Below are 57459 nucleotides of genomic sequence, written 5' to 3'. Positions count from 1 at the left end.
ACGTGGGCTTTTCCGCCTAGACCTTTCACCCATCATGTACGCTGGATTACAGTTGATCCAAACAATCCAAATACACTCCATGTTTCAATTGAAGCTGGTGCTATTATTCAAAGTAATGATAGAGGGCATACTTGGATTGATAAAAAATTCGGTGCTCCTATCGATGCGCATCAATTGCTTATGCACCCTGAAGCTCCAAATCGCCTTTATGCATCATGTGGTGATGGTTTTATGGGCGGACCTGATCGCGCATACCTTGAAAGTTATAATAGCGGAAAAAGCTGGATCTCATGCAGTGAAGGACTTGAACACCATTATTTATACAGCATGGCTATCGATCCAGCTGATTGTGATACAATTCTCGTTTCTGCCGCACCGAGTGCTGACCTCGCTCATCATCGTATTCCTTATGAATCTTATATTTATCGGAAAACGAAAGATACTCCTTTCCAGCAATTGCAGCAAGGTCTACCATCTGCAATTGGTACAGTCATTTCAATGTTTGCTACAAATCTAGCAGAACCACATACGTTTTACACTTTAAATAACAACGGCGTCTTTCAATCCAATGATAGCGGCGAATCGTGGGAACAACTAAACATTCCGTGGAAAGATGAGTATAAAACGCAGCATCCACATGCATTACTCGTTACTAGTTCTTAACGAAAAAAAGACTGCCTAATGATTTTAGGCAGTCTCTTTTTTATTTCTTTAAGTCAATTACAATATCATCTAACGCAATACCCTTATTGCCTCCCAATCTTCGAGGCACAAAACGCTCCTTTACTTCTCCTCCAACTATTGTTACCGAGCCATAATTTTCAGGAGTGTGAATTCTTAAATTAACGTAAGGCGTTATTATTAACTTAGTCGCATTCTCATTAAGTTGTTGGAATGTTTCACTCCAATTAAAATTATAAGGATCTTCACCTGAGCCTCCATTTCCTTCTCCATAATACTGATTACCTATATCATCTCTCACTTTTAAATCAACATCCACTCCATCCCATACACCTCTTATTTCTTGAGCTACTTCTTGGTTGTAATATAGAATAAACGACATGGGTGTTATTTCCATTCTCTCCATATTAACTTTTACACCATCTTTTTCTGCACTACCTCTAATCAATTTCTCTTTATTTTCTATTCCTTTTAGATTAATATTAAAATTCCAATCTCCTTTTATCTCTTCTTCTGTTTCTAAAATGTTTATACTTTGTATACTCCATTCAACATTCACTGTAGTTCCTTTATTACTAACTAGATCACTACTTGTTTTTATTAAACCTTTATATTTCCTATCAGCGACCTTAATAATTTCATTGCTTCCTGATTGGGCACCTGCTCCTTTAATAGTTAAAAAATCCAACGTACTTGGATTTTTGCCTAAATCTCTGTTACTTTCTATAGAATAGTTTATTGATACTGTCTTACCATCGAAAATCGCATTATTAATCGTTATCTTAATTCCATTTCTTTCTTTTGTCATATTTAGTACTGTGGCGTATTGTTGATAATTATTATGAAGCCCCGTTTTCTTCTCTGCGTCCGCTTTATAATTTTCATATAACCCTGTTCTACCATTATCTAAAAATCGGAATATGTCACCTACAATTGGCAATCCCCCGGCATATGTAGGAAACCCGATACCAAGCGTTGCAACTGATAGCCCTACTAAAATAGATGCAGCAGCAACACCTTTTTTCCAACTTTTCATCTTTTTCTTCGTACGTATCGATTGTTTTACATTACGTTTCACTTTTTCTTTTTCAATTTCAGAAGCCTCAATTTCCTCAAGTTCTTTTTCATCTATATCAATATCATTTAATAGTTCATAAATGTCTTTCATATTGCACTACCTCCAAAACTAATTTTCGTAGCATTTTGTTGTAGTTTCTTTTTTCCACGGTACACACGATTATCGATCGCTGCCCGAGTTAACCCTAACTTATCTCCTATTTCTTCTGTCTTCATACCGAGAAGATATTTCATAATGAACACCTTTTGATCTAACGGTTCTAATTGATTAATAAGCTTCAATAACTCTTCCCTATCTTCCATAACGATTAATTCATCTTCCGCTGACTTTTCCGTACTAATATGAAACTCATCTGAAATAATTTCTACTTTTCTAGTCGCTTTCCGGTAATAATCAATCGCCTTAAATTTTGCAATCGCCGCTATCCATTTTTTAAAGTCACTCGGCTCTCCATGAAATTTATTTGCGTTATTCCAAATGGAAAGAAATATATCATTTACACATTCCTCTATTAATCCATCATTTTGAACCGGAAGAAGGACTTTATGCGTTATTCCTTTTATGAGTGGTAAATATGTATCGACAACGAATTCTAGCGCATCTTCTTTTTGCCGTTGTAATCTTTTTATAAAATTTTTCTCATTTGATTTCATGTAGCGATTCCCCTTATTTTTTTGTAAAAGCTTTTACACCCTATATAACGTCTTACAAAATATTTTCTCTCATCTTTTTTATTTTTTGTATGTTATGGAATACTTTCCCTACGTCATTGTCTCACATAACTATGTATTACAAGAAAATTTTCTCAAGTCTGCAATTTAATTCATGTAGTACACTATTTATATAGTCATTCTTTAACTTGGTGTACATTTTACCCCGCATTAACAGGCAATAAATCCCACCTCAAAATTAGGCGAATGCGAGGAAGTTAGGTGGGAAATAACTGCCCGTAAAAGCCCGATTGGTTCAACTAATAATCAGTGGGTGATGGAAAAAACCCCCACTGATTAAAGTTTCACTTATTTCATTAATCTACTTTTCAACATTTTAAACTAGGAGATGAGATGTGTATGTGTGGAATTACAGGCTGGGTAAATTGGAGTAAGGATCTTTCCAATGAACATGTTATTTTAGAAAAGATGGCAAATAGTATCCAGCATCGCGGTCCGGATGCTGAAGGATTTTGGTTTTCACCACGTGCGGCCTTTGCACACCGTCGGTTAATCGTAATTGATCCAGAAGGCGGGACACAACCAAAAACATTTCGTGCTGGTGATTATACGTATGCTCTTACTTATAATGGAGAAATTTATAATTTCCGCGAGCTTAGAGAGCAACTTCAAAAATGTGGTCATGCATTTGAAACGCATTCAGATACAGAAGTATTACTACATGCATATTTAGAATGGAAAGAAGACTGCGTACAACATTTAAATGGTATTTTTGCCTTTGCAATATGGGATGATCAAAAGCAACAATTATTTTTAGCACGTGATCATTTAGGCGTAAAGCCACTCTTTTATACAGAAAGAAATGACAGCATTATTTTCGGATCCGAAATAAAAGCGCTATTAGCCCATCCATCTGTCCCTGCTGAAATTGATGCAGATGGCATAAACGAAATATTTGGATTAGGATTATTTCGAACTCCAGGATGTGGCGTCTTTAAACATATTCAAGAAGTGCGTGCTGGACATTCTATAACGTTTACACGTGATAAAAAAGTAGTTAAGAAATATTGGAATTTAGAAAGTAAAGTTCATACAGACTGTACTGAAGATACATCATCACATATTTTATCTATTTTACAAGATACAGTAAAAAGACAATTAATTGCCGATGTTCCTCTCGTTTGTATGTTATCAGGAGGATTAGATTCTAGCGGCATTACTGCTCTAGCGGGTAAAGAGTTTGCAGCGGAAAATAAAACACTTCATACGTATTCCGTTGACTTTGTAAATAGTGCAAAAGATTTCGAGCTGACATTTGCTCGCACTGGTTTAGACGCTCCTTGGGTAAAACGTGTTTCCGAACATGTAGGGACATCTCATCATGACATTATTGTGAATGCTGAAGAATTAGCAAATCACTTATTCGTCCCTCTCCGTGCAAAAGATTTACCGAGTGCTGGCGAAATGGAAACTTCACTATATTTACTATTTTGCGAAATGAAAAAAGATGCAACTGTAGCTTTATCCGGCGAATCTGCTGATGAAGTATTCGGTGGGTACCCTTGGTTTCATCAAGAGGATTTACTATTTGTCGATAAATTTCCTTGGCTAACAAATTGGAAAAACACTTCCCCTCTTCTACTAAATGAAGTAAATAACCAATGCAACTTAGAAAACTATATTGATACACGCTTCCAAGAAGCGATTCTTGAAGTACCTACTCTTGAAGGGGAAAGTAAAAAAGCCGCGAAACAACGCCAAATGTTTTATTTATTTTTAACGAGATTTCTCCCGTTCTTACTTGATCGTAAAGATCGTATGAGTATGGCTGTAGGCTTTGAAGTACGTGTACCGTTTTGCGATTATAGATTAGTTGAATATTTATGGAACGTTCCTTTCAATATAAAAAGCATTGATAATATTGAAAAAGGCATTTTACGTAGAGCACTGCAACCTGCTTTACCTGACGATGTACGCAATAGAAGAAAAAGTGCTTATCCAACTTCACAAGATCCACATTATTTACAAACAATCCGTCATTTATCACTCGACTTGTGCAGTAATAAAAACAATCCTATTTTCTCACTTATTAATCATTCCACATTACTTGCCATTGCCGATGAAAGCAATAAAGAAATTAACAATTTTGAAGCAAGAAGTGCTATGGAATATATGCTACAAGTAAATGAATGGTTGAAAACGTATCATATTCATATTGCTTAACAAAAAGGAGTTCAAGGATAAAAACCTTGAACTCCTTTTATATTAATTAGCGCATTTTTTATTTTCAGTATCAATGGACCATCCAATAATTGTGGCACAATCTCTACCTTTCCACTGCAGTACATTTGTTAATACTGGCTCAATCTGTAAGCAACTTCCGTCGTGCAATATTTCTACTAAAGATTGATCATCATCAAATTTTCGTTTATCACACTCTAAAATACCGTCCGTTGCCATTACAATGTGATTCATTCCTTTTTCTAATCCTCTGACACCTGATGTAAAGCAAGGTGTATTTGCAGCAAAAATATTTTTCCTACCAATATATTCGTAATTCTTCCGTTTATTTAACCGCCCTTTACCATTCTTCGTTTTTTCAGAATGGAATAAATATGCGAAGCAATCACCAACTGATAGCCAATATAAAAATTCGCCTTTTCGCAAACAAATTAAGCATGCAAGTTCCTCATCATCTTGATCACATTTTTCAATAAACAATTCATCTGTAAATAACGCTAATAAGTACATATGCGTATGATGAAAAGCTAAATGTATCGGGTAAGAAAATAACTCTTTTAGTTTCTCTTTTCTTGCTGAAATTGCTTCTATTATATAATCAATATTTTTTGTTTTGTGGTGTGTATCAAAAATCATAACAAATTCAAATTGTAATTCAGGATCCCACCAAGCAAGTACCGCATCTCCTCGTTCATATGCATCACTCTCTTGATTTCCCCCATATACGCCGACTGAAAGAGGACCACATTTTTCAACATGTATTTCATCTACATACATCTGTTCATGACTCATCCATTTGAATGTATTCACAGCTATCATCCTCTCTCTTGCTAAATGTATACCTTTACACATAGATTACCTTATATTTCAATAAAAATAAACTTTTTCAACATTTTTTATCCAAATAAAAGGATTTTATTTCTACGTTCACGAATATATCTTACTATACGATATAAAAACAGGGGGATTTATCATTATGAAAGACATCAATCAACATTGGGAGAGCATTTATTATCACTTACGATATGAGTATGAGGACAACCTTTCTCACCAAGCCATTCGTATTTTACAACTCATTTCTCGTGAGAAAGATATAACAATTGGAAAAGTCGCTACTGAGCTTAGTCTCTCTCATAACACAGCATCAGAACATGTAAAGCGCCTCATTCAAAAAGGATTTATTATAAAAGAAAGAAACAAACAAGATGAAAGGGTCGTAAACCTTACTTTAACGAAAGAAGGCATTGAAATATTAGAAAAGCATACTTTACTAGATAAAGAAAAGATAAAAATATTAGAATCACAGTTATCAAAAGAAGAACAACAATTAATTGAAAAAGCCTTTTCGTTATTAGCGAAGGAGGCAAAATATGCATTTCCTCGTTAAAGTAATCGTTTCTGCACTTATTATTGGCGTTATTACTGAAGTCGCTAAACATTATAGTACGATAGGCGGCTTTATTGCTGCCCTTCCTCTTGTAAGTTTACTAAGCCTATTTTGGATTTCTTTAGAAGGCGGGAACAAACAAGAATTAAGTCAATTTGCTATAGGCGTATTATATGGATTTCCTGCATCCGCACTACTACTATTTATCGTCTATATTGGTCTAAAAAACTCATTTTCACTTAGTACATCTGTCCTGTTTGGTATAGGTGTTTGGTGTATCGTTTTTGCTTGTCAAAAATTATTTCAAGCTTAGTTAGGAGGGTTTATTATTTATAAATTTGTAGAGGTATTGGAGCAAACTATAGAAGTATATACAAAAGGAAGTAGTAAACAAACGGTAGTTATTCAGACCGGAATGGGTTGCTCATTTTATGATTGGCTCCCTATTATAGAAAAACTTTCACAACATTTTACAGTCATTTCATACCATCGCCCAGGTTACGGAAAAAGTGAACTAGGAAATTATTCGCGTACTACAAGACAAGCGACAAACGAACTTCATATGTTACTACATGAACTTGCTATTCACGAGCCTATCATTTTAATCGGTCATTCCTATGGAGGCTTATGTGCACAACATTTTGCGATGTTACATGAAGATAAGCTGCAAGCACTTATTTTAGTTGATTCTACTTCTATGAACTTACACCGATTAGATGAACTGCATTTACCAATTTCTGATCAAACGGATTCGGATGATATGTGGCTTCAAAAATATAATACATACTCCAAAATGGATATAGACATGCTTAATAATGAACTAAAACCTATACTCGTTGATCAATCAAGACAGTACATTGAATTTTCTACCTCCCCTCTATTATATAAAGCGACAGCTTCTGAACTATGTGCGTGGAAAAATTGTGCTCGCTTAATAAAAGAGTTATATAAAACATTAGAAACACCTTTAATCGTTATTGGTAGGGACCCTCAATATTCTATTACTCAGTTGGCTGAGGATGGCATGCCAAAAGAGGAAGCAACACAACTAGAAACAATGTGGCAAGAACTGATTCATGAACAATTACAACTCTCAATAAATAGCCAATATATACTTGCCGAACATGCTGGTCACGGAATTGAAAATACTCGACCAGATATTATTATTGAAGCAATTCACTCCTTGCAAATAAAAAAAGGAAGCAACTAACGCTGCTTCCTTACTTATCTATTCATAATCTTCTTCATCATCGATTTCTTCATAATACGAATTCCCATTACTTACATATATAGGGCCATTCGCAACGTCAATACGTAATACCCATGCCCATGGCACAGCTAAACGCTTATGTATTGCTCGCCAAAAGCTCATTGATTTTCTTTCGTACTCCTGGAACTCCTGAAGTAACTCTTTGTAGGAGGAACCGTCTAACTGAATATTTGCTTCTAACAAACGAGAATGGGCATAGTACTGCAGCTCTAGTTCAGCAGCAATTTCCATTTCTTCTTCCGTTGCCATTCCAATAATTGCTCCATCTGCTGGTACAATTTCAAATACGTTCTGAACTTCAATAAGCCCTTCTTTCTCTTTCTCAAACATGTAAACAGCCTCCTTTAACACATATTTTTTATGTTACAAAGTCATACTTCTACAATAACTTCTCCCTTTCCTCTTTTTTTGATAAACTTTTACAAATTATTTATCTGATAATCTGTAGACTGTATTCTTTCAGCAGAACTGAAACAATTATTATCAAAAGTTAATTTATACACGTCAGGCATATGAAGGGTTTTCCAAAACTGAAAATCATATTTCGAATCAAAATAATTCATTAGTAATACCATAATATTCCCATGAGTACCTATTACAATATTCTTACCTTTATATTTTTTTAATATACTTTGCATACATATTACAGCACGTCTTTGCGCTACATCATTTGATTCTCCGCCTTCGTATGCAAAAGTCCAGTCTTCCCATACCTTCTGAAGAGCATCATTAAAATCCTGTACTGGTTCTTTACTTAATAGCCTTTCCCGTAAATCTTCTTCCAGTTGTATTGATAAATTATATGTATTCGCAATTCCTTGCACAGTTTGCATTGCCCTTTTGTACGGACTAGAAATCACAACATCAATATGTTTATCTTTTAATAAGCGTGTTACATGCTGCGTATCTAACAAACCTTTTTCAGATAAAGGCCTTTCCCGTTCTTCTTTTGTATATGTAGAGTGGGCATGGCGAACAAAATATATTGTCGTCATTCATTCATCCCCCTTTTCTGTTTCTATCCAAATTCAATACATTACCATCAAATCCCTTTACCTTTATAATAAGTGCTGTCAAATTTGAATGTTGATTTTCATATTAATAAAAGGGAAACACCTCTATGGTATTTCCCTCATTTAAAATAGACTACATTCAATTAAATACTTTATCAATTTTATTTCTGTCGTATTCTAATATCCAATCATTATATGTATGATAAATATCTCTAATTGTATTAGGAGAGGTAGCTAATACATCACAACCCCTATCATCATAAACGTGAAATATAGTATTCTTGTTAATATTTATGAAATACACCCTATGAAAAATACGCGGTTTTATTCCCATATCTTGATTACAAATTGCTTTTAGCATAGGAATGTATTTCAAGTCTGAAACTTTACATTTCAAAGTATATCTATGAGTTTTATATACCCCGTCTTCATCGTCTTCTGGAAAAATATAAGGGATTGTATTTTTCTGTAACTTAAACAAATCGGACTTCTCTTTTACATACTTAGAAAAGATATTCAATTTGTGTTTGAAAATTTCACCGTCTCCATAGTCATTTACATCCACTACGATATAAATATCATCTTCTGTTGCATGTAAAGACTGAAATAAAGTAATCGCTCTATTATAAACGCCTTCTAAATATGGGCAGTTTTCATAAATGTTATTGCAATCATAGTTCACACCTAATCTAAAGCGAATACCAATATCCCCATTATAAAATAGAGGTGGTCTAAGTTCTAAATTTGGAAACGTTTCAAGCATATACTCATTCAACCTCATCTCAACACCTACCTTTAATAGCACCTTGTTTACATAATAAAATTATTCTATTATAATTTATTTTTGAATTCCTCACTTGTTATAATGTCTCGAATAAAATAATCTACATTATTTCTCAGCTTTTGATATGCAACTTGATCTTCTATATCGTTAAACATAATGACAACTTCTACTTTATTCCCTTTCTTATCTGTAGTATACAAGCTTTTTGTCAATACGAATGCGGTAGAACCACCTTTTTGACCAGCATATTCGAACTTACTATTTTTAACTGTTCCTTTGAAAATGTTCTCGATTTCTTCTTGCATTGATTTTGGAAAATAATTTCTACTATTTATTTTTTCCATTATACTCATATAATCTTTAGCGTTTGCACTCACTAATCGATCTGACCAAATTCGCTGAAATTCCATATCTACCTTTAATGGAATATCCCATTTTTTCCATTCTTCTTCATCTTTCATCCATTCATGAATTTGTAATACATGTTTATTATACTCATCCTTTGACATGTTACGTATCATTTCTAATGATTGATTTTCTGGCTCATGAAGCTCTTTTTCTACATACCCTCTCATATATAGTGAAGCAGTATACGAAGAGAATTTGTCATGACTAGTAAGCTCTAATTCTTTTATACTTTCATTTACCCTTTCTATTCCAAGCTTATCTAACAAATATGTTGTATTTGCATTAGAACTATAATGAATCATCCCTTTAGCGACTTCTTCTAAAGCGATCTGTCCATTTTTCACTAACTCTCTCGCTTTGGCATCTTCTAACCAGTCAGGATGCGCTCCACCATCAGTGTTTTTAACGTAATATTTTTCTAACTCCTGCAATGAAATTTGTTCATCCCGACTTATTTTTCCTTCTGACACTTGCTTAGCAAATTCAACGGCTATTACAATTTTGGCCATACTCGCTAATGGCAATTTTACATCTTCATTTATAGATGTTACTACTTCCCCATTTTTTCTAATTAGTAATGAACATGTTTTATCACCTTTATGCTCTTTTATGTACTGTAATACGTAATTAGGATCTTCTTTTGACAAATAGTACTTCATAATAAAAACGAAAGCTATAGCGGCTACTATAATAATTCCTGCAACAATTCCTATAATCTTTAATATGTTCACAATATGCCCCCCTTTACTAAGTTCCCTACTATATAATTATAACGAATCTAATTACAAAATTATACAAAACAGAGTGACTCTTCCTAAAAAAGAAAGAGTTACTCTATTTCACATGATGTTATTTGTCCATTTAACGTAACGACTATATTTGAGTCGCCACTTTCTTTAGCACCTTTTAATCGATTGGAGTTAGGAGGACCAATGACAACTGACTCCTTAATTTGCGAAAGGTCCTTCCCTAATTTTTCCGCACTTACACCGTATGCAGCTTGAAATACTTCTGGCGGTGTTAATCTAAGTATGTCTGATCCTTCTGCTGTTTCAAACTGATCGTTATTGAAGAACAAATGTAATTGTACTTCTTCTGTTACCGCTGTGATCCAATGCCACCATCCCATTGGAATAAAGACGGTTTGCCCCGCTTTTACATGATAATTTTGCAATTGATTCGTTTCTGGATTTAAGATAGATGTAATCGCTTCTCCTGATACAACAACATCTAATTCCCACGCATTCGGATGCCAATGTGGTTCCCGCATGTGCCCTTTTGTCATAAATAAATCGACAAACGCTCCACCGATCATTGCTGGTAACTGCGTTGACGTAACTTCATAGGCAACGTTTTTCTCATCTCTTTTAAAAAAGATGTTTTTTCTCGAATCAAAGAAAAGGTTTGGAGTTCCTGAACTTTTCTTTAAATTTTTATTATCTGGAACATAACCTGAACTACTCATTTTATCCCTCTTTTCCACTCCGAACATTTCTAGTTTCACACTGTATCGTATGGAAAAAATGTATGAATGTGCCTATCATTCACATAACAAAAAAACATGCCTTCATAAGGAGAGCATGTTTTGTGATATTCTTCACATTATTTAGTTAAAAAATAAATTTTTTACTTACCATGATGTAACATTAAATCACTAAGTTCTTCTTCAATGTGATTTAATTTCGCAACGCCTTCTTTCCATTTATGAATATAACGTGAAACCCCAACGATAAATAAAATGATAATTGTGGAAAGAATAATACCATACACGATTGTTACAGTACTCATAGTTACACTTCCTTATAATTAGTAATGTGGTTATTAGTTATATTTTTATTATAAACCTTTTTCTCTTAAAATACTTCAATTTCAACTTTTTGTAACAAAATTGATTTTTCTAATATTTCATTCGTAAAAATGGCATATTTTTCACAAATTATACAAAACTTCACCATATGTACTATTACCATATGAGTTATATTATTTAATAGGAAAAAGGGGATGATATACTATGACGACTTGGTTTATTGTTATGTTAGTTGTATTTGGGGCATTTAAAATTATCGTTTCGAGCCTTCCTAACACTGTTATTGAATCCATTATTAGCAAGTACGAAACACATCCGCAACTTGAAGAAGAGAATGCGACTGTTACAATCAATGGAAATAACTTAGAAGGCGAACAAAAATCCAAAATTATTCATGATTTTAACGAAGGTTTATTTTTAGATCGCTATTATGCACCGCCACACAATGAGGGTACGCCTTTAATAATCAATGCAAAACGTGGCAAAAAAGATTTTACATTTTATATTTATAGTCATGAAGAGCATGTTGATGTTGTAAAGCAACATAAAAAGAAGGTCGTTGCTTATAGTTTACGCTCTAAAAACCTTCAAAATAATGATATGTTCGTGTCAGCTGATTTAGCTTAATACCCATATATAAAAGGAATCCATGACATATGGATTCCTTTTTACTATTCACTGAAAAATAAGTTCTGTCTTCAAACTATCTTTCGGTAACAGCCATCCTTTTTGATCTAAGCTCTGTATTAATAATTCTCTTTGTTCTTTTGCAATACTTTCCTCTTTTGTTTTAAACGACACTTCTATTACGAAATCATCTTCTATTTTCCCTGTATTACTTAATGGCCAAACTTCAATATTCGTTTTAATATTTTCAAATTCAGCTGTATACCTTTTCATTAATACAGGCCCATAAATACGAGAATTTTTGAGCATTTCTTCTCCCCAATTCGTATACAACCATTTGTTCATTTTCCCTGGCAACTTTTCTATTAACATGTTTTGAGCAGCTCGTTCGTTTGGTAAATCAAGTACTCCATATCCTTTAGCACTGTAGCTTTTCTTATTTGTAATACTTAACGTTTTCTTCTCAAATCCCCAATCTATTTCCGCCTCATAGTTATCGGTTTTACTATCAAATCCATCCTTTTTAGCTACTTCTAGTGCATCTTGAATTACACCGTTTGGAATAGGATATCTTTTTTTATATGTTAGCTCAAAATCTTTACTAAATTCTTTCTTTCGAATTCTAGCAAACCAACCTTCCTTACTTAAATTTTTATTTACCGTATCTAAAAATTGCACTTGTATTCTTTCATAATTTGTACCAGCCTGGAAATATTCTAGTACCTCTTGATTTATCTCTTTGTTATAACCTAATACTTGTTCTGGTTTTAATAATAACTTCACTTCAAAACTAGGTGTCATTGGACTGGCAGCAAACCCTTCCTTAACGTTATAAAGGAAACAACAAAAGAAAATGCTTACGAATACAAATACTTTTTTCATATACCTATCCCCTTTACATTTCAAATGACTTCTATACGTTCCATAGTAAGTGAATGTACATTTTCATACCCTGCCGTGCTAAGCTTTTCCTGCAAACGATCCGTATCCTCTTTCAAAGCGTGTACTAACACCGTATGTTTTGGTAATAATGTATTTAACATCTCTTTCACATCTCTTATACTTTGGTGAACTTTATATGGAACTCGCTTCACCCTACATTCTTTACCTACACGTTCTTTCAAAACTTTGTCTGCAAAACTCCCTTTAGCAATATGTCCAGTAAATATAATGGAATTTCGTTCTTCATATCGCAGTTGTTCATAATATAACTGCGCTCGTTTCGTTTGCATATTCGCATCACTCATTACAACTATTCCATAACTATTTTGCGTACCGATGTCATGATCCATAACGATTATGTTTCTTTTTAAACTCTCCATAAGCCCTTCAAGTTCTTCATTATTTTTGATCCAATCTTTATATACGAACATCTCCTCAAATCCATCCAAAATTTCTTGATCTACTATAATGGGAAGTTCTTTATATTTTTCATATAAATACAATACGATATCTTGCGCCCTACCAAGCGGTGGCAATGGTAGTAATGCTATTCCTTTATTTTGCGCAACTCGTTCAATTTCTGCACACAGTTCGTTTACTCTTTCATGTTGCGAAACATCCTCAGTATGATAAGCGGCATCTACGATTGCAACTTTTATATCGCCGCGCAATTTCTCAGGTAAATTGGCTCGGAGTATGTTAGACTCTGCTGAATAGTCGCCAGAATAAAATACATATGCATGACTCATATCCACTAAAAACCAAACAGCCCCTAATACATGTCCACTATACCCCCATTGAAACCGTAATGTAGGATTAATCTGTACCCATTCATTCGGATTACTAATCTCATCAATATATACATAATTTAAATCTTTAACATTTTGGTCGTTATAAGGTACATTCCATCCTTGTGTTAAATTATAGTTTCTCCATTTTTCATAATAAGCGGGAAGTTGCTCCTTCGTATAACGAGTCGTCCAAATTTTTTTCCTATATCCATACTTAGCTAATAAAGGTAAACCCATCGTATGATCTTCATGAATATGCGATAAAAATACTGCATCTAAAAACGGTACAACTTCCGCCTCTATTTTTGGATAACTATCCTCATATGATCGATTAATACCACAATCAAATACTATTTTCGTCTCTTTATTTTTTACGAAGTAGCAGGAACGACCGTATTCTCCCGCTCCTCCCCATACTTCTATCCTCATCATGCTACCCCTTTTCGTTTTTGCTCCATATGTTGCAGAAGTAATAAACATATTGTTGTAAGTCCAACTGAAACGACAGCCATTGCCATTCCAATAGATACTTCTCCTTGTTCAAATTGAGCAAAAATAAATGTTGCTGAAGTTTCTACTGATGGAGGCAGTATGAGAAGGGATGCTACTAACTCTCTTATCGAGATTGTAAATGTCATCGCCCATCCAGCAAGAATACCCGGGATAATAAGAGGTAATATTATTTTTCTAAAAATATAAATATAATTTCCAGAAAAAATACTTCCTGCCTGTACAAGAGAATCATCAATTTGCCCGAGCGATGCTTTTACATACTGCACCGTATAAGGTAAAAAAAGAACAACGTACGTCACGATAACCATGACTGGTGTATTGTAAATTGACATGGGCATATAGGGTGAATTCCAAAATAAAATCAGCCCTACAACCATCACGATTCCTGGTACCATATTCGGTAACATACCGCACATATCAAGCCATTTTTCAGAGGACTTTTTCCCCTTTCGGATCATAAGCGCCAAAAACACTCCAATCATTACAGCAATAATCGCTGTTATAAGTGAAAAGAGAAAACTGTTCCATAAAGCTTCTAATCCTGGAGAGCCAATTGTAAACAATGCTTCATAATGGCTTGTTGTAAAGTTGTTTACATGCAAGCCGCCGCCTCTTAATTTTGATAATGAAGCAATCAGTATAGAAAAGTATGGGATTCCAATTGATACGATTAATAAACCAATTACATAGCCCCATGCCACAACGCGTGTAAATATAGACAATGTATACCTTTTAGATTTCACACCTTTTCCACTAACCATTGCATATGAATACTTTCGATTTAATACATTTTGCATATACCAAATGAGCATACATGCACTAAGTAATAAAGAAGATAATGCTGTTGCACTACTAAAATCAATCGGCCAACTCGAAATAAATTTATGAATCTCTGATGTTAATACATGAAATCCTATTCTTCGTCCGAATGTAGCTGGTGTTCCAAATTCAGCAATCGTCTTTACGAAAATGAGTAAAGCACCCATTACATAACTTGATACTAATAACGGCAATATTATTTTTCGTAAACGATAGAAAAATCCTCCACCATGAACTGCTGCCGCTTCTTCTTTACTACTCCCAATTTGAAGTAACGTGTTTTTCAACATGAAGTATAGGAATGGGAATAAATGCAGACTCATAATTAAAACCATACCTCCTAAACTAAAAAACGAAGATGAAATCGTCTTTAGCATCGGAAAAAACTGTTCAAAATAGCCGTTCGGTTGCATGAACAAAATCCAGCCCATCGATCCAATATACGGCGGAGTCATAAATGGAATCATAAAAATAATATCCAATTTACTATACTTTCCAACATCTGTTTTGCTCATAATGAACGCCAATGGAAATGCAAATACGGTTGCTCCTATTACTACGAGTACACCTAGAAGCATCGAGTTTAGAAAAATCTCAGCTAATCCACCCCTCTGCATCACTTCAAAAGGCTTTAAAAAATTCCAACTACTATTTTCATATACGCTAGAAAATAAAATGAGGAAAAGCGGAATGACTATTAACATCGCCACAAGTAATAACGCTACCGTCATTCCAACTTGTCTTACTGATACGAATCGATTTACCATGTAATCACCATCTTATTGAAATACTTTCTTAAATTGTTTTCCTATTTCATCTTGTTCTTTCTCAACTGTTTTCCAATCAATATTTAATACCGGAATCTCTTCTACATTCGGTCTATTTTCTGCTTTTATATCTGTTCTGCCTGGTAATAAATACGCTTTAGCAACTTGTTTTTGCACATCATCTGATAATAAATAATCAATAAACTCTTTTGCACCTTCTACATTTTTACTATCCTTCATAATACCTGCTGCACGCGGGCTAATAACTGTTCCGCTTTTTGGATAGACAATATCAACTGGTTCACCCTTTGCTTTTGCGCTGTACGTCATATAATCAACACCCGCAATTACCATGTCTTTCGCACCTGTTACTACTGGATCTAACGCTTCTTGGTTTGCACCTGCTACTGTAACTTCATTTTTCTTAAGCTGTTCAAATAAATTCCATCCATCTTTCTCATTCTTTTTCACATATCCTGTTACAAAGTCTAATGCTGAGCCTGATAGTGCTGGATCTGGAAGATTCACTTTTCCTTTCCATTCCCCTTTTGTTATATCGCTCCAATCTTCAGGCGCTATCTTCACATTTTTTGTGTTATACACAATTCCTAATGCTGAAGCACTGTATCCAAAATAATGTCCTTTATCATCCGACCATTCAGAACGAAGCTTATCAGCTTGTTTCGCTTCTTTATAAGCTAACGTTTGCCCATCCTTTTTTAATCCTTCCATCGCTGGTAAAGATGCAAGTACGACTACGTCAACGACTGGATTTTTCTTTTCAGCTTCCATTCTCGCTAAAATCTTACCTGTTGTTCCTTGAAACATTTCTACTTTTATACCTGTTTTCTTTTCAAAGTCCTTTTGTATTTTTTCTGCTAATCCTTTTGGCCCCGCACTATATACAACAATTTTCTTTTCATTCGCATTTTTATTTTTGGCATCTGCACTACCTGTCTTTGAACTACACCCTGTTACTACAGCAGAAAATAATAACGTACATACAAATAAAGACTTAAGCGAACTGAATTTCTTCATACGATTCTCCCCCTATATGATGAATACATTTTTGGGGCACATATAACGATACTGGTTTACCGATGCTTAATTTACTATTGTGATAAGCTGTCCATATTCCAAGTGCACCCATGTTTACTTTCATTTCATACCGTTCTCCTACATATGTAACGTGCTGGATTTCACCTGTATACATTTCGCACACTTCATTTTTCATCCAGCTCACATGCTCTGGACGAATCATTTGTTTACCCTCTACAAGCCAATTTGCCTTACCAACAAATTTTGCAACAAATTCATGAGATGGCTTCACATAAATGTCTTCTGGTGTTCCTTTTTGTAATACTTCTCCTTGTTTCATGACAATAATTTGATCTGACATTGACATTGCTTCTGTTTGATCGTGCGTGACATACAATGCCGTTAAACCAATTGAATGAACGATGTCCATAAGCTCTAATCGCATTTCTTCTCGCAAAATTGCATCGAGTGCACTCAGCGGCTCATCAAACAAAATAAAATGCGGTTTTGTTACAATCGCTCTAGCAAATGCGACACGTTGCTGCTGTCCGCCAGAGAGTTCATGTGGATATCTTTTCTCCATCCCTTGCAGGCGAACTCGCTTTATTGCATCTTCTACTTTTTCCCGTAATTGATTCGTTTGCTTTGTAGCCCTTAAACCAAATGCAACATTTTCAAATACAGTCATATGCGGCCATAAAGCAAAATCTTGAAATACCATACCGATATTACGTTCATGAGGAGATGTTTTTATTTTTTTTGCACCAGAATACATGCACTTATCCCCAAAATATATTTCACCTTTATCTGGCTCTTCAAGTCCTGCAATCATTCTAAGTAAAGTCGTTTTCCCGCATCCCGAAGGTCCTAAAAGTGTGGTAAATTCACCTTGTTTCATGACAATTTGTAACGGCTTTAACGCCTGCGTTTTTCCAAAATTCTTTTCTAATCCACTAATTTTAATGTCCATCGTTTCACCTCTCTCCCCTCACTCTTAACCTGCTTTCATTCTATATGGAAGATTTATACTGAATGTTAATGTACTGTAAAGATTAAATTAAAAAACTTCTAATAAACTATTTATTTCTATAGATTTTTTCTATAGTTAGAAGAAAAAGGGGCAAATTGCCATGAATCTCTTAAAATTAGAAATTGTAGTGCTTATTAAGAAATATAAAAAGCTTACGATTGTTGCAGAAAAACTTGGGGTTAAACAACCTACTATTACATTCCATATAAAAAGCTTAGAAGAGGAACTCGGTGTGTCTTTATTTGAATTACGTTCTGGAAGATATTTCTTAACAGAGGCTGGTGAGGCATTGCATCATTATGCTTGTAAAATAGATGCACTTATGAAAGAAGCTAGGCGGGTCACGCAAGAGTTTAAAGATTTTCATAAAGGCGCTATAACAATTGGCGCTAGTTATGTACCAGCGACTTATCTTTTACCAGAAATTATTCACCAATTTCAATGTGAATTTCCAAATATAAAAATAACAATTATGGTAAAAACAGCTCCTGAAATTCGAGTAATGCTACAAAATCATGAAATTGATCTCGGGGTAATTTCTGCGGCACCGTTTGATGAATCCCTTTTAAAACAGACGAATGTAATGCCTGATACACTTGTTCTTGCTTTCTCCAAAGAACATCATTTTTCAAAAAAAGAAAATGTATCACTACAAGATATCGAGAGGGAACGTATATTATTGCATCGTAATCCATCTACAACGAGAGATTTACTTACACAATGGACGTTAGCTCATAACATTACGTTCCAATCTGAAATTGAATTAGATTCATTAGAAACGATGAAACAAATTTTAAAATACGGTAATGGAATTGCTTTTATTTCTAAACTCGCTATCGAACAAGAAATACAACGACATGAACTATGCTACATACCTATCCCTGGATTTGAATTTCAACGTAACATTTATACGATTCATCATGAGGACAGATGGAATTCTAAAATTATTTCTTTTTTACTACATAGCATCACTTCTTATGCCGCAAAAAATTAAAAGGCTGTCGTTATGCACGACAGCCTTTCAAACTATAACTCTATTTATTTTTCTTCGCTTCAACTTTTGACTGCGCCTCTTCAGCCTTATCTAATGCTTCTGAAACTTTCTTCTCTTTTTCTTTCACGTCATCTATACTATCGACCGCTTTAATGAGTTTATCGATTCCTTCTTCTTCTACTTTTCTCCGCTTTGCCACTCTTTCATTTACTTTCTTTTCCACATCTTTTGCTTTTTGAAGCATATCCTCTGCATTTGATGTCACAGCTTTTTCAAGTGCATCGTCTTTTTTCTTTTGTAATACCTCATTTGCAATATCTTTCGTCTCTAAATACTTACCATCTTTTAATGATGTAGCTCCGCGCTCCAATAACTGAGCGACTTCTTTATATGCCTTCGCTTCATTTCCTGTTTTCTCTTTTTCCGCTTTTTCAAACCACATCGTTGCATCACTATATTTTTCATCTTTCAATGATTGCATACCTGTATCAATATACGTGTCATAATTACTACATCCAGCCATTACGACTAATAGAAAAAGCATAACAAAACTTAATTTTCTCATGATGTTTTCTCCTTTTCTTTGCCTGCTCACTATACTGTAACATACATGAAAAAGAGTTTCAAAAACTAAAATACTAATTTGGTCATTTTTATAATGATAAGTCAATTTTTTATTATTTTCTTATTTTTAAGCCGACACATCTACTTGTTTTTTCGCCATATGTTGCTTTACTCCAACTAATACAACTAACAATAACCCCCCGCCTATCGTCATCATAACAATGCTAGTTGGCAACATATCTAATAATAATCCATATACAATCATACCGAGTGGTGCGATTGCAGTAGCAATTGTTTCAAGTAGGCCAAACACACGCCCTAAGTAGCTCGGATCTGTCGTTTTTTGCATATGTACTTGCATCGGAATATTTACAATCATAATTGCTATACCCGTTAACATCATAAAAGCAATATAGTAAATAAAACTTGCCCCTTTTGAAATGGTAACTACCAATGGGAAGACTGTACATAAACTTAAACCCGCAAACAAAAACAGCCCAGTATAAATAGAACGAAACGGATTATTCACTTCTTTACGCACCGATAAAGCAATCGCACCCATTAGCATCCCGACTGCTAACATTCCCTCTACAGTACCGAGTTGCTTTGAAGATAAATGCAATGTATGGACGATAATATATGGAAGTGCTACGGTTAGCCCACACGCAAAAAAGTTTACCCACAATGCTATTTTCATTAAACCATATATTTCATGCTGTCGTTTTACATATGAAAATCCTTCTTTTATACTCGTCAAGAAACGCTCTTTACTCTCAGCCACTTCTTTTTTGTATAAATCAAATACAATAAATAATTGCAAAATAACTGCTAAAAAGAACGTAATACTATTTAACAAAAAGAACGACTTAATTGAAAAGAAACCAAATACAACTCCACCAATAATCGGCCCTAAAATATTTGATAAAGAAGCTGCCGTTTGATTTAAAGCGCTCGCTTTTTGAATACGCCCCTCATCCACTAAACTCGGAATAGACGACGTTAATGCAACAGAATAAAAACTTGCACAAATTGATAATAATGCTGCTGAAATATAAATAAAAAGAAGTGATGGTCCAAATATAGTAGCAAGAATAAACATAATAAGCATCGTTAAACTACTTAATAAATCAGTGCCAATGACAAGCCATTTTCGATTCACACGATCAGCTACAGCACCTGCAATCGGACCACAGATCATCCTTGGTAGTGATCCGCAAACGAGCGTAATAGCAAACCCCATTCCTGAACCAGTTGTCTTTAGTACGTATAACCCCATTGCGAACGTATAAATACCTGCTCCTAATAAAGACGTCATTTTTCCAATCATCATTAAAATGATATTTCTCGTTGCAATCTTCATTCTTGAATCAGCTTGACCTATACTTACATCTTCCATTATGACACTCTCCCCTTAAAAGTTAAATTGTGTTAAACTTATTATATAATCAACTTTCCAATTTTTACAACAGAAAAAGTTAAATTGTATTTAACTTTCAATAATAAAGGAGCAATAATATGGCAACTCTCGGTGAAAAAATTAAAGCGCTACGTAAAGAAAAAAAACTTACACAAACAGAGCTGGCAGGTTCGGAACTTACAAAAAGTATGCTTAGTCAAATTGAAAATGGAAAAGCTACACCTTCCATGAAAACATTACAATATATCGCTGAAAAACTAGGATGTGAAACAAGTTTTTTACTAGAAGAAGATGATGGAGAAATTGCAGAACTCATTACAAAAATGGAGCAACTCATAAAGGAAAATAAATGTGATGAAGTGTATAAGACCCTACTACCTATCGTTCAAAAAGAGCTCCCTTCTACTTTAAATACGGCTCGTATATACAAACAATTCGTAACTGCCGCAGTAATTATAAAAGATTACAACATTGAATCTTACGTAGAAAAAGCTGTTTCTATTTTTGAAAAATATAAGTTATACCGCGACAGTACGGAAACAAAATTAAAATTATCTTTTGCAATATTCACACGTAAAAAATATGCAGAATGTTTACAACTTATATCTAATATTAGAAATGATTATGCAGAGAAACATTTAGAAATGGATCTTATTATACATATTGATTTATATTTATATGAAGCCATCATATTACTAGCATGTGGCGATTATGAAAAATGTGAAGAAACGATATTAGAGACACTCGCATTTTCAAAAAAACATCAAGTGTATTATAAAACAGATGTATTTTACCGGATTTTATCTTATCAAAAAGCCATTACAGTTGATAAAGAACAATATTTATATTACATAAAAAAATCTGAGCAATTTGCCATTTTTACAGAAGACACTCTATCCATTGCGATGATCGATATTTTAAAAGCTTACTACTACAACACGATTACTAATGAATATACAATCGCATTAAAACATGTAGAACAATTTCGAGAAAAACTAAAAGATCAGCCCATTTTTCAAGACGACGGATTGTATTATCTTGAAAAAGGAAAAGCTTTATACGGATTAAAACGTTACGAAGAAGCTTTACAAGCATTGCAACGTGCTATTATACCAGATTATATGAACCATCCACTGGATCAAGCATGGCTTACAACAGCAGGTGCATATCGTGCACTTTGTTACATCAAACTGAATGATAAAAAAAGAGCTCTTGAAGAAGCAACAAAAGCAAATGAAATGATACAATCGTATCCGGATTCTATTTTCTCTGCATTTATTAAAGAAACATTACAAATAATACAAAAACTTTAAGAATGTCTCGAAATGGTATATTATTCCTCTTTTTTAGCAAAGATAATAATGATGGGAGGAATATAAATGAATATACAACGCGCAAAAGAGCTCTCCGAGTCATCTGAAGAAGCCAATGTCAGTTTTCAAGGCATGCCTGTTATGATTCAACACGTCGATGAAAGCAACGAAACCGCCCGCATATATGAAGTAACAAATCCAAAACGCGAATTAACTGTTCCAGTTAATAGCTTAGAGGAAATATAAAAAATGCCACTTCATTTTTTTGAAGTGGCATTTTTCTTACTTTCATATAAATTCTCTATCCCCCTTGTTTTACAACAACTGAAAAAATAAGAATCTTCTACTTCTTTTCTTTTTTTAACCTGCTAAAATACAAACTATAAATGAATTATTCGCACTATATATTAAGGGGGAAAGATAATGAAATTTGATTTAGAAAAAAACAAGCATTACTATGCAGTTATATTCACTTCTAATTTATCAAATGATACGACAGATTATAGTACCGCCTCTGAAAAAATGGAGGAACTTGCAAAGCAGCAACCTGGATTTCTAGGTGTAGAAAGTGCGCGAGATCATTCAGGACTTGGAATCACAATTTCTTATTGGGAATCTCTTGCGGCAATTGAAAATTGGAAACAGAACGCCTTACATAAAGAAGCGAAAAAAAGAGGTCGTGAGCAATGGTATGAAAACTTCCACCTGCGTATCTGCCTTGTTGAAAAAGAATTTAAGTTTCATAGAGGTACTTTATAACTATGAAGAAAAAATTAGCTCTCGTTATTGTTCATGAAATATATGGTGTGAACGACCATATGCATCACGTTACCCAACACTTCACTTCATCTCATATAGATGTATTCTGTCCTAATCTTCTACAATCGCAACATGCATTTCATTATAGTGATGAAGAAAAAGCATATCATTTTTTTATGAATCATATTGGATTTGATAATGGAAAAAAGCAAATTGAAGAATTCATTACGCATCTTTCTAGTAGTTACACACAAATTGGACTTATCGGCTTTAGTGTCGGTGCTACCATCTCATGGTTATGTAGTAACAATCCGAAAATAGATTTTATTATTGGATGTTATGGTTCCCGTATACGTGACTATATTCATATAAAACCAACATGTGCTACCTTACTTATTTTCCCTGAAAAAGAAGCTAGCTTTTCAGTATCCTCTTTCATTCAATCGTTGCAGCAACAAAAAAATCCTTTATTAGAAATAAAACAACTACATGGTGAACATGGGTTTCTAAATCCGTACACTAAAAAATATAACGAGCACTCTACAAAGCAAGCATATAATGTAATAGATGCATTTCTTGTAAAAAACATTTTTATAAAGGAGCTATAAATGACGCTTACATTATTCTTACTTATTTTCATATTCATTGCCTTTTTCTCAGCACTAACTATCATTATTGTAACTATAAAAAAGGGGGAGTTTTCCAACCGCCCCTACTTACAATCTATTATCGTTTTCATTTTATTTTCCACAAATTGGATTTTATATGTAACATCTTTTTATTCGTTACTCCCAGAGAAAGTTAGCAAGTTTATATTCTTGCCGATTTGGTTTTCCCTTTGTATGTTAGGGCTTATCGTTTTCTGGCGCGAATGGAGAAATAATCGTGTGTTCTCGATATGTATCGGTTTTCTTTCCTTTATTAGTTTTTTATTTGGGTTATTGTTGTTACTTCTGTCGGGGATGTAATTGTTGTAAAGAGGATAACATACCTCTTTACAACAACTTTTTTCGTTCCATGGCGAAAGGGATTAGTAAATATAAAGCATAAGCAATAACCATCCAAATGGTAAATGATATAATTTGCTGTGAGGAGAATTGTGAGAATAGATTAGAAGAATTATATAAAATGTAAGTATCTAAAATTAAACCGATTGCTGTACCGCATATACCTAACTTAATAACTGCATATTTTGTAGTATCTAGTTTTTTGTATAACCACATTACAAAGTATAAAGCTATAGCCGTTCCTAATTCAAGAAACGTCAATTGTAGAAAAAATCTATTTGAAGTATATTCTAATAAAACGGAAGAACCAAAAATAATGAAAAATGCTGAAGCAAAAAACCAAACGCCAATCGAAAATAAAATGGTGAGCCAAAGTCTATTATCCACTGACATTACCTCCATTTTGTAGCACTGTAAGCTTTTCCAAGAGCATATACAAATCACCATATACTTTGTCTGTAGAAAAAGATGGATTGAATAATGCTTGCAATGCCAATCCGTCAATTAATGCATTACATAAAACGCTCCATGTTTCCGTTGAAATTTGAGATGTCATTGTATCTCCTATTTTTTTATTTAACACGCCTTTTAATTTTTGATTTTCATAATGTAACAATCCACCAATTTTATCTTTCATCGCATCATTTTGTAATCCACTTGCTACTAATTGAAAGAACAAATGATGATACATTGAATCTTTCACACATCTACTTTCCGCGGACTTTAAAGCCTTCTCTAACTGTACATCCTTTCCTATTTGTTCCCACGATGCTTTACAAAACGATTCAGTTACTTCAAGTAATAATTGATCCTTCGTTTTAAAATGATAATATACGGTACCTTGTGTAACTTGAGCACTTTCTGCAACTGCTTTTAATGTCAACTTTTCCATCCCTTGCTCTGCAATAATTGCTTTTGCTGCTTCTAATAACTTCTCTTTATTAACAACATTCGGTTTTGCCACTTCTACGACCTCCTTTTAAGTTAGTTGTATAACTAACTTAAATTATACAGAAAAATCAGATAAAATAAAAGGAAGAAAAGCCAACATTCAACTTTTCTTCCTTTTATTTTTACCTTTATCTTTCACTGTCACTGATTCACAAGGTGTATAATATATTTGAGGTGTCGCCTTATCAACAAACATCATAAACGTAATAAAGCCGATAATAAAGAAAATAAACAACGTTAACAAAATTGCTCCTATCGTTAAAAGTATCATAACACCACCCCTATATTTTTCATGTTATTACACTTTTCGCTATTATATGAGTGTAATCCTTTTTAGAAAAAGAAACGTAACAAAATAATCACAATCACTCCCGTTAATACTGTACCTAATAAACTACGAGTATATATTGCAACAAGAAATGTTGGGATTGCTGCGATAAGGTAATCCCACTGCATCGTCTCATGCATAAATAGTACTTGTGCTAAAAGTGCTGCTAATATCGCAATTGGTATGTAATTTAGCCATTTTAAACCCCAGTCTGGAATTTGTAGTTTGCTAAATACGAGTAGAGGTAAAATACGTGGCACGAGTGTGACAGCTCCAGCTGCTAGTAAAAGTAATAGTACGTCTAATCTCATTTCCATTTTTCAATCACAACTCCAATCGTCGCAGCTAGTAATGTTGCGATAATAACCGCTATACTATCTGGCATAAATAAGTGTGAAACGTATGCGATCATAATCGCTACAATTGCAACAGTAAGATGAATTGCTAGTTTCGGTTTACTACTTATGAGCTGAAGTACAAATAATCCGATAAACATTGCTGGTAATGCATAATCCATGCCGTACGTATGTGGATCTGGTATCCACTCACCAAACAGCCCGCCAATAATAGTAGCAAGAATCCAATTTAAATATGCTGTTACATTTAAGCCCATCATCCACCTGTCGCCTACATATCCTTTTTGCGCTGCATGCTGCACTGCAACGCCGAACGTTTCATCTGTAATTTGAGAACCGATAAATACGTTTTTTAATAGCGGAAGTTTCATAAAGTATGGTGCAAGGGCAGCACTCATTAGAAGGTGGCGTAAATTAACAAAAAAGACGGTGAAAATGATTGCTGAAGCAGGAGCACCGGCTGCATACATACCAGCTAATATAAATTGGGCAGAACCTGCATAAATTAAAGTGGACATAAACGCAATTTCAATGATGGAGAAACCAGCTGTTTTTGCAATTACACCAGCTGCTATACCGATGCTTAAATAACCAAATACAGTTGGTAAACAATCTTTTACTCCTTGCTGAAATGTATCATCGCTCTGCAAAGCTACATGAGCCTCAGCTTTACTCATCCCTATCATCCTCCATTTCTTCTAAAGTTCGTTTTCCTGTTACGACATGAACTAAATCTATATTTTCACGCCATAACGTATCTAACTTATCAGCTCCAAATTCCTTCGTAATTTCTTCGACCATAATATCGTGTCGCACATACTCTGTAGCAACGAGAACTAAAGCTGGATCATACGTTGTAACGGCCCATGAAGTGCTATCATTTGAGAAGTTTGCAATTAACACTTCTTCCCCGTCACGAGCGATTACAGTTAAATGACCACCCATTCTCTTTTCAACAACGTGGGGCGTCATATAATTATGATGAAACGTCGCGCCTATTTTTGTTTCTGGAGCACCAAATAAGATTGAAAATATATGTACGCCTTCCTCTTCCTTTTGATAAATGTATGGCTCAATTTCATGGACTTGATCTTCCCATACAGAAATCCATAACTCTTCCTTTGCCCTATTAATTATATTGCATATTTCCTTTAAAACACGATCATTTGAGCGAATATGCGAAATTACATCTATTTGTCGCTCTTGTTCTAAACCATTTAATTTCTCATCTAAAAATTCAAAGGACTTCTCAAAGTCTTTTCGCATCCGATTCATTAACTCGGTAGCGGGTACTGGTACATATTTTACAGGTTCTGACGGAACGATATGCACCGCTCCTTTATCCATTAATTTACCGAGCACCTCATAAATCATCGAACGAGGTACCCCTGTTTGTTTACTCACTTCATAACCAGTTACTGGGGAGTGTTTTAATAGGCCAATATACGCTTTACATTCGTACTGGGAAAAACCTAACTTTTGTAATTCCTTTATAATTTCATCCATCAGTAATCCCTCACATTCTATATAACTCTCATTTCAAAACGATGTATGTATATTAGTAGTTATTAGTATACCTACTAATATAAAAAAACAGACCTACAAAGTCAATTGATAATTCTGAAATTTAAACCGAAAATAAAAGAGACTTCCGCTAACGGAAGTCCCTTATCTCAATATTTCATTCGCTTCTTTTTCATAAATTTTATCAAATGAAGTCATAACGCGTTGTGATGCTTGAATCATTTTTTGATCCGTCATAAGATCAGCCATCTCTTTCGTCATATCTACATTTGAATTTTCCAGCATATGGTTTTTTACTATCCCTGTTCCGTTCGGTAAATCAGCAATGTTCCCTTCTGCTAGTGTAAAGCTTTTGTTCTCTCTTTGTACGAGACGATTATTCGCATCTGCACCTACTGTTTTTGTTTGCAGGCGGGCAATATTATTTTGTGTTACTGCATCATATAACGTACCGTCTGCTTGTACAGCTACTTTTGCTCCTTCTGGAATACGAATACGTTCATTATTCTCTCCCATTACGAAAGCGCCTGAAGTTGTTTGTAAATAACGATCACTATTTAATGTAAAACTACCGTCTCTCGTTAAAAACGTTTCATTATTTTTAGATGTAACAAAAAACGAAGCTGTGCCGGCCGTACCGTCATCTAAAAAGAAATCTGTATCACTATTTGTCATTTGTATATTTCCTTGTACTAAGTTCACATGCGTTGCGGCTGGAACTACAGCGTAATCAGTCGAACCGATATTTGTCACAGCCCCATCTCCGCGGCGATATGTGTCTTGTACATCAAATACTTTAGAAGTCATATTTTCTGCTTTAAATCCTGTCGTTTGAGCATTTGCAACGTTATTCGAATGAACATTAATGCGCTGCATGTAATTCATCATACCCATAGAACCTATATAAAGACCGTTCATACTCGTTTGAATAAGGCAGTTGCCTTATCCTTCACCTCTCTTCTATGATGTTTGCAACATTTGTTTCGCTAAATGTTCAGCTGTAGCGATATGTATATGTTGCTTCACGTCTTGTCCGTCTGTCATTAATACAATTGGAGCTGATGATACTGCTGGAATTTTCAACAATTCACCACTACTTGCTGTTTCATCAAATTTCGTAAATACGATACCATCAATATGAATATCTTTAAAATTCGTAATGATTTCAATCATATCTTTACTTTTCATCGAAGCTGATAACGTTAAACAAATATAATCTGGCTCTACTTGTCCCATCGTTTCAATCATTTCTTCTACTGTTTCTGACGCACGATAATTTTTTCCGGCTGTATCAATTAAAATATAATCGACGCGCGCTTCCTCTTTAAAATACGTAAGCGCTCTTGTCATTGCAGCTTCATCACGTACAGCGATTACTTCAAATCCAATTGTCTTTACGTAATCTTGCAGTTGCTGTACTGTTCCAATGCGCGAATGATCTGTCGTAATAAAACCGACCGTTTTTTTCTTACCGTGAAACTGCCATGCCATTTTCGCAAGTGTCGTCGTTTTTCCAACTCCAGTTGGACCGATTAATGCAATTGTTTGCACTTCTTTTTCAAAAACGTTTTCCGTGTTGAAATGGGATCTCATATCTTTCAATATATATCCGATCACTTCTTCTTCTGTAATCATCGTTGCATTCTCAAACTTCACTTTTAACTTCTCAGCATATGCATGAATGAAATATTGTTCTACATCATTTTGCTCTAGCATGCGAATTACTTTTTGAATAATAAACGGTACAGATTCTTGGTTTTCTTTTTTTACAACCACTTCTTCTTTCTTGACCGGAACAACTTTTTTCACAGTTTTTTGCTTTTTTGTTACTTTCGCTACTTTCGTTTCTTCCGTCTGTTTCACAACGACGATACCTTTTTCAAACAGCTTTAATAGTTTCTCTTTCTTTCTTGTCCATTCTTCACTATTTCCTGTTTGCATCGCCGCATATGACATAGAAGTCGTCACGTTTTCTAAATTGTGCAGTACCGATTGAATTCCGTTCGCCTTCACAATTTGTTCTGAAGAATCATTTACAACATCCATTAGTTGTTCATGAAATTGAGCTGTGCCTTCATTCACTTCTTCCTGTTTATCCTCTGGAAAAGCAACTAACATTTCATAATTCTTTTTCCAAAAAAACGGGATATTTCGTTTTACACTTTCATCGACAACGTAATAATAATCTGTACCATATTGGTCAAATAACTTTCGATACAATTCATTTTTCGAAGCTGCTTTTATTCGCATTAACGCTTCTTTCTTTTCTGTACTTTCCATTACTTCACCCCCTACTATTCAATATAGGCAATTTGATCTACAACAATTTCCGGTGCTAATTCGCTAATACAAAGTACTTGCGCTTCTACTTGATAACGCTCAAGAAGTCTTACAATCGCAAATCTGAAATCTTTTCTACGCGTTAATAATACTGGTTCTCTTCCCATTAAACGAGCTTGTTTAAAGACACGCTGTACTTGTTCAACAACACGTGTTTCTATATCTAAATCCCAGTTTAATAAGTAACCTTGGTATGAATTATTTACAACATCCGCATCTAACTCGATTGAATCTGAGAAGAGCGCCGCATAAATTTTACCGTCAGGATTTTTCGCATTTTCACAAATAACTTTTGAAATACATTCACGGACGAATGACGTTACACCGTCAACGTGGTTTTGATAAATTTCTTTTCCGTCAATAATACCTTCAATAATGGTTGGTAAATCACGAATAGAAATACCTTCTTTTAGAAGTTGTTTAATAACATTTTGAACGAGTGATAAGTCGATTTCTTTCTTCTTAATCTCCTCTAGTAAAACGCCGTTATCATTTTCAAGCGAGTTAATTAAGTCTTTTACATGTTGACGCTGAATTAACTCATGAAGATTACGTCTAACGACAACATCTAAATGTGTAATTAATATGCTAAGCGGCTCTAATACTTGATAGCCTTTCATTTGTGCATCTTGTACCATATGCTCTAAAATCCAATATCCATCTTCACCGAAAATTGGATCTTTCGCTGGTTCTGCATCTAAATCGGCCATTACATTCGGTGTTTTCAGTGCTAATAAGTAACCTGATTTTAAAACACCTTCTGCTGCCTTCGCCCCTTTAATACGAATAATGTAACGTCCGCGTGGTCTAAAACTCGTATTATCTTTAAAGTTAATGCCAGGAACGTTAATACCAAGGTCGGTAATAATCGACTTCCTCATAAGAACAACTTTATCACGAGCTGTTTCCCCGTTAATCTTCTGCTTTACAAGTGCTGCTAAATCTAAACCGAGCTCTACAATAATTGGATATTTATCTGTAAATACTCCGAATGAATCTTCCACTTGTTGCAGTTGCTCATCTTCGCCTTGAATCATTTCTAATTCTTTTTGAAGCTCATCTTCTTTTTCTTTCTTTATTCGGTTTTTATTACGAATTCCTAAGAAAATAATTGTTCCACCAACAAGAGCAAACGGTAGAAATGGTAGCGGAGTGAAAATACCCATCGCAATAAATAAACCACCAAGCGCATATACAACAACTTCATGTGCTAATAACTCTTTAAAGATACCTTCTGTTACTGTATCCGCTGAACCATCAAATACACGTGTTACGATAATACCTGTTGAAATCGCAAGCATTAACGAACCGATTTGGTTTACGATTCCGTCACCGACAGTTAACTGTGTATAGTGAATAGCTGCATCAGCAAAACTCATCCCCTGCTGCATCATCCCGACAATTAAACCGAAAATAATGTTTACGAATAAAATGACAATCCCGAAAATAACGTCCCCTTTAATGAACTTTCCGGCACCATCCATCGCTCCGTAAAACTCTGTTTCCATATTTAATTTTTTTCGTTTTGCCTGTGCATCTTTTTCAGTAATGATACGCTGATTTAAATCCGCATCGATCGACATTTGTTTCCCAGGTAAAGAATCAAGTGTAAAACGAGCTGCAACTTCAGCTGTACGAGATGCACCGTTTGCAACGATAAACTGGAATATGATTAATACTATAAAAATAACGATACCAATTAATAAGTTCCCGCCAATTACAAACTGACCGAACTCTTCAATAACATGCCCCGCATTTCCGTCTGTCAAAATCGCTCGCGTCGTCGATACGTTAATCGATACGCGGAAAATCCCGATTAATAACAGCATCGTCGGAAATGACTTTAATTCATCCCACTCGTTAATACTTGTTGCTCGCATATAAATAAGCACTGACATACTTAGTAAAAAAACGATAACGATATCAAGTATAAATGGTGGAAGTGGAATTAAGAGCGCCACTACGAATGACGCTGCTAAAAAGATAGAAAAATAGGTTCTTGCAGAATCTATCTTAAACACAAGAGATCTCCTCCAACCGCGCTATTATACTTCAAGTTCATTCGTTTGAATTAAATAGCGCATAACTTCAATTACAGCTACGTATAAATCTTCTGGAATCGTCTCATCTTCCTCGACTTGATAATATAAAGAACGAGCAAGTGGACGGTTTTCCACCATTGGTATTTCTTGTTCGCGGGCGAGCGTTCGTATATATAATGCGAGCTCATCTTCCCCTTTTGCAACGACAATTGGCGCCGAATCAACCTGTTTATTGTACCGAAGTACGACTGAAATATGAGTCGGATTGTTTACAATAAACGTTGCACCATCCATCTTCTTCGCAATTGTCCCTTGCAAGATGGCATGCATAAAGTTTTTTCGCTTTCCCTTTACTTGCGGGTCCCCTTCATTATCTTTATGCTCTCGTTTTACTTCTTCTTTTTTCATCTTAATATCTTGTTCGTACTCCCATTTTTGATAAATAAAATCAATAATAGAAAGAACGATTAATATAATTAAAATAGCTAAAAAGATAAATTTAATTTGCCTAATAATTTCAGTAAGTGACGCAGTCCAGTTAAATCCAATCATACTCACGATTTTCTCTAAATTCTTTTTAAAGAGAACGTAAGCAACGTAACCGATTAATCCCATATAAAACAGTGATTTCAAAATATCTACTAAACTTTTACGACTAAACAATCTCGTAAAATAGTTTTTTGGGTTAATACGCGATGCTTTCGGCTTAATAACTTTAGAAGAAAATAAGAAACCGACTTGAATCATATAATTAAATAAATGAAAAGCGTATACGAGTATTAATATCGGAGCTGATACTTTTAGTAGTAAAATCCCCATTAAATAAAAATACTCGGTCGAATCTGTATTTTTTCCAATTTGATCAAACAGCACCGCTACAGAATTGGCAATCTCAAACCCTAGCCAATCTCCGAAAAAGTAAACGACAACTGCTAATACAAGTATGGAAAATAAATTATTTAAATCTTTACTCCGGGCAATATTCCCTTCTTCACGCGATTTCTTACGCTTCTGCGGGGTGGCCTTTTCTGTTTTATTATCCTTTGCCATGTGCGTCCCCCTACTTCGTCAAGAAAAAGTTAAATAGTTTCGTATATTCTTCAAGCAATACATCCGTCATATTTTTAAACACATAACCGAGCATCGGTACACTCATCGCAATAAACAAAATACCACACGTAATTTTAATGACATACGCATTCATAAAAACGTTTAATTGCGGAGCGTTTTTTGCGATTAAAATTAAAACAAAGTTAATGATGAATAAACTTCCCATGAGCGGAAGAGCAATTTCAACCGCTGATGTAATCGCAAATAATAACGTTGCGAGTAGACTATCTAGGAAACTAGTCGTCAGCAATTTTGAAATCGCCTCTGTATATTGAAACGACTTTAAAATCGTGGCAACGAAATAATTAATGCCGCCAAGTGAAATAAAAATAATGAGAAAAAATATATCAAAAATGGTTGAAAGTAAAGTAGACTGTGAACCTGCATTTACATCAAACAAACTTGCCTGTGATAAACCAATATCAAAGTCTAAAATATGCCCTGCCATTTTTGGAATGTTCCACAGCATTTCTACAATTTTTGAAAGTGATAATCCAATTACAATTTGCGTACCTGCATAAGCTGCAACGTCCCAAGTTGTCTTTATGTGAGAGACATCAACTTGATCGGCAACTGTAATTGAAAGAGCAAGTCCAACTGTAACCTTCGCCATCGCTGGAATGGATCGACCTGAGAAAAACGGTAAAAAATATAAAAATGAAGTAATGCGGCAAAACGCAAAAAACGTCGCCGCCCATAATTCCATATTCATTTCAGTTCACCTATCTTAGTACGAACGCAATAGCGATGGGATTTTATCAAATAAATCTAAAATAAGCGTCGTTAACTCTTGAAACATCCACGGACCTAAAATAATAATAACGAGTACAATACTCGCCATTTTCGGTAAAAACGTCAGCGTTTGTTCTTGAATTTGCATCATCGCCATAATGACAGCGATAATAATAACGACAATCATACTAACACCGGCAACCGGCATTAAAATCATAACCCCTTTATAAAAAAAGGTTTGAAAAATATCTATAATTGGTGACGTATTCATTTATATGACTCCTATCACATAGCATCAAATGCTTCAGGCGACCGTTTTAAACATAATGTCGACGATTTTTGTATATCCACCTAAATATACGAAAACGAGTATTTTAAATGGTAAACTTAAAATCATCGGCGGTACCATCATCATCCCGAGGTACATTAAAAGTGTACTAATAATCAAATCTATAAATACAAACGCTAAATAAATGAACATCCCCGTTAATAATCCCTTTTGAATTTGCGTTAACGTAAAGGATGGTACGAGCGTAAATAAGGAAAGATCTTTCAAATCTTTCGGCAACTCTTCTCCGCGCACTTTCAGCATCATTTTTAAATCATGCTTATACGTATGCTTTGACATATACTCTTTCATAATTGGAGCTGTCGTCTCTGCAGCTTGACTTACTGTTATTTTCTCTTTTGTCATCGGATCCCACACATCGCTCTTTAGCTGCCCAAGTACAGGCTGCATCGTAAAGAGTGATAAAAATAATGCAAGTCCAACAAGTACTTGGTTCGGTGGTAAATTCATTACCCCAAGTCCTTGACGTGTAATCCCAAGAACGATCATAAAATAAGTAAAATGTGTAAATAATAGAACGATAGAAGAAGATAATGATAAAAGGGTAACAAGCGCAAATAATTGTACACTTGAATTACTCGTAAACTCTTTTCCATTTTCGAAATTAATAAAACCGTTCGGGGCCGCATACGCTGGATTTACAAAAATAATTGAAAAAACGATAGAAAATACGAAAATAACGGCTAATAATGATAACTGTTTCTTTATTCTCATGATGGATCCTCTACTTTTTTCGTTTCACTCTTCACCGCGTCTTCTAACGCTTGTTGAAACTGATTTCCTGTTCCTGTTAATTGCACAGACTGCACACCGTTATTACTAATAACAGTGAACACTTGCTTGCCATCTACTTCAAATAAAAAGGCGCTCGTTTGATGATTTAAATACACCCCGTCTTTCACTTGAATATGGCCATTTTCACCTTGCTTAAAAAACTGCTGCTTGCGCGTCTTTTTCGTCATATAATATGCACCGTAGCCGAGCGCACCAAACAGTAAAACGACTTGAAATAAGGTCGTCATATACGACATATGACTCCTCCTCTACTCTTTATCTTGCATTTGACTTTGCGCTTTCATAAGCGCAGCTTGCTTCTTATCGGCTTCAATTTCAGAAATGATAATACCGAACTTCTCGTCCATTACGATTGCTTCCCCAATGCCGACTTTTATATTACTTAAATACACATCTACTTTATGTCCTAAGTTTTTCTCTACTTCAAGAACATCGCCCACTTTTAACTGTTTCACATCACCGAGCGTAATAGATGACTTTCCAAGCTTTACACCAAGTTCAATCGAAATATCTGAAACAGTATCAATATGTGCTTTACCTGCTTCATTGCGCTTTCCTGCAAATTCTTCTAATCCCATTAATGACACAGGAGATACTTCATGCTTCATATGGATCCTCCTACTCTACAAAACTTTTAAATAAGAGCGCCTTACGCGTTCCATCTTTTCCAATAAAACAATTAAATTTATGCTTTCCATCTACATAACCAAGTAATTCATCCGAAACTTTCGTATGGAGCGGAATAATATCGCCTTCTTCAATTTGTTCAATCTCGCCCATTGTCATCTTTTGCTCACCAATTGCAACATGAACAGGTTTGTACACTTGATTTACTTTCACTTCCACTTCAGACGTATACTTCTTACGTTTGTCCGAAGAATGTTCGACAATATTTTCAGACGTTAACTTATCCATAATTTCTTCAACAGATAAGAATGGAATTCCGATGCGCACTGTCGTATTCCAAAAATCCGTTTTCATATTTACGTTTAGTAATGAAATGATATCACTCGCTGTCGTAATCTTTAATGCATTTGGATCTGTCTCTGTCGTTACAAATTTCGGTTCAATCGCCACAACACTTTCAAATGATTGCTCTAAATTTTTACAAAGAAGCATAAAAATATTATCCAGTGTTAAAAACTCAAATGCGGTAAGTGGTCTGCGCATCGTAAAGTTACGCTTACTATCTCCGCCAAGCCAACATTCATGAATGTAAATAACAAATGCTAAATCAATCTCAATGACAATTTCTCCAAGCTCTGGAAGGCCAAGATCAATAACACAATATAAATAGTAATCTTTCGGCATTTTCTCCACATACTCACTCGTGAATGGAACTTGCTCAACCGTTGAAGGCTCTAACTCAATCGGAATACGCATACGCGCTGACAACGTCTGTGACGTCTGTTTACCAAATGTAGAAGCAATTGCTTGCAAGCTACGTAAATGCTCAACACCGAACTTCTCCGGTCTATTAAAATCATACTCTTGAAATTTCTCTTGCTTTCCTGCTTCTTGTGCGAAAGCTGGCATTTCCTCGCCTTCATTAACCGCCTTCAGCAGGGCATCAATTTGCTCTTGGCTTAATTTTTCGCCACTCATGACAATCCCCTTCCCTACCTTTTCAATTCAACGATTTCAACGTACATCTTCCCGTTTTTCGTCAAAATCTTTCCGGTTCCAATCTCTTCATTCTCAAGCATAAGACGTACCGTATTTTTCGTTGAATTTTCAAGACGATACAATGTACCTTTCGTAATATGAAGCAAATCTTCAATTTTCTTTTTCGTATTTCCGATTTCAAAATAAATTGTTAACGGAATATCATCTTGTAATTTCAAATCTAGCCAACTCCCATATCATGTTCACGAAAATTTCATGTTCTCTCTATATATGAAACTTCTTATTTTGAAACGTCGATATTTAATATTTTTTTAATATATCCTTGCGTTTCTTTAAATGGCGGTACGCCTCCGTACTTTCTCACATTACCAGGACCTGCATTATAAGATGCTAGCGCTAATACGAGATCGCCGTTATTTTTCTTTAAATAACCGCTTAACTCTTTCACGCCGCCTTCAATACTTTCAGCTGGTGAAAATGGATTTTTTATACCCATCTCTTTCACATTCGCTGGCATAAGCTGCATAAGTCCCATCGCACCTGCATGTGACACCGTTTTCGGATTAAAATTAGACTCTACTTCAATCATTTTTTGAATTAACGTTTTCGGAATTCCGTATGTACGACTGACTCTATCAATAATATCCTCATACTTCCCTTCATTGGAAGAACGTATTTTTTGAATATTATACTTCTTCGTTAATTCCCACGTATCAGCAGCCTCATTTTTCGTTTCTGGGAAACGTCGTTCAAACTCTTTTTGTGCGACTTGCACTTCATCTACGTTCTTCGTTTCAGTCTTTTCTTCAGGTTTACTCGCTTCCTCTACTTTAGTAATAGATTGTTCCGGTTTATTTACGACCGTTTCTATTTTCGTAGATTGTACCGGCTGACTCATATCCTCTACCTTTGCCGGCTGCGTAGTACCCTTCGTCTCCTTCGCAGGTTCACTCTGCAACTTCTCTTGAAAACGACTACTAACGAATGCTTGTGGACTACTTAGCTTTTGCTGAATTTGTCCTTTCTTATATGCAAGCACTTCTTTTACTATATTTCCAACTAACATAATATCACCTTTTCGGTAAACAAAGATAATCTAATATTAGAGTTTTTTTTTAAAGTTTGCAATAATCCTTTTAATAATATTGTAATAAAAAAATGAATATATTGTTAAACTGTTATTTTTTTATATTTATTAATTCGAATTTTTAGTTGACACCCGCTATGACAGGGATTACAATAAATCTCGAAATTGATTTTTTCGCATATTACCGTTTTTCAATTTGCAGAAAAGTCAATATAAAAAAATGGGGGTTCTTAACATGAGAATTAACACAAACATTAATAGCATGCGTACTCAAGAGTACATGCGCCAAAACCAAGCAAAAATGAGCAACGCTATGGACCGTTTATCAAGCGGTAAACGTATCAACAACGCTTCTGACGATGCAGCAGGTCTTGCAATCGCAACTCGTATGCGTGCACGTGAAAACGGTTTAGGTGTTGCAGCTAACAACACACAAGACGGTATGTCATTAATCCGTACAGCTGACTCGGCTTTAAACTCTGTATCAAATATCTTACTTCGTATGCGTGATCTTGCGAATCAATCTGCAAACGGTACGAACACTGGTGATAACCAGAAAGCATTAGATAAAGAATTTTCTGCATTAAAAGAACAAATCGATTATATTTCTAAAAACACAGAGTTTAACGATAAGAAATTATTGAATGGTGATAATAAAACTATCGCTATTCAAACTTTAGATAATGCTGATACAAGCAAACAAATCAACATTAACTTAGCAGATTCTTCTACTTCTGCATTAAAAATTGATAAATTAACAATTAGTGGTTCAACAGCTATTGCAGGAAAAACAGAAAAAGTTACAATTACTGCTGAAGACATTAAAGCTGCAGATGAAGACATCAAAGCATTCACTACAGCTCAAACAGCTCTTACAAAATTAGTAAAAGAAGTAAAAGATGTTGATGGCAAGGTAACAACAGTAGGTAGTACTCCTACTGAAATTAATAAAGCTGTTACAGCTTTTACAGAATCATTCGAAAAAATGAAAAAATTCATGAATGACGATGATATCGCAAAAGTTGAGGAAAAAATCAATGCATTTGATACTTCTAGCCCAGATGTAGACGCGGCTCAGGCGATGGGAACTGCATTTACAACAGGTATGGAGCCTGCTGCAGGAGAAATTACTAAAAATACTATGAAACCAAATGCTTCTGATGCAATTAAATCAATCGACGATGCTCTTGATACAATTGCTTCTAACCGTGCAACTTTAGGTGCTACATTAAACCGTCTTGACTTTAACGTAAACAACCTTAAGAGCCAATCTTCTTCTATGGCTTCAGCTGCTTCTCAAATCGAAGACGCTGACATGGCGAAAGAAATGTCTGAAATGACTAAGTTCAAAATCTTGAACGAAGCTGGTATCAGCATGCTTTCTCAAGCTAACCAAACTCCACAAATGGTTTCTAAATTATTACAATAAGCCATTTGAGTTAGTTTCATGAATGAACCTCTCTGCTTGCGGAGAGGTTCATTTTTTCTATATAAATGAATTATTTGTAAAACCTTTCTTTTTTTAGGTGAAAAAGAGCATCAGCGAAGTGTAGAAGCAGTCAGTGCCTAATTCTCCCCCTTCCCACGTTAAAACACAGGCAGGAAATGAGCATAAGTCCCTTTTTCTTTTCATAGCCGTTTATTAGCTTTTGAATAATGATTATATCAATCTATAAGGAGTGTCTATTATGCGTATTGGTACGAATGTTTTAAGTGTAAATGCTAGGCAATCGCTATATGAGAATGAAAAACGTATGAATGTTGCAATGGAGCATCTGGCTACTGGCAAGAAGTTAAACCATGCTTCTGATAATCCAGCTAATATTGCGATTGTGACTCGTATGCATGCGAAAGCAAGTGGTATGCGTGTGGCGATTCGTAATAATGAGGATGCGATATCGATGCTTCGCACGGCAGAAGCTGCCCTTCAAACTGTAAAGAATGTTTTGCAACGTATGCGTGATTTAGCTGTTCAATCTGCAAATGGTACAAATTCAAATAAAAACCGTGATTCACTGAATAAAGAGTTTCAATCTTTAACAGAACAAATTGGCTATATTGGTGAGACGACTGAGTTTAATGATTTATCCGTGTTCGACGGCCAAAACCGTCCTGTTACGTTAGATGATATTGGTCATACAGTAAATATGACGAAACATATTCCCCCTACTCAACATGACATCAAGATTTCAACAGAACAAGAAGCAAGAGCTGCAATTCGTAAAATTGAAGAGGCTTTACAAAATGTATCACTTCATCGTGCTGATCTTGGGGCTATGATGAATCGTTTACAGTTTAATATTGAAAATTTAAATAGCCAAAGTATGGCCCTAACAGATGCTGTATCTCGAATTGAAGATGCGGATATGGCGCAGGAAATGAGCGATTTTTTAAAGTTTAAATTGTTAACTGAAGTTGCACTTAGTATGGTTTCACAAGCAAATCAAATACCGCAAATGGTTTCCAAGTTACTACAATCTTAAAAAATCATCTTCCTTCTATGAAACGATTCCATACAAAACAAAAGGGAAATACATATAAACTATGTATCTCCCTTTTATTTTGTACCCAAATTTTATTACTGCGTTACAGTCATAACCTGTCCACTACGATCAACCATAATTTTCATTTTACCGTCTTGTGCGTTATATAACCCTAATTTATGCAAATCTTGTTTACATTCTTTTACGAAGAAAGGCAATGTGCGAATTTGATCAATATCAGAGCTCGTAATGAAATGAATTAAATGATGCGTCATTTCTTTTATATCATGAACAAGCTCTTCCTTTTCTCGCTTTAGTCTTTCATTTTCAGCTCGTAATACATGTAATTCGCCTTCGAGTCCTCGAGCATTCTTTTCATCTTTTGAACGCTCTGCAGCCATGCTAGAAAGCTTATAGATTCCTTCCATGAACTGATGTAGTTCATACTCTTTTCTTTCACTACACTGGCTAATCGTTTCAAAATTATCAACAATACCAGATATAACTGTTACAAGGCTTTTTTCGTTCTCTGTATTTGGAACTTCATTTCTAAATTCTTGTTTGTTTTCTTTTTTTATTTCAACAATTGGTTCTTTTACAGGTGTATATTTTCGCTTTCGTCCTGGTTTTTGTTTTTCAATATTTTCAAACGGTATTTCACATTTTTTTAATTTGTAATACGTATTTTGTAATTGACTTGCTGTTTTTGGAAAAAGATTTAGTTCTTTTTTACTAACGTATTTTGAAATATTAATAATGTTTAAACCGTGACGTTGGGAAAATTGATACACTTCATACAGTAACTCTAGCTCAGACTTCAGCCATGTAATTGTAGACTTTTCATAAGCCCGCATCCCGCCATTTTTTTCGATGTCTATTTGAAATAATACCATTCTATTATATAAATCAACTAATTCTTCATACTCTACTCGGAATTGTTTCTCTATTTTTTTAAATTCCTCTTCTAGTTGCACATCGTTCATTTTATTATTTGACATGTTTTGTAAAAGATTTAATACATTGATTGCTGTGTGGTGATACATAATCTGTGCCACTCCCCTCATCCTTTCACAATTCTCATCTGACTCCCATGTCTTTTTAGAAAATAGCATTTTTTCATATCCATATTATAACATTTCGAAATTATCTGTCAAATATTAAACATACAAAAATGTATAGAAAGTATAGAAATAGAAAAATTATTTTTAATTAATATGTATAATTACATATTAATTATATTATATGGTATTTCAGATATATTTTCACCGAAAAAGTTTGCGTTACTACGCAACCCTACTAGCATAATCCAAAAATACGCTCTCTTATATCTTCAAATAAACCAGCCCCCTACATATTCATTAAACGAATTGAAAATCTCGAAGTAGAGACTCTTCATACAGCCACAAACACTCCAGAAATGTTTAATCTTTCTACCTGTACAATAGAGTATAGAATGCAAAAAAGGAACTAGCCAGTACTACTTACACGTGGCTAGTTCCCTCCTCCCTACTAAAAAAATAGAGTTGTATATCAGTTCTTCAAACCCTCAATTAAAGGCTCTTTTCTTCTACTGACCTTAAAACCACTCCATATATCTGGTCTCACATCGCATGGGGCTCTATTAGGCACTGACCGCCACCACGCATGGCTAGCTACTCTATTCTTGATAAATAGAATGCAACTGTACACCGGTTCTTCTCAAACCCTCTCGGTATGCCACTTCCTACATTTACCCAAAACGGCTTCATATCTCTGATCTCAACATCGCATAGGGCTCTATTAGGCACTGACCGCTCTACGCATGGTTAGAGCTTCTATTCCAGCTAAAAAAAGCTTTTCAAAACGTTTTTTACAGCACTAACTTATCAACTAAACCAATTAACTCTTGAATATCTGGCTTACTTACTTGAGCATTTGCCCCTACAGCTTCGCCTTTATGGAATAATTCATTTGTAATTAATGAAGAGAAAATAATGACCGGTAAACGATTCATTACTTCACTATCTTTAACCACTTTCGTTAAATGGTGTCCGTCCATTTTCGGCATTTCAATATCAGTAATTAGCAAGTGAATATGTTCAAACATTTTTTCCCCTTGCTCTTTCGCTAATTTTTCAATTTGTGCTAACGCTTCTGCACCATTGCTGAAGAAATTCATTTTCGTATATCCAGCTGTTGATAATGTTTCTTCTAATATTTGGCGAAGCATTGCTGAATCCTCTGCAATATAAATAACTTTTTCAGCTCGATCTGTTTTTTGTTCTAACCCTGCAAGCGATTTATTATCATAACCAGTACCGCTAATTTCGCATACAATTTTTTCATAATCTAATAGCAAAATGATTTGTCCATCTAGCTTTACAATACCAGATGTCGTTTCTTCTAGTCCCATAGACAATGAAGCTGGTTCATCAATTTGTTCCCACGAAATACGTTGAATACGATGCACTTCATCAACGCGGAAAATAACTTTCATTTGATTTAATTCAGAGATAATAAATTTCGTTTGATCAAGTGGCTTTGTCGATTTTAAATTAAGAGCTGTCGCTAAGTTAATTACAGGTAAAATTTCACCACGTACTTGAACAACACCTTCAACTGCATGATGAGATTCTGGCACAGTTGTAACAGGGAATGGATTAATGATTTCACGTACTTTCATTACATTAATACTAAATAGGTTTTCACCGACAGTATATGTAACAATCTCTAATTCATTTGTTCCGCTTTCTAATAAAATACTTTGTGCTTGTGACATAAAGGTGTCGCTCCCCTTCCATTAATTCCGTATATCTAATTATTAAGCTTTATTAAACCGAAAAAGTCAACTACCTATATAAAAAATATAGATAGTCGAACGATTTATTTTAAAAGACGCTTAATCTTGTATAAACGAAGCAAGTGCCTCTAATAACACTTCTTGTGCTCCTACAATTTCTGTCGGCATTGCTTCCCACTTTTTTGAAAGCTCCGTTTCTACTCTTATTCTTAGCTCCGAATCCATCTCTTCTAGCACATATTCTTTCGTCGCTATATCAACATCAAGTAGCGCAAGCGCATATAATTCTGGATCATTTATTTTTTTAAATAATTGTTTCAATATAGCTGGTGCTATATGTTTTAATTTTTCAATATGAATTTCCTTATCCGAAAATAGTAACTCATATTGAATAAACGTAACATTTTCTTTAATCACTTTAAAATAGCAATTATTTTTTTTATCATTTACAAAGTAACCGTTCGGATCTGCAATAATACTCTCTACTTTACGAATTAAATCTGGCAAACTACTCGCCGCCATTACAGTCCGCTGCTCAACCTCACTCGGCGAAATGAATGTAACGCGATACTTATTCTGCGCCATCCTCCTCACCTCTCCTTTTATAGAAATCTATCGTCACAAATAAACTTATTAGTCCATCTAACACGCTAAGACCGCAGGTATTATTCATACTAAACTTCGCTTAAATCTTAAACTAACCTAGTAACTCTCCATATCTCTGGTCTTAAACAACGGTCAAGCACCCACATAAGCACTAACCGCCAGATCCTCTCTCTCAAAACCTAACAAAGGGCTTTTAAAAGCTTTTTAAGAGCTTTTCAATAACTCGATGTTATTGAACCAAAATGCAATCTGCTGATCCGTTATCCCTGATAGTGTAATAAAAAACTCACGGCACTTCATCTCGTCCTTAAACAGTTGATACTTCCATTCTCCCTCGCTACCAACACTTACGAAATAAAACTCATGAATACGGCCAATGATTGATTGCTTTTCACCAAATGAATATGCAGGTACTTGCTTAATTTCAAATTGATCAGGTAAATATATATGCTCTTCTCGTTCCATTTTTAACACTTGCTCAGCAAGTTCACGTTTATTTTCGAAAAAAGGCAATTGTAAAATTCGCTCTTGTCTTGTCGTCATACGAATAAAAAACCCTTTCTACTACATTACAATTTTTCTTTATTATATATTATCGAATTAAGTTTACAACTTCATTTAATACTTCATCTGACACTTTAATTACTTTCGCATTTCCTTGGAAGCCGCGTTGATAAAGCATTAAATCAACGAATTCTACAGATAAATCTACGTTTGAACTTTCTTTTGCTGACCCTCGTACATTACCTGCACCATTCTCACCAGCAACACCTATTCCTGGAATACCCGCTGATGGTGTCGCAACGTAATTTCCATTCCCTGTTTTCATTAATCCACCTGAATTCGGGAATGTAGCTACAGCTAGTTGTCCTACAACTTTCATACTACCATCTGAATATTTCATCATAACGAAACCACCGTCAGAAATAGAATAGTCATTTGCAATTGCAGCTGGACGCCCCGTTACTTCTGTGGTAGAAATAGTTTTCCCTGTCGGATAATTTGTTAATCCGCTTAAATCAAGTGTTAGACCACCACCAAAAGGAATTTGAACAGATCCACCTTTAGTAATTTCGCCAGTTACTGGATCTTTTTGTACAGGTTCATCTGTTTGCTTTAAATTTCCTAATGTATCAAATATAAGCGGTTTGTTGTCCGGCATACCTTCAATAGGCTTAAATTCTTTTTCGTTTTTAGAATCATTTCTTACAGAAACTGAATATGTATATTCGCCTGGCACTGGCTTTTCAACTTCTTTACCATCTACAGTCTCTTTTGTAGTCTTTTGTTTAATATTTACACGTAACGTTAACGAGTTCCCTTCCGCATCAAAAACTGTGAATTCGTGAGATAATGCATTTTGGTTTCTAGGAAGGTTTCCGCCTATTGTCGCTTTATCTGTTTGAATCCCACCAACAGCTGATCCCATTGGAATATGAATTGGGCTTGGTCGTGAAGAAAAATCTACTTCTTGTGTTCCTGTTTTTACACCATAACCTAGTACATACTGTCCACCTGTATTTGTAACATAGCTATCTTTCGATACACCAAAAGACCCTTTTCTCGTATACTCTACATTTCCAGCATTACGATCACCAACTAAAAACAAACCGTTTCCTTCTATCGCTGTCTCCATCTTATCACTAGTTAAAGTAATAGAGCCATCACTAAAATCTGTTGATGTCCCACTGAACTTTACACCGTTACCAATACTCTTTGGATTCGTACCAGCATAAGCACCATCACCACGTGAACCAACCGTATTATTATATAGCAAATCATCAAATATAGCCTTTTGCTTTTTATATCCAACTGTTTGTGCATTTGCAATATTATTTGAAGTAACACTTAATGCATTTTGTGCTGCATTCATCCCTGTAATACTTGTATATAACGCTTTAATCATAACCTTTGTACACTCCTTTTATTAATCTGGCTTAACCTCTTCATTTTTTTCTATATCATCTTTCTTCTCATCTTCCGGATTAGTTTCTGTTATCGGTTTATCAGAAACCCTTTCTATGAAACGAAGTGAGACAACTTGATTATCAACAATAAGTTGCACATCGTTATTTTCAGCAAGCCGAACTGTTTCCACTTGACCAGTCACTTGCTTTCCATTATTGCTTACACCTCTAACGTACTTTCCTAAAAACTTCATCCCTCCATCAAGAGCCGTCGAATACATCGTTGATTGCAGTTTATCTACTGCTTTCGTCATATTCTGTACTTGCTCCATAAGCGATAGCTGTGCTGTTTGGTTCATCATTTGGTTCATATCCATCGCATTAAACGGGTCTTGATGTTGAAAGCTTGCTAAGAAAAGTTTCAGGAAATCATCTTTATCCATAATACCGGGTGTTTTTTGAGTACTTGCTGATACTCCGTTTGCTTGTTGAGCTGTCGACTGTGCACCAGTAACAGATGCGTTTTTTGTTTGTGCTCCTGCTTGTAACGGAATATGATTTGTACTCGTTGTATTTAATCCAACTGTTGGCACACTTTATTCCTCCAATAATCCCGCAAATTCTTTTGAATGTTGTTTTTCATGTTTCGTACTTGCTAATTTTTGTTTTTGTCTTTGCTCTTGTTCTCGCTGTTCTTTTCGATTTTCATCTTTATCTGAATAGCTAATTTGAATATTGATTTCTTTTTCTTTTAACTTCAGTCTCAATTCATCAAAAATGATTTCAACACGTTTTTTCGCATCATGTTTTTCCATTTCTACGTGAACATCAATTTGATCTCCATGTTTTTTCATAAACACCGTTAATGTACCAAGTTTTTCTGGATTTAACTGAAATAAAACACGCTCTTGTTTCACTACAAATTTTTGCAACGCTTCTACTTGTGCTTCCATTTTCTTTCCTAAGTCAGGTAACGTAACTTTCTCAGCGCCACTATTTGATTTTCCTATTTGATCCGTACCCGTTGCTTTATTTAATAACTCCGCACCCGTTGAACTCGAATCGTTTAACACATCACCTTCAGGCAACTCTATCTTTACATCATCGCCCTCAGCTTTTGGAAGATCTACATCTAAGCCTTTGGAATCTTCTTGTTTCTTTGCAATATTACAAGTTTCTGTTTCTACAATTTTTAATGCTTGCATCGTTTGCTCCGGCATCGTCACTTTATCTAATACCATTTGCATTGTATCTTCTAAACATATAGCATTTTTGATATTCATATTTGAAAGAAGTTCTTGCAACTGTTGTAATTCATTGGCGGGTAATTCGTTAAGTTTTATATTCCCATATTCTTTATATAGCTCTTGTATTTTTTGTATGTATTGATATAACAATTCCGGTTGCACACGTAATTGCTCAATTGCAACCATTTGCTCAGATACAGCTAATAACAACTGTTCTGTCTCTTTTTTTTCTTCTTTCTTTACAATTGGCTCTTCTTTCGTTACGGATTGTTTAGAAAGAATATATTCTTTTTTTTCTTCTTTTGGTGCTTCTTCTCGTTTCATTTTCTCCGTTTTCGGCTGCTTTTTATTTTCCATTCTCATCGTACGATCGAATGAAGAATCTTCACTTTTTGATTGTACTTCTAGCCCTTTTTCTTTTTGCGGAGGTAAACTTTGTTGCACCGGTAATACAGACTGTATCACTATATTCACCTCATCCATTCATACACATTTTCAAATCAAGAAGCATTTTTTCTTCCTGCTTTTCTCGTACTTTAGCAAGCTTTCTACAACCTTCTTGATACATCTCATCAATGACACGTTCTTTTTCTTTTACCTGTTCTAAAAGGCTTTCATTTTTTTGAATAAAATCTTCCGTTTTTTTAATTTTCCGATTCCATTCTTCTATTCTTTCAGGTGAAAACGTATGTGACGAAAGCATACCGGCCATTATACGCTGCCCAGTTTGTACGACTTTACTACGCGATTTTACTACATATAAATCATATTCTTTTTTTTGTTCTATTTTTCTTTTTTCACCTGTTAATTCATACACTTCTTTCAAAATCTGTTCTTTTTCTTGATTTATTTGCAATTTTATCGTGTCGTACTGCTGCTTATCCACCTGTTTTCATAGCCCCTTCCTATTATAACGCTCTCTTTTTCTATTATATAGTTTTTTTCCAAAAAAATCTGTGAAATATTAAAAAACAAAAAAATAAGACCTCTTGGGCAGAGGTCTTATACTGTATGGTGCATCGCTTCAACAATATCATCAAATTGGAAACTATCAGATCGACCTTGTTTTAAAAACGTATTTATACCTTCTACTTTGTTTTTACATTCAAAAATATAAGCATTTTCTGCATTTTCTTGAATCGTCCCTAATTTAAAATACAATTCATTTTCTTTATAAACAGATAAGATTTTTCTCATTTCATTTGCAAGTTGCCAATGAGTTGGCGAAACGATTTCTTCCATAATCCTACTCACTGAGTCTAGCACTGAAATAGCAGGGTAATGACTAAGTGTTGCAAGCTCACGTTTTAATACAATATGTCCATCTAAAATACCACGCGCTAAATCTGGTACAGGGCCGTTTAAATCGTCTCCATCAACGAGTACGGTATAAATACCTGTTATGGATCCCTTTTGTGTTTTCCCAGAGCGCTCTAACAGCTTCTTCATATAACTTTCCATTAAGAGTGTTTTACCACCGATTGGCAACTCTTTAACGGCAATATCAACACTTCTACGCGCATCAGCAAAACGAGTAACAGAGTCCATCATAAGTAGTACATTATTACCTTGATCACGGAAATATTCAGCAATAGATGTCGCAAGCTTCGCTGCACGAAGTTGCATTAGGTGACTTTCATCTGACGTCGCTACAACAACGACGCTTTTTCGCATTCCTTCTTCACCTAATTCTTTTCGAATAAAGTCTTTTACTTCCCGGCCACGTTCTCCTACTAAACTAATAACATTTATGTCAGCTTTTGCATTTTTTGCAATCATTCCGAGTAAAGTAGATTTACCAACACCAGAACCTGCAAAAATACCAATCTTTTGACCGATGCCAATTGTTAGCATAGAATCAATCGATTTGATTCCCGTTTCAAATACATCTGTAATTTCTTCACGTTCAAATGCATGAATAGGCGGGGCATCTAGTTTTATTTTTTGTAATGGAATATTCTCTGCATCCTCATTTAGTACTTCGCCGTTTGCACTTAACACTTTTCCGAGTAAATGATTACCACGAGGTACAACAACATCTTCTGCAACTAATGTAACTGAATCTCCATAACATACTTTTTCTGTTTGTTCAAATGGAAGTAGCATATTGTTTTCTTTTTCAATCGCAATCACTTCACATAAAACATTATGTTCCCCAACGAAACAAACATCTCCAATTTTCGCCTTTGGCCCTTTCGCTACGAAAAACTGTTCTTGTACACTATGAACTTTACCGACTTTCGTATAAAACGGGGTTTCAATAAACGTATTCCATTTACTATGTTCGTTCATGAGCTTGTTATTCATACATTTTGCTCCTCAAATAACTTCTCTTCTTCCCATTTCTGGCGAAGTTTCGCAAATATAGGTGCAAATTTAAATTCAAAGAACTCTTTCTCTTCTTCTAGAACAAATTCACCGAACTGTAAGGAGAAATCATATTTCCATTCTACTAATTGTAGTAACCAATACTCTTTCGTATTTTCCTTCTCTTCTTGAATTCGTTCAAATGTTTCTGGGTGTACGGTAATGATTAATTTTTCAAACGAAGTAGGCAACGTTTGAACGATACCAGTTAAAATGGGTAACACATCAAGCAATCGTGAATCTACCGCTTGATTCACGATTTTTTCTGCTAGTTGAAAAGATTGATCCCATAATAACTCTGTCCATTCATATGCTGTTTCTTGTTGTTCTTTTTGAAACTGCATACGTGCTGCTTCCATCTGTTCCATTTGTTCATGAATATGCATTTGAAATTGTTCTTTATCTTGCAATAGCTGTTGACGCTCTCGTTCTAACATTTGTTGTTCTTGCCTTAGTTGATTCAGTTCAGTATGTAATGTTTGTTGCTGTGCAAGAAGCTCTTCATGGTCCACCTGTATTTCTTCTTCTACTTGAACTGGTATTGGTTTTGGAAATTGTAATTCATACGTTTCTTCAGAAAAAGAAACAGAATTCTTCGGAATTCTGTTTTTAAATAAGGACATCATCTTCACCTCTTTGAACGATAATTCTTCCTTCCTTCTCTAGCTTTTTCACTGTGCCTGTAATCGTTTGCTGTGCCTTTTCAGCATCCGTCATCTTAAGCGGTCCTAAGCCATCTAATTCTTCTAGAATCATCTCTTTACGGTTTGAAGACATACATGTAAATAATTTCTCTTTAATTTCTTCTTTTGCAATTTTAAGTGCTTTCGCAATAACACCGTTATCTGTAATTTCTTCTAATACACGACGAAGTGCAAGATCTTCAAGTCCGAGTAAGTCTTCAAATACAAACATGTTTTCTTTAATTTTCTCAGATAACTCATAATCCATTTCATCCAGCTTTTGAAAGACTGTTTTTTCAACACCTCGTGAAACATTATTTAAAATGTTTACTATTGTTTTCAAGCCATCCGTTTTATTAATTGCATTAAATGCCATATTATTTAATTTTGATTTTAATAAATCACCAATTTGATTTATTAATTCACCATCAACTTGCTCTAGCTTCGCAATCCCCATTACCGTTTCTACTCGCTTATGATCTGGTAATCTCTCAATTAATTGAGAAGCAAGCTGCGGTTTAATATAAGAAGCGATAATCGCAATCGTTTGTGGCGACTCATCATTAAGTACAGTAAGAAGTGGTTCTAAATCTGCAAGTGAATTTAAGAATTCAAACGGATTATCTTTGTTATACCAAAGATCTTCCAATAATTTTTCTAGTTCGTCTTCTGGCATATTTTTAAATATGCGACGAATATATTCTTTATCTGGAGTCACTAGGTTTAATTCTTTTACATTTAATTCATATAAGAACTCCCCTAGTACATTTTCTAACGTTTCCGGTTTATATACACGAAACTTCGCGATTTCACGAAGTAATACTTCTTTTTCCTCAGCCGTCATATATTCAATGACTTTTGCTGCCACCCCTTCTTCTAATGTACGAATAAGGATGGCAGCTTTTTCTTTGGAGGAGATTTCATCTAACATCGTTGTTCCTCCCTTACTGTCCATTTAACCATTTTTTAATTACTTTTGCAGTTCCTTCTACATGTTCTTTCGTAGCATCATGCACTTGTTCATCTAACGTTGGTTCTTTCGGTTCTTCTGGTTCTGGTTTTGGCTCTGGTACTATTTTTTCTTCAGGAATTTCCATAATACTTTCATTACTTGCAGCAATTTCCTCTTCTGCTAAGTATTCTTCATATTCCTCTTCTTCTTTCTTTCTCTTACGTCTTGCTAATAAGAACCATACTAGACCACCAATCGCTAATAAACCAGCTGGAATTCCACCGAATAACCACCAGTTTATACCGCTTTCTTCTGGTTCTTTCTTCTTCTCTTCTTTCGGCTGATCAAACTGAACAGTTACAACGTTAACTTGACCGTTTGTAAAGTTTCCATTCGGATCAGCTTGAAGCCCAGCAGCTGTGCCGATTGCTTCTTTGAAAGTAGTCATATCTATTTTTCGTTTTACTAACGTATCATTGTCTACCCATACTACAACATTTGTTTTCGTTAATTCTGGGTGTTTCTTAATTGTTTCAACTGTTTTATCTATTTCATAGTTTTCAATTTTGTTACCATTTTTATTATCATAGACGATTTTACCATTTTGATTATTGTTCGTACCGTAATTTGGTACTTCACCGTTCGCTGTAATACCAGCGCCTTGTTTCGCCTCTGCTCCTTCTTGTGCAGTAGAGCTTTCTTCTTGCTCTTGTTTACTACGAAGTACACCTTTATCACCATATTTTTCTGACTGGCGTGTAACTTCATCATAGTTTACAGACACTTTCGTATTCACTTTATATTCATTCGGTTTAAACATCGTCATTAACGTTGCATCAATATCTTGCTTTAATTTACCTTCAATTTGTTGCTGCATCTCTACTTCTTTTTCATAAGAAGAGGAACTAGTAGAATGCGCTTCATCTGCTCCTTTTGAGATAACACCTTTTTTGCTATCAATCACACTTACTTCTTCTGCTTTTACACCTGGAACTGCTGCACTAATCATTTGCTGTATACCCGCAACCTGATCTGCAGTTAATAATTGGCCACGTTTCACACCTACAGTAATTGCCGCTGTTCCTTTTGCTTTTTCTTCATCAAAAATTGTCTCTTTTTCAGGTAATGTAATTTGAACATTTGCCGTTTCAACTGTCGCAAAGTTTCTTACGATATCTTGCTCCAATTGCTTTTTCGTACCGACAATTTGCTTCATTTTTTTATCTTGCTCACTTGAACCGAGCGAGCTTTCTAATAAAATTTCCTCACCGCTTTTAGAATTAAATGGTAAGCCCATCCCATTCATTTCTTTTCGAACCCATGGAGCATCATTCTTTTGCACACGAATCGAACCATCGGCCGCTAATTGATAATCGACACCTAACTTCGATAATTCTGCTGTAATCTCTTGCTTATCTGTATCATTTAAATTTTGATATACAACAACATATTTATCTGGCAAGGTGAAGTATAAAAGTGCTCCTGTTACAATCGCTAAAAGCGCAGCACCGATTACTAACTTATGCCACGTTTTTAATGATTGGATAACATTTTTTATCTTTTCCATTTAAACACACCCGTCCACTTTCCTAAATTTGCATATTAATTAGTGACTTATAATTTTCGATAAGATTATCACGTACGAGAGCAGCCGTTTTCATTTGAGACTCAGCTTTCTTTTGCTGAATTAAAACGTCATGTGTTTCTCCTACCCCTTTTGTTAGTAAATCATATACCGCTGTTTGCGCATTGTTTTGCGTTTGATTCATATCTTCCAATAAATCGATAAACTTCTTCCCCTCGACTACAGGTGTTTCTGAAGTTTTCGGTGCACCAATTGACTGAATCGCGCCAAATGGCTGTGTATTTAACATTGGTTGGATTTTCATATTACTATATTCCCCCTTATCCTCGGCCGATTTCTAAATCTTTATCCAGCATTTTTTTATTCGCATTTAATACACTTGTATTCGCTTCGTACATTTTTTGAGCAACCATTACATTCGTCATTTCAGCAGTCACATCAATATTTGGATAACGTACATATCCTTCTTCATTTGCATGCGGATGTGTTGGATCATACACTAAGTTTTCAGTTTTATCTGCTTCAATACTTTTTATTTTTACTCCATTTGTAGGAGACCCCTCTAACATATTTGCAAAACTATTGTTTGATTCTAGCACTACACTACGACGCTCATATAAATTCGCCCCCGGAGCAGCCGTTGTATTTGCATTTACAATATTGTTAGAAGTAACTTCCATCCACTTTCTCGCTGTCGTTAGCCCTGAGCCACTTGCATTAATTGCCTGAAACATCGTTGTCTCTCCTTCTACTTTTAGCGTCCGCGTGCCGCTTGGTTAATTGCATATTGTGTATTAATCGCGTTAATTGAAATACCGTATAACTGATTTGCTTTCATTAAATCTAGCATTTCTGTCGTTACATCCACACTATTTCCATCTTTATTCGTTTGCATTGATTTTGTTTGCATCTTTGCATATGTATTTTTCGCATTCACTGTCGGTAAGTGCATTTCATTCGTTTGATATAAATCTGGATTGCTCTTTAAGTCCGCAACATTGTTTTTATATAATGCACTACTTTTATTCATTTGCTCAGCAAATGTTACATCTTGTGCTTTATAGCCAGGTGTATTCGCATTTGCAATATTACTAGAAACAGTATTTCGTTTCGTCACTAAATAATTCATATAATGGCCTACATCACTCACTAAATCTGGCATATTCCACACCCTTTCTTTTTTAACTTAATGATCCACTGATGGAAGTTTCACTTCATTATTTATTTTCTTATATGTGTTTATTAAAATATTAACAATCATGTACCCTTACATATTTTATTCCATTTTTCCATTGTTGTCTTTAGAAAAATACAAAAATATAAAAAAGAATACAAAAAAACTGTATACACGCAATAATCTATGAAACATTTCAATATATGATCTACAAACTAAAGTTCATTTTCACATTATTTAGATTACTACTATTTTTTCATTACAGTCATAAAATGAAACCTCAACCAGCGGAAGTCTTTATTTAAACAAAGGAATGGATCCCCTCTTAAAAGGGGAATCCGTTTCTAAACTCTATCACTAAAATTTACCGTAAAATGAATTAGCTTTCATGCGCCCATCATTTGTCATAATCATTTCTTCCAAAATCTTTTGCTTATCTCGAATATGCTGTGCCGCCTTAATAATGAATGGACTTACTTCTGCTGCAACTTGCGCACGCGTTTCCTCATCCAATGTCATCATCCAGCGATTTAACATTTCACTCTTCTCAGCAAACTCTCCATCCGACACTTGCAATTCACCGATTTCATTAAAACAGCCGACAAACGTCCGATAAATATCATTGTTCATTTTCAAGTGCTCCGCGGTAACCGTCTATTAAATCTTGTAGCACTTTCACAATCGTATCCATATCTTTTGCTTCACGTGTTACTTTCATCGTTTGAATTTGAATGCTAATCCAATCGTATAAGCCATATAAACTATCATATAAATCTTTCGTAATTTCAGGATTTAATTGAAGCTTTAATTCTTCAAAAATACGTTCTAACTTTTCAAGAAGTGCATCTCCTTCTTGTAGCTTAAAAGTATGTAACAGTTCTTCTAAATTACGAAACTCTACAATACATCTTTCATAAATAAAAATTGTATTTTTAATCGGATTACTCGTCATAATATCATTTTGCATATAACGTTGCCATGCTTGCATACAATCACTTCCTTACCTTTCATTAATCATCACTTTTTTGTTTTGTCATTGCTTTAATTGTTTTTAATTGGCTATCAAGCGCTGCTAATGTACTCTCTAGCTTTTGATACTTCTTCACAATTTCATCTTGCTTTTGCAAGTTTTGCGTTTCAATATCTTTGATCTTTTTATCTAAATCACTTACACGTGAATCAATGTTTTTTACTCGTTCTCCAACTACACCTTTATCACCAAATAACTTATCAAGTGGCTCTTCCATCATTTTTCCTAAACCGTTAGAACTAAAGAAAAATTGCTTCGCTGCATCCGGTTTTTCTTTTAACGCTTTCGTTAATGCTTCGTCATTAACTTCCATCGTTCCATCTTGCTTTAATTGAATACCAAATGAGAATAAGTAATTGCCATCTTGTGAAAATGTTACAACATTGTTCATAGCTTGACGCACACTTTGCATAATAGCTTGTCCTTGGAAAGCCCCACCTTTTCCAGCAAAGATATCCACTGTAGAAACAGCTTTATTATAATCCGCAACCATCTTTTTAATAACATTTGATGCGTCTGTTACGTTTGAGTCATTTACTGTGAATTTTAGATCTATGCCTTTTGCTTTTGGTTCTGTTGTCTTTGAATCAACCTCTGTTTTTTCTCCGTCCGGGTTTTCTACTGGCTTTTCTTCTACTTTTTGCTCAGTTACTTTTAATAATTCAATTTTCACACCGGGAAGGGCTTCAATCGTATTGGTAGAGCTATCGCCTTTAATACCATTAATCGTATATTCAGCATTTTGCGCTTTATTGATTACATTAACCGCTACGCCATCCTTATTAGCTAATCCTATATCTTGAAACAATGTAGATGTATTGTCCTTAAAATTAATTACTCCATCTTCTCCCTCTTTTTTTGAGGTCATGAAAATTTTATTCCCAAGTGTATAAGCTGATACACCATAATCTCCATCATTAATTTTATTAATTAAATCTTTATATGTCATATCAGATGTTATTTTTAGTTCTTTACCACCTAGTTTTAATGTTTCATCTCTATTAAGCTTTGCATCTATATCGTCAATTTTATCAGAAGCTATTTGATGACGCTGCGCAAGCTGTGTAATCGTCATATTAAAAGTTCCCGCAATAGCCCCACCATCAGCTTTGACATTAATATAACCATCTTGTGATGTTGTTACCTTTTTCTCATTTCCTTTAAAAGCCGCTAAGTTTTTAAAAGTTTGCGCAAAAGAGCTAAATTCTGATTTTAAACTTGTATATAATAGTTTATCTTGTGAAAGTTGGTTTTTTTCATTAGCATAAGGCGTCTTTCTCATTTCTAACGCTTGCATTTCTAATTCTACAAAGTTAGATGTATCGATCATATTATTTCCGAGGTTCCATATTTGTTGTCTACCACCGATACCCGTTAATGTTCCTGCCATAATTTCTCACTCCTTATAGATTACATGTAGTCTAAAATACTCGTTTTACTCATCGTACTAACTGCTTTTAACGTAGCTTCATACGTTGCGTTTATATACGCTAAATCAGAAATGGCAACCGCTAAATCGACATCTTCAATTTCTTTACGGTTTTCTTGAAGCGCTAAATTTTGCTCGCTTAAAATTGTTTTAAACGTCTCCATTGTGTTCATTGTCGAACCAACTTCAGTTGTACGATTAATGATGCCATCTAAATTTTTCTTATTTTCTCCTAATAAAGGCTGTAATGCTTTTTGGTCACCTTTTTGCATCGCTTCACTCATCTGTTTTAACGTTTTTATAACAGGGGATAATAGCGCTTCACCGTTACGAAATGCTTTTAATTCATAACCGTCATTTAGTTGCCAGTTCACATCATTTTCTCCACCTTGATACGTACCATCTTCTGTAAATGGTGGCTTCTCTGCACTATCACCACCGAAAATATAACGACCTTGCTCTTTCGTATTTGCTAAATATACGACCTGTTTTAAAATTTGATCTATCTCTGCACCGATTGCCTTCAATTCTTTTTCACTATTCGTTCCATTTAACGCCTGAACTGTTAATTGATCTGCTCTTGTTAAAGATTTAAAAACACCTTGTAAAGTATTTTCAGTTTGTGTTAATACATTTTTCGAATCCGCTAAATCTTTTTGCATTTGTTCAATATTCGCCAATGAATGTTGAATCGCAAATGATTTACTTGCCGCAAGTGGATCTTCACTCATAAAAAGGTTTTTCTTCCCTGAAGTTACTTGATTTCGGTGGTATTGTTGTTGCACATTCAAATCCATTAACTGATTCTTTGCCCAGCTTGCATTTTGAAATGTAGATACTCTCATTTCTATCTCCTCCTTATATATTTCCAATCAATTACTATCACTTATCGAATAATCGAAAATAGACTATCAAACACTTCATTCATCGTAGTAATAGCTTTAGAGTTTGCAACGAAATATTTTTGGAAGGCCATTAAATTAACCATTTCCTCTTCCATATTAACGCCTTCAACACCCATTTTTTCTTGCTGAATCCCCTCTAATAAATCCACATGAATTTTTTGATAAGCATTCACTGCACTTTTATCAGATGCAACACCAACTACGAATTGGTCTAATGCTTGTTTATAAGAAAGACCTTCTTTATACTTTCCATCTGTAATTGCTGCTAGTTTATTTGCTGTTTCAGCTGATATTTTCATTTTCGAAACATCTTTTGCAAATTCAGGGTTTAATTTCATATCTTTCGCTTGATCTCCAACGAAGAACTCTTTCCCCATTACTGCGTTCACTTCATTCTTTACAGAACTCATTAGTTCTTCAAGGTTTTTCTTATAACTAGCAATCTTCGCTTTCGTATCGATCGCTGATTGGATTGCTCCACTAGTTAAAGGAATTTCCGAACCGTAAATTTCAGCAGTCATTGGCTCTTTTTCTTTATTTAATTGAAGTGGATATGTATCTTGTCCATTTACTGTTAAAACACCATTCATTCTAACACTCGCGATATTAGGATTCATAGATTCATAAGACACTTCTATATTTGCATACTTAGACATTTCTGTAATGATACGATCACGTTCATCTAAAAGTTGATTCGGTACTTGTGTACCTGCTTGTCCAATTTTTTTATTCGCTTCCGCTAAACTGCCAGCAAGACGATTAAATTCATTGACATGTGCTTCAATATCTTCTGTCGTTTGTGCTTCTGCTGTATCTAAGCCTTTCGCTAGACGATTTACTTGACTTGTAAACTTCCCAGTTTCAGAAATTAATGTATCGTAGTAATTTGGTTGTTCTGGATTTTTTGCAACTTCACGAAAGGCATTAAAGAAGCCATCCATTAAACTAGATAATGAATTCTTTCCTGTCGTTCCAACCATAGATTCTACACGTGATAAAGTCGAATTCATGTAGTTATAGTAAGAGAGTTGAGATAATTGATCGTTAAACTGTTTTGTCTTCACTTCATCTGTAATACGGTCAACGCCTAACGTTTGTACACCGTAACCTATTTTTTGTTCCGGTGAATAGCCCTGACTTGCTCCAGCTGA

The 57459-nt window shown here is 34.8% G+C and carries 69 protein-coding genes (2 of these 69 running past the window's edge); 14 read left to right on the top strand and 55 right to left on the bottom strand.

The features are described from left to right. Positions 1 to 663 carry the 3' portion of a WD40/YVTN/BNR-like repeat-containing protein gene (locus DN389_RS04595; protein ID WP_098802625.1) on the top strand. The gene continues 411 nt to the left of window position 1, outside the view, so the window shows 663 of its 1074 coding nt (coding positions 412-1074); its start codon lies off the left edge, out of view; the stop codon is at positions 661 to 663. A gap of 40 nt (positions 664 to 703) precedes the next feature. Here the strand turns inward: DN389_RS04595 and DN389_RS04590 are convergent, their stop codons facing one another. Both DN389_RS04590 and DN389_RS04585 read right to left on the bottom strand, forming a co-directional pair. Beyond that, entirely contained in the window at positions 704 to 1849 is a 1146-nt protein-coding gene (locus tag DN389_RS04590) for a DUF4179 domain-containing protein (protein WP_088121799.1), read from the bottom strand. Beyond that, on the bottom strand, positions 1846 to 2412 hold the full coding sequence (locus tag DN389_RS04585; protein WP_046955128.1) for a sigma-70 family RNA polymerase sigma factor: 567 nt from the start codon (positions 2410 to 2412) through the stop codon (positions 1846 to 1848). The genes DN389_RS04590 and DN389_RS04585 overlap by 4 nt, the downstream gene beginning before the upstream one ends. A 417-nt stretch (positions 2413 to 2829) precedes the next feature. Here DN389_RS04585 and asnB point away from each other — a divergent pair, with 417 nt between their 5' ends. Beyond that, on the top strand, positions 2830 to 4653 hold the full coding sequence (gene asnB / locus DN389_RS04580; RefSeq protein WP_098191066.1) for an asparagine synthase (glutamine-hydrolyzing): 1824 nt from the start codon (positions 2830 to 2832) through the stop codon (positions 4651 to 4653). A 42-nt stretch (positions 4654 to 4695) separates the two neighbouring features. Here asnB and DN389_RS04575 read toward each other — a convergent pair whose 3' ends face one another. Continuing rightward, the gene (locus tag DN389_RS04575) at positions 4696 to 5523 is read right to left on the bottom strand and encodes a PP2C family serine/threonine-protein phosphatase (RefSeq protein ID WP_088062938.1); all 828 of its coding nucleotides are present in this window, start codon (positions 5521 to 5523) and stop codon (positions 4696 to 4698) included. Positions 5524 to 5647: 124 nt separating this feature from the next. Between DN389_RS04575 and DN389_RS04570 the strand changes: the two genes are divergently transcribed. The 3 genes from DN389_RS04570 to DN389_RS04560 are packed head-to-tail and all read left to right on the top strand — an operon-like array spanning position 5648 to position 7268. Next, positions 5648 to 6058 carry a MarR family winged helix-turn-helix transcriptional regulator gene (locus DN389_RS04570; RefSeq protein ID WP_000651933.1) on the top strand — a complete coding sequence of 137 codons (411 nt, stop codon included), beginning with the start codon at positions 5648 to 5650 and terminating at the stop codon, positions 6056 to 6058. Continuing rightward, positions 6042 to 6371, top strand: coding sequence for a DUF3147 family protein (locus DN389_RS04565; protein ID WP_000545644.1), 330 nt, complete (start codon positions 6042 to 6044; stop codon positions 6369 to 6371). Before DN389_RS04570 ends, DN389_RS04565 begins: the two co-directional genes overlap by 17 nt. Before the next feature lie 36 nt (positions 6372 to 6407). Beyond that, a complete protein-coding gene (locus tag DN389_RS04560; protein WP_149236856.1) occupies positions 6408 to 7268 on the top strand; it encodes an alpha/beta hydrolase in 861 nt (286 codons plus the stop codon). 18 nt (positions 7269 to 7286) lie between these two features. On the opposite strand, the gene DN389_RS04555 is transcribed toward DN389_RS04560, so the two are convergent. The 7 genes from DN389_RS04555 to DN389_RS04525 form a co-directional block, all read right to left on the bottom strand. After that, positions 7287 to 7658, bottom strand: coding sequence for a hypothetical protein (locus tag DN389_RS04555; RefSeq protein ID WP_046959012.1), 372 nt, complete (start codon positions 7656 to 7658; stop codon positions 7287 to 7289). 89 nt (positions 7659 to 7747) lie between these two features. Further along, a complete protein-coding gene (locus DN389_RS04550; RefSeq protein WP_000208291.1) occupies positions 7748 to 8323 on the bottom strand; it encodes a histidine phosphatase family protein in 576 nt (191 codons plus the stop codon). A gap of 157 nt (positions 8324 to 8480) precedes the next feature. Next, complete coding sequence (locus tag DN389_RS04545; protein WP_149236855.1) at positions 8481 to 9122, bottom strand: DUF3885 domain-containing protein; 642 nt, start codon at positions 9120 to 9122, stop codon at positions 8481 to 8483. 50 nt (positions 9123 to 9172) lie between these two features. Next, on the bottom strand, positions 9173 to 10264 hold the full coding sequence (locus tag DN389_RS04540; protein WP_149236854.1) for a serine hydrolase: 1092 nt from the start codon (positions 10262 to 10264) through the stop codon (positions 9173 to 9175). 98 nt (positions 10265 to 10362) lie between these two features. Continuing rightward, positions 10363 to 10998, bottom strand: coding sequence for a cupin domain-containing protein (locus tag DN389_RS04535; RefSeq protein ID WP_060489788.1), 636 nt, complete (start codon positions 10996 to 10998; stop codon positions 10363 to 10365). A gap of 161 nt (positions 10999 to 11159) precedes the next feature. Further along, on the bottom strand, positions 11160 to 11321 hold the full coding sequence (locus tag DN389_RS04530) for a peptidase (protein WP_087983163.1): 162 nt from the start codon (positions 11319 to 11321) through the stop codon (positions 11160 to 11162). 65 nt (positions 11322 to 11386) lie between these two features. After that, positions 11387 to 11503 carry a hypothetical protein gene (locus DN389_RS04525; protein ID WP_002011946.1) on the bottom strand — a complete coding sequence of 39 codons (117 nt, stop codon included), beginning with the start codon at positions 11501 to 11503 and terminating at the stop codon, positions 11387 to 11389. Between the two features lie 41 nt (positions 11504 to 11544). Between DN389_RS04525 and DN389_RS04520 the strand changes: the two genes are divergently transcribed. Beyond that, positions 11545 to 11967, top strand: a complete 423-nt coding sequence (locus DN389_RS04520; protein ID WP_073529983.1) for a YfmQ family protein — start codon at positions 11545 to 11547, stop codon at positions 11965 to 11967. A gap of 48 nt (positions 11968 to 12015) precedes the next feature. Here DN389_RS04520 and DN389_RS04515 read toward each other — a convergent pair whose 3' ends face one another. Genes DN389_RS04515 through DN389_RS04495 form a run of 5 tightly spaced genes read right to left on the bottom strand, consistent with a single transcriptional unit; the run spans position 12016 to position 17807 of the window. Further along, a complete protein-coding gene (locus DN389_RS04515; RefSeq protein WP_098191191.1) occupies positions 12016 to 12849 on the bottom strand; it encodes a hypothetical protein in 834 nt (277 codons plus the stop codon). A gap of 20 nt (positions 12850 to 12869) precedes the next feature. Then, positions 12870 to 14132 (bottom strand): MBL fold metallo-hydrolase, encoded by a 1263-nt coding sequence (locus DN389_RS04510; RefSeq protein WP_142343659.1) that lies wholly within the window; start codon positions 14130 to 14132, stop codon positions 12870 to 12872. Next, entirely contained in the window at positions 14129 to 15799 is a 1671-nt protein-coding gene (locus DN389_RS04505) for an ABC transporter permease (protein WP_149236853.1), read from the bottom strand. The genes DN389_RS04510 and DN389_RS04505 overlap by 4 nt, the downstream gene beginning before the upstream one ends. 12 nt (positions 15800 to 15811) lie before the next feature. Continuing rightward, complete coding sequence (locus DN389_RS04500) at positions 15812 to 16837, bottom strand: ABC transporter substrate-binding protein (RefSeq protein WP_098802840.1); 1026 nt, start codon at positions 16835 to 16837, stop codon at positions 15812 to 15814. Next, complete coding sequence (locus DN389_RS04495) at positions 16815 to 17807, bottom strand: ABC transporter ATP-binding protein (RefSeq protein WP_098802841.1); 993 nt, start codon at positions 17805 to 17807, stop codon at positions 16815 to 16817. The genes DN389_RS04500 and DN389_RS04495 overlap by 23 nt, the downstream gene beginning before the upstream one ends. A 160-nt stretch (positions 17808 to 17967) precedes the next feature. Here DN389_RS04495 and DN389_RS04490 point away from each other — a divergent pair, with 160 nt between their 5' ends. Then, positions 17968 to 18861: a LysR family transcriptional regulator gene (locus tag DN389_RS04490; RefSeq protein WP_098191187.1), complete on the top strand. Its 894-nt coding sequence runs from the start codon at positions 17968 to 17970 to the stop codon at positions 18859 to 18861. Between the two features lie 40 nt (positions 18862 to 18901). Here DN389_RS04490 and DN389_RS04485 read toward each other — a convergent pair whose 3' ends face one another. Continuing rightward, entirely contained in the window at positions 18902 to 19426 is a 525-nt protein-coding gene (locus tag DN389_RS04485; protein ID WP_149236852.1) for a DUF4398 domain-containing protein, read from the bottom strand. A gap of 126 nt (positions 19427 to 19552) precedes the next feature. After that, positions 19553 to 20821 (bottom strand): MFS transporter, encoded by a 1269-nt coding sequence (locus DN389_RS04480; protein WP_088121787.1) that lies wholly within the window; start codon positions 20819 to 20821, stop codon positions 19553 to 19555. Between the two features lie 119 nt (positions 20822 to 20940). On the opposite strand from DN389_RS04480, the gene DN389_RS04475 reads away from it, so the two are divergent. The 5 genes from DN389_RS04475 to DN389_RS04455 all read left to right on the top strand — a co-directional run bounded on the left by DN389_RS04475 (position 20941) and on the right by DN389_RS04455 (position 23882). Beyond that, a complete protein-coding gene (locus DN389_RS04475; RefSeq protein ID WP_098191186.1) occupies positions 20941 to 22155 on the top strand; it encodes a helix-turn-helix domain-containing protein in 1215 nt (404 codons plus the stop codon). 66 nt (positions 22156 to 22221) lie between these two features. Continuing rightward, positions 22222 to 22401, top strand: coding sequence for an H-type small acid-soluble spore protein (locus DN389_RS04470; protein WP_001025736.1), 180 nt, complete (start codon positions 22222 to 22224; stop codon positions 22399 to 22401). A 177-nt stretch (positions 22402 to 22578) separates the two neighbouring features. Continuing rightward, on the top strand, positions 22579 to 22914 hold the full coding sequence (locus DN389_RS04465; protein WP_098191185.1) for an antibiotic biosynthesis monooxygenase family protein: 336 nt from the start codon (positions 22579 to 22581) through the stop codon (positions 22912 to 22914). Between the two features lie 2 nt (positions 22915 to 22916). Then, positions 22917 to 23522 (top strand): dienelactone hydrolase family protein, encoded by a 606-nt coding sequence (locus tag DN389_RS04460; RefSeq protein WP_060489758.1) that lies wholly within the window; start codon positions 22917 to 22919, stop codon positions 23520 to 23522. Next, entirely contained in the window at positions 23523 to 23882 is a 360-nt protein-coding gene (locus DN389_RS04455) for a hypothetical protein (RefSeq protein WP_098191183.1), read from the top strand. A gap of 27 nt (positions 23883 to 23909) precedes the next feature. Here DN389_RS04455 and DN389_RS04450 read toward each other — a convergent pair whose 3' ends face one another. The 18 genes from DN389_RS04450 to DN389_RS04365 all read right to left on the bottom strand — a co-directional run bounded on the left by DN389_RS04450 (position 23910) and on the right by DN389_RS04365 (position 37140). Further along, complete coding sequence (locus tag DN389_RS04450) at positions 23910 to 24308, bottom strand: DUF5367 family protein (protein ID WP_141555527.1); 399 nt, start codon at positions 24306 to 24308, stop codon at positions 23910 to 23912. Then, a complete protein-coding gene (locus DN389_RS04445; protein WP_149236851.1) occupies positions 24301 to 24885 on the bottom strand; it encodes a TetR/AcrR family transcriptional regulator in 585 nt (194 codons plus the stop codon). The genes DN389_RS04450 and DN389_RS04445 overlap by 8 nt, the downstream gene beginning before the upstream one ends. Positions 24886 to 24972: 87 nt before the next feature. Then, complete coding sequence (locus tag DN389_RS04440) at positions 24973 to 25143, bottom strand: DUF3951 domain-containing protein (RefSeq protein WP_060489754.1); 171 nt, start codon at positions 25141 to 25143, stop codon at positions 24973 to 24975. 62 nt (positions 25144 to 25205) lie between these two features. Next, positions 25206 to 25517, bottom strand: a complete 312-nt coding sequence (locus DN389_RS04435; RefSeq protein WP_000425942.1) for an AzlD domain-containing protein — start codon at positions 25515 to 25517, stop codon at positions 25206 to 25208. Next, positions 25508 to 26233, bottom strand: a complete 726-nt coding sequence (locus tag DN389_RS04430) for an AzlC family ABC transporter permease (RefSeq protein ID WP_149236850.1) — start codon at positions 26231 to 26233, stop codon at positions 25508 to 25510. Before DN389_RS04430 ends, DN389_RS04435 begins: the two co-directional genes overlap by 10 nt. Continuing rightward, entirely contained in the window at positions 26226 to 27062 is an 837-nt protein-coding gene (locus DN389_RS04425; RefSeq protein WP_149236849.1) for a TrmB family transcriptional regulator, read from the bottom strand. Before DN389_RS04425 ends, DN389_RS04430 begins: the two co-directional genes overlap by 8 nt. Before the next feature lie 162 nt (positions 27063 to 27224). Then, a complete protein-coding gene (locus DN389_RS04420) occupies positions 27225 to 27998 on the bottom strand; it encodes a flagellar basal-body rod protein FlgG (protein WP_098191179.1) in 774 nt (257 codons plus the stop codon). 42 nt (positions 27999 to 28040) lie between these two features. Next, positions 28041 to 29360, bottom strand: coding sequence for a flagellar biosynthesis GTPase FlhF (gene flhF / locus DN389_RS04415; RefSeq protein WP_098130834.1), 1320 nt, complete (start codon positions 29358 to 29360; stop codon positions 28041 to 28043). Between the two features lie 14 nt (positions 29361 to 29374). Then, complete coding sequence (gene flhA, locus DN389_RS04410; RefSeq protein WP_149236848.1) at positions 29375 to 31441, bottom strand: flagellar biosynthesis protein FlhA; 2067 nt, start codon at positions 31439 to 31441, stop codon at positions 29375 to 29377. Positions 31442 to 31465: 24 nt separating this feature from the next. Further along, positions 31466 to 32512: a flagellar type III secretion system protein FlhB gene (flhB, locus tag DN389_RS04405; RefSeq protein ID WP_048543383.1), complete on the bottom strand. Its 1047-nt coding sequence runs from the start codon at positions 32510 to 32512 to the stop codon at positions 31466 to 31468. 10 nt (positions 32513 to 32522) lie between these two features. After that, positions 32523 to 33284 carry a flagellar biosynthetic protein FliR gene (locus DN389_RS04400; protein WP_001055716.1) on the bottom strand — a complete coding sequence of 254 codons (762 nt, stop codon included), beginning with the start codon at positions 33282 to 33284 and terminating at the stop codon, positions 32523 to 32525. Between the two features lie 15 nt (positions 33285 to 33299). Continuing rightward, complete coding sequence (locus DN389_RS04395) at positions 33300 to 33575, bottom strand: flagellar biosynthetic protein FliQ (RefSeq protein WP_001098085.1); 276 nt, start codon at positions 33573 to 33575, stop codon at positions 33300 to 33302. Positions 33576 to 33608: 33 nt separating this feature from the next. Next, on the bottom strand, positions 33609 to 34367 hold the full coding sequence (locus DN389_RS04390; protein ID WP_001220582.1) for a flagellar type III secretion system pore protein FliP: 759 nt from the start codon (positions 34365 to 34367) through the stop codon (positions 33609 to 33611). After that, positions 34364 to 34684 carry a hypothetical protein gene (locus tag DN389_RS04385; RefSeq protein WP_000121176.1) on the bottom strand — a complete coding sequence of 107 codons (321 nt, stop codon included), beginning with the start codon at positions 34682 to 34684 and terminating at the stop codon, positions 34364 to 34366. Before DN389_RS04385 ends, DN389_RS04390 begins: the two co-directional genes overlap by 4 nt. A 12-nt stretch (positions 34685 to 34696) precedes the next feature. Next, the gene (locus DN389_RS04380; protein ID WP_060489746.1) at positions 34697 to 35056 is read right to left on the bottom strand and encodes a flagellar motor switch protein FliN; all 360 of its coding nucleotides are present in this window, start codon (positions 35054 to 35056) and stop codon (positions 34697 to 34699) included. 10 nt (positions 35057 to 35066) lie between these two features. Next, a complete protein-coding gene (fliM, locus tag DN389_RS04375; protein ID WP_000012366.1) occupies positions 35067 to 36053 on the bottom strand; it encodes a flagellar motor switch protein FliM in 987 nt (328 codons plus the stop codon). Between the two features lie 14 nt (positions 36054 to 36067). Next, positions 36068 to 36292 carry a flagellar motor switch protein FliN gene (locus DN389_RS04370; protein WP_000775712.1) on the bottom strand — a complete coding sequence of 75 codons (225 nt, stop codon included), beginning with the start codon at positions 36290 to 36292 and terminating at the stop codon, positions 36068 to 36070. Between the two features lie 62 nt (positions 36293 to 36354). After that, the gene (locus tag DN389_RS04365) at positions 36355 to 37140 is read right to left on the bottom strand and encodes a lytic transglycosylase domain-containing protein (protein WP_149236847.1); all 786 of its coding nucleotides are present in this window, start codon (positions 37138 to 37140) and stop codon (positions 36355 to 36357) included. Positions 37141 to 37396: 256 nt separating this feature from the next. Here DN389_RS04365 and DN389_RS04360 point away from each other — a divergent pair, with 256 nt between their 5' ends. Beyond that, positions 37397 to 38590: a flagellin N-terminal helical domain-containing protein gene (locus tag DN389_RS04360; protein WP_149236846.1), complete on the top strand. Its 1194-nt coding sequence runs from the start codon at positions 37397 to 37399 to the stop codon at positions 38588 to 38590. Positions 38591 to 38849: 259 nt separating this feature from the next. Beyond that, a complete protein-coding gene (locus DN389_RS04355; RefSeq protein WP_149236845.1) occupies positions 38850 to 39644 on the top strand; it encodes a flagellin N-terminal helical domain-containing protein in 795 nt (264 codons plus the stop codon). Positions 39645 to 39739: 95 nt separating this feature from the next. Here DN389_RS04355 and DN389_RS04350 read toward each other — a convergent pair whose 3' ends face one another. From DN389_RS04350 to flgK, 20 genes are all read right to left on the bottom strand, one after another. Continuing rightward, complete coding sequence (locus DN389_RS04350) at positions 39740 to 40687, bottom strand: DNA-binding domain-containing protein (RefSeq protein ID WP_149236874.1); 948 nt, start codon at positions 40685 to 40687, stop codon at positions 39740 to 39742. A gap of 806 nt (positions 40688 to 41493) precedes the next feature. Then, the gene (locus DN389_RS04345; protein WP_149236844.1) at positions 41494 to 42402 is read right to left on the bottom strand and encodes a chemotaxis protein; all 909 of its coding nucleotides are present in this window, start codon (positions 42400 to 42402) and stop codon (positions 41494 to 41496) included. A 120-nt stretch (positions 42403 to 42522) separates the two neighbouring features. Then, positions 42523 to 43008 carry a hypothetical protein gene (locus DN389_RS04340; protein ID WP_000068318.1) on the bottom strand — a complete coding sequence of 162 codons (486 nt, stop codon included), beginning with the start codon at positions 43006 to 43008 and terminating at the stop codon, positions 42523 to 42525. 225 nt (positions 43009 to 43233) lie between these two features. Further along, positions 43234 to 43572, bottom strand: a complete 339-nt coding sequence (locus DN389_RS04335; protein ID WP_000213334.1) for a DUF3964 family protein — start codon at positions 43570 to 43572, stop codon at positions 43234 to 43236. Between the two features lie 49 nt (positions 43573 to 43621). After that, complete coding sequence (flgE, locus tag DN389_RS04330) at positions 43622 to 44935, bottom strand: flagellar hook protein FlgE (RefSeq protein WP_048566835.1); 1314 nt, start codon at positions 44933 to 44935, stop codon at positions 43622 to 43624. 21 nt (positions 44936 to 44956) lie between these two features. Beyond that, positions 44957 to 45529 (bottom strand): flagellar hook assembly protein FlgD, encoded by a 573-nt coding sequence (locus DN389_RS04325; RefSeq protein WP_001143481.1) that lies wholly within the window; start codon positions 45527 to 45529, stop codon positions 44957 to 44959. Between the two features lie 3 nt (positions 45530 to 45532). Further along, a complete protein-coding gene (locus tag DN389_RS04320) occupies positions 45533 to 46648 on the bottom strand; it encodes a flagellar hook-length control protein FliK (RefSeq protein ID WP_149236843.1) in 1116 nt (371 codons plus the stop codon). Positions 46649 to 46658: 10 nt separating this feature from the next. Next, positions 46659 to 47069, bottom strand: coding sequence for a cytoplasmic protein (locus DN389_RS04315; protein ID WP_098080157.1), 411 nt, complete (start codon positions 47067 to 47069; stop codon positions 46659 to 46661). 116 nt (positions 47070 to 47185) lie between these two features. Continuing rightward, on the bottom strand, positions 47186 to 48490 hold the full coding sequence (gene fliI / locus DN389_RS04310; protein ID WP_149236842.1) for a flagellar protein export ATPase FliI: 1305 nt from the start codon (positions 48488 to 48490) through the stop codon (positions 47186 to 47188). Beyond that, positions 48487 to 49173, bottom strand: coding sequence for a FliH/SctL family protein (locus tag DN389_RS04305; protein WP_098191028.1), 687 nt, complete (start codon positions 49171 to 49173; stop codon positions 48487 to 48489). The genes fliI and DN389_RS04305 overlap by 4 nt, the downstream gene beginning before the upstream one ends. Beyond that, positions 49160 to 50164, bottom strand: a complete 1005-nt coding sequence (locus tag DN389_RS04300; protein ID WP_000883360.1) for a flagellar motor switch protein FliG — start codon at positions 50162 to 50164, stop codon at positions 49160 to 49162. The genes DN389_RS04305 and DN389_RS04300 overlap by 14 nt, the downstream gene beginning before the upstream one ends. Positions 50165 to 50177: 13 nt before the next feature. Continuing rightward, positions 50178 to 51752 carry a flagellar M-ring protein FliF C-terminal domain-containing protein gene (locus DN389_RS04295; protein WP_060489734.1) on the bottom strand — a complete coding sequence of 525 codons (1575 nt, stop codon included), beginning with the start codon at positions 51750 to 51752 and terminating at the stop codon, positions 50178 to 50180. A gap of 22 nt (positions 51753 to 51774) precedes the next feature. Next, positions 51775 to 52074, bottom strand: coding sequence for a flagellar hook-basal body complex protein FliE (gene fliE / locus DN389_RS04290; RefSeq protein ID WP_000701677.1), 300 nt, complete (start codon positions 52072 to 52074; stop codon positions 51775 to 51777). A 16-nt stretch (positions 52075 to 52090) separates the two neighbouring features. Next, positions 52091 to 52504 carry a flagellar basal body rod protein FlgC gene (gene flgC, locus DN389_RS04285; protein ID WP_060489730.1) on the bottom strand — a complete coding sequence of 138 codons (414 nt, stop codon included), beginning with the start codon at positions 52502 to 52504 and terminating at the stop codon, positions 52091 to 52093. 20 nt (positions 52505 to 52524) lie between these two features. Continuing rightward, complete coding sequence (flgB, locus tag DN389_RS04280) at positions 52525 to 52932, bottom strand: flagellar basal body rod protein FlgB (protein ID WP_060489728.1); 408 nt, start codon at positions 52930 to 52932, stop codon at positions 52525 to 52527. A gap of 369 nt (positions 52933 to 53301) precedes the next feature. Then, the gene (locus DN389_RS04275) at positions 53302 to 53574 is read right to left on the bottom strand and encodes a hypothetical protein (protein WP_001058080.1); all 273 of its coding nucleotides are present in this window, start codon (positions 53572 to 53574) and stop codon (positions 53302 to 53304) included. After that, entirely contained in the window at positions 53564 to 53932 is a 369-nt protein-coding gene (locus tag DN389_RS04270) for a flagellar export chaperone FliS (RefSeq protein ID WP_149236841.1), read from the bottom strand. The genes DN389_RS04275 and DN389_RS04270 overlap by 11 nt, the downstream gene beginning before the upstream one ends. A 22-nt stretch (positions 53933 to 53954) precedes the next feature. Beyond that, positions 53955 to 55364, bottom strand: coding sequence for a flagellar hook-associated protein 2 (locus DN389_RS04265; RefSeq protein WP_088092767.1), 1410 nt, complete (start codon positions 55362 to 55364; stop codon positions 53955 to 53957). Positions 55365 to 55384: 20 nt separating this feature from the next. Continuing rightward, a complete protein-coding gene (locus DN389_RS04260; RefSeq protein ID WP_088092766.1) occupies positions 55385 to 56248 on the bottom strand; it encodes a flagellar hook-associated protein 3 in 864 nt (287 codons plus the stop codon). Positions 56249 to 56289: 41 nt separating this feature from the next. Then, positions 56290 to 57459, bottom strand: the 3' portion of a protein-coding gene (gene flgK, locus DN389_RS04255) for a flagellar hook-associated protein FlgK (RefSeq protein WP_088092765.1). The gene runs 129 nt beyond the window's last position; 1170 of the gene's 1299 nt are visible here — the last part of the coding sequence; its start codon lies off the right edge, out of view; the stop codon is at positions 56290 to 56292.

The organism is Bacillus sp. AY3-1 (genome assembly GCF_008368785.1).
Classification (GTDB): domain Bacteria; phylum Bacillota; class Bacilli; order Bacillales; family Bacillaceae_G; genus Bacillus_A; species Bacillus_A wiedmannii.
This window is presented reverse-complemented; position numbering and strand designations above follow the sequence as displayed.

Excerpts from the sequence above, each read along its gene's own strand:
- DN389_RS04390 (WP_001220582.1), bottom strand. The coding sequence starts at position 34,367 with ATGAGAATAAAGAAACAGTTATCATTATTAGCCGTTATTTTCGTATTT.
- fliE (WP_000701677.1), bottom strand. The coding sequence starts at position 52,074 with ATGAAAATCCAACCAATGTTAAATACACAGCCATTTGGCGCGATTCAG.
- DN389_RS04455 (WP_098191183.1), top strand. The coding sequence starts at position 23,523 with ATGACGCTTACATTATTCTTACTTATTTTCATATTCATTGCCTTTTTC.
- DN389_RS04400 (WP_001055716.1), bottom strand. The coding sequence starts at position 33,284 with ATGAATATGGAATTATGGGCGGCGACGTTTTTTGCGTTTTGCCGCATT.
- DN389_RS04535 (WP_060489788.1), bottom strand. The coding sequence starts at position 10,998 with ATGAGTAGTTCAGGTTATGTTCCAGATAATAAAAATTTAAAGAAAAGT.
- DN389_RS04345 (WP_149236844.1), bottom strand. The coding sequence starts at position 42,402 with ATGTCACAAGCACAAAGTATTTTATTAGAAAGCGGAACAAATGAATTA.
- DN389_RS04590 (WP_088121799.1), bottom strand. The coding sequence starts at position 1,849 with ATGAAAGACATTTATGAACTATTAAATGATATTGATATAGATGAAAAA.
- flgC (WP_060489730.1), bottom strand. The coding sequence starts at position 52,504 with ATGTTTCAGGCAATTAATGCAAGTGGCTCAGGGCTAACGACAGCGAGA.
- DN389_RS04495 (WP_098802841.1), bottom strand. The coding sequence starts at position 17,807 with ATGGACATTAAAATTAGTGGATTAGAAAAGAATTTTGGAAAAACGCAG.
- DN389_RS04465 (WP_098191185.1), top strand. The coding sequence starts at position 22,579 with ATGAAATTTGATTTAGAAAAAAACAAGCATTACTATGCAGTTATATTC.
- DN389_RS04300 (WP_000883360.1), bottom strand. The coding sequence starts at position 50,164 with ATGTTAGATGAAATCTCCTCCAAAGAAAAAGCTGCCATCCTTATTCGT.
- DN389_RS04260 (WP_088092766.1), bottom strand. The coding sequence starts at position 56,248 with ATGAGAGTATCTACATTTCAAAATGCAAGCTGGGCAAAGAATCAGTTA.
- DN389_RS04340 (WP_000068318.1), bottom strand. The coding sequence starts at position 43,008 with ATGGCGCAGAATAAGTATCGCGTTACATTCATTTCGCCGAGTGAGGTT.
- DN389_RS04585 (WP_046955128.1), bottom strand. The coding sequence starts at position 2,412 with ATGAAATCAAATGAGAAAAATTTTATAAAAAGATTACAACGGCAAAAA.
- DN389_RS04265 (WP_088092767.1), bottom strand. The coding sequence starts at position 55,364 with ATGGCAGGAACATTAACGGGTATCGGTGGTAGACAACAAATATGGAAC.
- DN389_RS04460 (WP_060489758.1), top strand. The coding sequence starts at position 22,917 with ATGAAGAAAAAATTAGCTCTCGTTATTGTTCATGAAATATATGGTGTG.
- DN389_RS04275 (WP_001058080.1), bottom strand. The coding sequence starts at position 53,574 with ATGAACAATGATATTTATCGGACGTTTGTCGGCTGTTTTAATGAAATC.
- DN389_RS04570 (WP_000651933.1), top strand. The coding sequence starts at position 5,648 with ATGAAAGACATCAATCAACATTGGGAGAGCATTTATTATCACTTACGA.
- DN389_RS04425 (WP_149236849.1), bottom strand. The coding sequence starts at position 27,062 with ATGGATGAAATTATAAAGGAATTACAAAAGTTAGGTTTTTCCCAGTAC.
- DN389_RS04525 (WP_002011946.1), bottom strand. The coding sequence starts at position 11,503 with ATGGTAATAGTACATATGGTGAAGTTTTGTATAATTTGTGAAAAATAT.
- DN389_RS04305 (WP_098191028.1), bottom strand. The coding sequence starts at position 49,173 with ATGTCCTTATTTAAAAACAGAATTCCGAAGAATTCTGTTTCTTTTTCT.
- DN389_RS04505 (WP_149236853.1), bottom strand. The coding sequence starts at position 15,799 with ATGGTAAATCGATTCGTATCAGTAAGACAAGTTGGAATGACGGTAGCG.
- DN389_RS04430 (WP_149236850.1), bottom strand. The coding sequence starts at position 26,233 with ATGAGTAAAGCTGAGGCTCATGTAGCTTTGCAGAGCGATGATACATTT.
- DN389_RS04435 (WP_000425942.1), bottom strand. The coding sequence starts at position 25,517 with ATGGAAATGAGATTAGACGTACTATTACTTTTACTAGCAGCTGGAGCT.
- DN389_RS04365 (WP_149236847.1), bottom strand. The coding sequence starts at position 37,140 with ATGTTAGTTGGAAATATAGTAAAAGAAGTGCTTGCATATAAGAAAGGA.
- DN389_RS04575 (WP_088062938.1), bottom strand. The coding sequence starts at position 5,523 with ATGTGTAAAGGTATACATTTAGCAAGAGAGAGGATGATAGCTGTGAAT.
- DN389_RS04385 (WP_000121176.1), bottom strand. The coding sequence starts at position 34,684 with ATGTCGTATATGACGACCTTATTTCAAGTCGTTTTACTGTTTGGTGCG.
- DN389_RS04355 (WP_149236845.1), top strand. The coding sequence starts at position 38,850 with ATGCGTATTGGTACGAATGTTTTAAGTGTAAATGCTAGGCAATCGCTA.
- flhB (WP_048543383.1), bottom strand. The coding sequence starts at position 32,512 with ATGGCAAAGGATAATAAAACAGAAAAGGCCACCCCGCAGAAGCGTAAG.
- DN389_RS04510 (WP_142343659.1), bottom strand. The coding sequence starts at position 14,132 with ATGATGAGGATAGAAGTATGGGGAGGAGCGGGAGAATACGGTCGTTCC.
- DN389_RS04565 (WP_000545644.1), top strand. The coding sequence starts at position 6,042 with ATGCATTTCCTCGTTAAAGTAATCGTTTCTGCACTTATTATTGGCGTT.
- DN389_RS04335 (WP_000213334.1), bottom strand. The coding sequence starts at position 43,572 with ATGACGACAAGACAAGAGCGAATTTTACAATTGCCTTTTTTCGAAAAT.
- DN389_RS04490 (WP_098191187.1), top strand. The coding sequence starts at position 17,968 with ATGAATCTCTTAAAATTAGAAATTGTAGTGCTTATTAAGAAATATAAA.
- DN389_RS04295 (WP_060489734.1), bottom strand. The coding sequence starts at position 51,752 with ATGGAAAAGATAAAAAATGTTATCCAATCATTAAAAACGTGGCATAAG.
- DN389_RS04395 (WP_001098085.1), bottom strand. The coding sequence starts at position 33,575 with ATGAATACGTCACCAATTATAGATATTTTTCAAACCTTTTTTTATAAA.
- DN389_RS04420 (WP_098191179.1), bottom strand. The coding sequence starts at position 27,998 with ATGAACGGTCTTTATATAGGTTCTATGGGTATGATGAATTACATGCAG.
- DN389_RS04380 (WP_060489746.1), bottom strand. The coding sequence starts at position 35,056 with ATGAAGCATGAAGTATCTCCTGTGTCATTAATGGGATTAGAAGAATTT.
- asnB (WP_098191066.1), top strand. The coding sequence starts at position 2,830 with ATGTGTGGAATTACAGGCTGGGTAAATTGGAGTAAGGATCTTTCCAAT.
- flgE (WP_048566835.1), bottom strand. The coding sequence starts at position 44,935 with ATGATTAAAGCGTTATATACAAGTATTACAGGGATGAATGCAGCACAA.
- DN389_RS04530 (WP_087983163.1), bottom strand. The coding sequence starts at position 11,321 with ATGAGTACTGTAACAATCGTGTATGGTATTATTCTTTCCACAATTATC.
- DN389_RS04480 (WP_088121787.1), bottom strand. The coding sequence starts at position 20,821 with ATGGAAGATGTAAGTATAGGTCAAGCTGATTCAAGAATGAAGATTGCA.
- fliM (WP_000012366.1), bottom strand. The coding sequence starts at position 36,053 with ATGAGTGGCGAAAAATTAAGCCAAGAGCAAATTGATGCCCTGCTGAAG.
- DN389_RS04440 (WP_060489754.1), bottom strand. The coding sequence starts at position 25,143 with ATGATACTTTTAACGATAGGAGCAATTTTGTTAACGTTGTTTATTTTC.
- fliI (WP_149236842.1), bottom strand. The coding sequence starts at position 48,490 with ATGAATAACAAGCTCATGAACGAACATAGTAAATGGAATACGTTTATT.
- DN389_RS04350 (WP_149236874.1), bottom strand. The coding sequence starts at position 40,687 with ATGTATCACCACACAGCAATCAATGTATTAAATCTTTTACAAAACATG.
- DN389_RS04270 (WP_149236841.1), bottom strand. The coding sequence starts at position 53,932 with ATGCAAGCATGGCAACGTTATATGCAAAATGATATTATGACGAGTAAT.
- flhF (WP_098130834.1), bottom strand. The coding sequence starts at position 29,360 with ATGGAAAGTACAGAAAAGAAAGAAGCGTTAATGCGAATAAAAGCAGCT.
- DN389_RS04520 (WP_073529983.1), top strand. The coding sequence starts at position 11,545 with ATGACGACTTGGTTTATTGTTATGTTAGTTGTATTTGGGGCATTTAAA.
- DN389_RS04360 (WP_149236846.1), top strand. The coding sequence starts at position 37,397 with ATGAGAATTAACACAAACATTAATAGCATGCGTACTCAAGAGTACATG.
- DN389_RS04550 (WP_000208291.1), bottom strand. The coding sequence starts at position 8,323 with ATGACGACAATATATTTTGTTCGCCATGCCCACTCTACATATACAAAA.
- DN389_RS04515 (WP_098191191.1), bottom strand. The coding sequence starts at position 12,849 with ATGAAAAAAGTATTTGTATTCGTAAGCATTTTCTTTTGTTGTTTCCTT.
- flgB (WP_060489728.1), bottom strand. The coding sequence starts at position 52,932 with ATGCCAGATTTAGTGAGTGATGTAGGCCATTATATGAATTATTTAGTG.
- DN389_RS04475 (WP_098191186.1), top strand. The coding sequence starts at position 20,941 with ATGGCAACTCTCGGTGAAAAAATTAAAGCGCTACGTAAAGAAAAAAAA.
- DN389_RS04545 (WP_149236855.1), bottom strand. The coding sequence starts at position 9,122 with ATGAGGTTGAATGAGTATATGCTTGAAACGTTTCCAAATTTAGAACTT.
- DN389_RS04470 (WP_001025736.1), top strand. The coding sequence starts at position 22,222 with ATGAATATACAACGCGCAAAAGAGCTCTCCGAGTCATCTGAAGAAGCC.
- DN389_RS04555 (WP_046959012.1), bottom strand. The coding sequence starts at position 7,658 with ATGTTTGAGAAAGAGAAAGAAGGGCTTATTGAAGTTCAGAACGTATTT.
- DN389_RS04485 (WP_149236852.1), bottom strand. The coding sequence starts at position 19,426 with ATGAGAAAATTAAGTTTTGTTATGCTTTTTCTATTAGTCGTAATGGCT.
- DN389_RS04500 (WP_098802840.1), bottom strand. The coding sequence starts at position 16,837 with ATGAAGAAATTCAGTTCGCTTAAGTCTTTATTTGTATGTACGTTATTA.